Origin of the sequence: Microbulbifer sp. SH-1 (assembly GCF_011326135.1) — a bacterium.
Classification (GTDB): domain Bacteria; phylum Pseudomonadota; class Gammaproteobacteria; order Pseudomonadales; family Cellvibrionaceae; genus Microbulbifer; species Microbulbifer harenosus.
Map to the genome: position 1 here is coordinate 3,088,529 of NZ_CP046948.1, position 56,208 is coordinate 3,144,736.

Annotated in this window: 59 protein-coding genes and 2 pseudogenes (2 of these 61 only partly in view); 21 read left to right on the plus strand and 40 right to left on the minus strand. The window is 56.1% G+C overall.

The annotated features are described in order from the left end of the window. From GNX18_RS12580 to GNX18_RS12590, 3 genes and pseudogenes are all read left to right on the plus strand, one after another. A protein-coding gene (locus GNX18_RS12580; protein ID WP_166220612.1) for an alpha/beta fold hydrolase crosses the window boundary here: on the plus strand, positions 1–819 show its 3' portion. 234 nt of this gene lie to the left of the window's left edge; 819 of the gene's 1,053 nt are visible here — the last part of the coding sequence; its start codon lies beyond the left edge, outside the window; it ends in the stop codon at positions 817–819. Positions 820–914: 95 nt separating this feature from the next. Next, a protein-coding gene (locus GNX18_RS12585; protein WP_138237388.1) for an IS5 family transposase occupies positions 915–1,690 on the plus strand; the annotation gives its coding sequence in 2 pieces (ribosomal slippage) (positions 915–1,230 and positions 1,230–1,690; 777 coding nt in all). A 132-nt stretch (positions 1,691–1,822) separates the two neighbouring features. Beyond that, positions 1,823–2,275 (plus strand): annotated as a pseudogene (locus tag GNX18_RS12590) (transposase); the annotation flags it as partial. Between the two features lie 38 nt (positions 2,276–2,313). On the opposite strand, the gene GNX18_RS12595 reads toward GNX18_RS12590, so the two are convergent. The 3 genes from GNX18_RS12595 to GNX18_RS12610 all read right to left on the minus strand — a co-directional run bounded on the left by GNX18_RS12595 (position 2,314) and on the right by GNX18_RS12610 (position 5,378). Next, positions 2,314–2,574 (minus strand): hypothetical protein, encoded by a 261-nt coding sequence (locus GNX18_RS12595; RefSeq protein WP_166218530.1) that lies wholly within the window; start codon positions 2,572–2,574, stop codon positions 2,314–2,316. Between the two features lie 1,415 nt (positions 2,575–3,989). Continuing rightward, positions 3,990–4,280, minus strand: a complete 291-nt coding sequence (locus GNX18_RS12605) for a hypothetical protein (protein WP_166218535.1) — start codon at positions 4,278–4,280, stop codon at positions 3,990–3,992. Positions 4,281–4,605: 325 nt separating this feature from the next. Next, positions 4,606–5,378 (minus strand): IS5 family transposase gene (locus GNX18_RS12610; RefSeq protein WP_166220614.1). Its coding sequence is split into 2 segments (ribosomal slippage): positions 4,606–5,066 and positions 5,066–5,378, totalling 774 coding nucleotides; the frame shifts between segments, so codons are not numbered across the junction. 68 nt (positions 5,379–5,446) lie between these two features. Between GNX18_RS12610 and GNX18_RS12615 the strand changes: the two are divergent. Then, positions 5,447–6,627 (plus strand): annotated as a pseudogene (locus GNX18_RS12615) (IS3 family transposase); the annotation flags it as partial. Positions 6,628–7,157: 530 nt separating this feature from the next. On the opposite strand, the gene ltrA reads toward GNX18_RS12615, so the two are convergent. Continuing rightward, complete coding sequence (ltrA, locus tag GNX18_RS12620; RefSeq protein ID WP_166215615.1) at positions 7,158–8,450, minus strand: group II intron reverse transcriptase/maturase; 1,293 nt, start codon at positions 8,448–8,450, stop codon at positions 7,158–7,160. Between the two features lie 647 nt (positions 8,451–9,097). Beyond that, positions 9,098–9,475, minus strand: a complete 378-nt coding sequence (locus tag GNX18_RS12625; protein WP_166218537.1) for a hypothetical protein — start codon at positions 9,473–9,475, stop codon at positions 9,098–9,100. 955 nt (positions 9,476–10,430) lie between these two features. Here GNX18_RS12625 and GNX18_RS12630 point away from each other — a divergent pair. Beyond that, positions 10,431–11,330 (plus strand): site-specific integrase, encoded by a 900-nt coding sequence (locus tag GNX18_RS12630; protein WP_166218539.1) that lies wholly within the window; start codon positions 10,431–10,433, stop codon positions 11,328–11,330. Position 11,331: 1 nt separating this feature from the next. Further along, positions 11,332–12,378 carry a transposase gene (locus GNX18_RS12635; RefSeq protein ID WP_166215286.1) on the plus strand — a complete coding sequence of 349 codons (1,047 nt, stop codon included), beginning with the start codon at positions 11,332–11,334 and terminating at the stop codon, positions 12,376–12,378. Positions 12,379–12,637: 259 nt separating this feature from the next. On the opposite strand, the gene GNX18_RS12640 is transcribed toward GNX18_RS12635, so the two are convergent. The 21 genes from GNX18_RS12640 to GNX18_RS12740 all read right to left on the minus strand — a co-directional run bounded on the left by GNX18_RS12640 (position 12,638) and on the right by GNX18_RS12740 (position 29,068). Beyond that, positions 12,638–12,934, minus strand: coding sequence for a hypothetical protein (locus tag GNX18_RS12640; RefSeq protein ID WP_166218541.1), 297 nt, complete (start codon positions 12,932–12,934; stop codon positions 12,638–12,640). A 616-nt stretch (positions 12,935–13,550) separates the two neighbouring features. Beyond that, positions 13,551–13,874, minus strand: a complete 324-nt coding sequence (locus GNX18_RS12645; protein WP_166218542.1) for a hypothetical protein — start codon at positions 13,872–13,874, stop codon at positions 13,551–13,553. Positions 13,875–14,021: 147 nt separating this feature from the next. Continuing rightward, positions 14,022–14,333, minus strand: coding sequence for a hypothetical protein (locus tag GNX18_RS12650; RefSeq protein WP_205827903.1), 312 nt, complete (start codon positions 14,331–14,333; stop codon positions 14,022–14,024). A gap of 182 nt (positions 14,334–14,515) precedes the next feature. Beyond that, positions 14,516–16,072: an IS1182 family transposase gene (locus GNX18_RS12655; RefSeq protein WP_166218544.1), complete on the minus strand. Its 1,557-nt coding sequence runs from the start codon at positions 16,070–16,072 to the stop codon at positions 14,516–14,518. A 256-nt stretch (positions 16,073–16,328) separates the two neighbouring features. Then, complete coding sequence (locus GNX18_RS19875; protein ID WP_371808074.1) at positions 16,329–16,739, minus strand: TM2 domain-containing protein; 411 nt, start codon at positions 16,737–16,739, stop codon at positions 16,329–16,331. Between the two features lie 14 nt (positions 16,740–16,753). After that, the gene (locus GNX18_RS12665; protein WP_166218548.1) at positions 16,754–17,062 is read right to left on the minus strand and encodes a hypothetical protein; all 309 of its coding nucleotides are present in this window, start codon (positions 17,060–17,062) and stop codon (positions 16,754–16,756) included. 560 nt (positions 17,063–17,622) lie between these two features. Next, the gene (locus tag GNX18_RS12670; protein WP_166218550.1) at positions 17,623–17,937 is read right to left on the minus strand and encodes a hypothetical protein; all 315 of its coding nucleotides are present in this window, start codon (positions 17,935–17,937) and stop codon (positions 17,623–17,625) included. 123 nt (positions 17,938–18,060) lie between these two features. After that, positions 18,061–18,510 carry a hypothetical protein gene (locus GNX18_RS12675; RefSeq protein WP_138235226.1) on the minus strand — a complete coding sequence of 150 codons (450 nt, stop codon included), beginning with the start codon at positions 18,508–18,510 and terminating at the stop codon, positions 18,061–18,063. Between the two features lie 163 nt (positions 18,511–18,673). After that, positions 18,674–18,928: a hypothetical protein gene (locus GNX18_RS12680; RefSeq protein WP_166218552.1), complete on the minus strand. Its 255-nt coding sequence runs from the start codon at positions 18,926–18,928 to the stop codon at positions 18,674–18,676. A 158-nt stretch (positions 18,929–19,086) separates the two neighbouring features. After that, positions 19,087–19,353, minus strand: coding sequence for a hypothetical protein (locus GNX18_RS12685; RefSeq protein WP_166218554.1), 267 nt, complete (start codon positions 19,351–19,353; stop codon positions 19,087–19,089). 128 nt (positions 19,354–19,481) lie between these two features. Further along, on the minus strand, positions 19,482–19,778 hold the full coding sequence (locus GNX18_RS12690) for a hypothetical protein (RefSeq protein ID WP_166218556.1): 297 nt from the start codon (positions 19,776–19,778) through the stop codon (positions 19,482–19,484). Positions 19,779–19,891: 113 nt separating this feature from the next. Next, positions 19,892–20,293, minus strand: a complete 402-nt coding sequence (locus GNX18_RS12695) for a hypothetical protein (protein ID WP_166218558.1) — start codon at positions 20,291–20,293, stop codon at positions 19,892–19,894. A 51-nt stretch (positions 20,294–20,344) separates the two neighbouring features. Then, on the minus strand, positions 20,345–21,808 hold the full coding sequence (gene ubiD / locus GNX18_RS12700; protein ID WP_166218560.1) for a 4-hydroxy-3-polyprenylbenzoate decarboxylase: 1,464 nt from the start codon (positions 21,806–21,808) through the stop codon (positions 20,345–20,347). A 190-nt stretch (positions 21,809–21,998) separates the two neighbouring features. After that, entirely contained in the window at positions 21,999–22,280 is a 282-nt protein-coding gene (locus GNX18_RS12705; protein ID WP_105102742.1) for an RNA-binding protein, read from the minus strand. 297 nt (positions 22,281–22,577) lie between these two features. Then, a complete protein-coding gene (gene rho, locus GNX18_RS12710) occupies positions 22,578–23,837 on the minus strand; it encodes a transcription termination factor Rho (RefSeq protein WP_138237080.1) in 1,260 nt (419 codons plus the stop codon). A gap of 444 nt (positions 23,838–24,281) precedes the next feature. Continuing rightward, the gene (gene trxA, locus GNX18_RS12715; protein WP_138237081.1) at positions 24,282–24,608 is read right to left on the minus strand and encodes a thioredoxin TrxA; all 327 of its coding nucleotides are present in this window, start codon (positions 24,606–24,608) and stop codon (positions 24,282–24,284) included. Between the two features lie 162 nt (positions 24,609–24,770). Further along, the gene (gene hemW, locus GNX18_RS12720) at positions 24,771–26,018 is read right to left on the minus strand and encodes a radical SAM family heme chaperone HemW (RefSeq protein ID WP_166218562.1); all 1,248 of its coding nucleotides are present in this window, start codon (positions 26,016–26,018) and stop codon (positions 24,771–24,773) included. Between the two features lie 3 nt (positions 26,019–26,021). Continuing rightward, a complete protein-coding gene (gene rdgB, locus GNX18_RS12725; RefSeq protein WP_166218564.1) occupies positions 26,022–26,666 on the minus strand; it encodes an RdgB/HAM1 family non-canonical purine NTP pyrophosphatase in 645 nt (214 codons plus the stop codon). A gap of 68 nt (positions 26,667–26,734) precedes the next feature. Next, a complete protein-coding gene (locus tag GNX18_RS12730) occupies positions 26,735–27,184 on the minus strand; it encodes a DUF4426 domain-containing protein (protein WP_166218566.1) in 450 nt (149 codons plus the stop codon). Between the two features lie 103 nt (positions 27,185–27,287). Beyond that, positions 27,288–27,881 (minus strand): methionine biosynthesis protein MetW, encoded by a 594-nt coding sequence (gene metW / locus GNX18_RS12735; protein WP_138237085.1) that lies wholly within the window; start codon positions 27,879–27,881, stop codon positions 27,288–27,290. Next, the gene (locus GNX18_RS12740) at positions 27,878–29,068 is read right to left on the minus strand and encodes a homoserine O-acetyltransferase (protein ID WP_166218568.1); all 1,191 of its coding nucleotides are present in this window, start codon (positions 29,066–29,068) and stop codon (positions 27,878–27,880) included. The genes metW and GNX18_RS12740 overlap by 4 nt, the downstream gene beginning before the upstream one ends. 195 nt (positions 29,069–29,263) lie before the next feature. On the opposite strand from GNX18_RS12740, the gene GNX18_RS12745 reads away from it, so the two are divergent. Then, on the plus strand, positions 29,264–29,746 hold the full coding sequence (locus GNX18_RS12745) for a methylated-DNA--[protein]-cysteine S-methyltransferase (protein ID WP_166218570.1): 483 nt from the start codon (positions 29,264–29,266) through the stop codon (positions 29,744–29,746). A gap of 43 nt (positions 29,747–29,789) precedes the next feature. On the opposite strand, the gene GNX18_RS12750 is transcribed toward GNX18_RS12745, so the two are convergent. Further along, positions 29,790–30,704: a hypothetical protein gene (locus GNX18_RS12750; RefSeq protein WP_240914375.1), complete on the minus strand. Its 915-nt coding sequence runs from the start codon at positions 30,702–30,704 to the stop codon at positions 29,790–29,792. A 65-nt stretch (positions 30,705–30,769) separates the two neighbouring features. Here GNX18_RS12750 and GNX18_RS12755 point away from each other — a divergent pair, with 65 nt between their 5' ends. Continuing rightward, complete coding sequence (locus GNX18_RS12755; protein WP_166218574.1) at positions 30,770–32,470, plus strand: hypothetical protein; 1,701 nt, start codon at positions 30,770–30,772, stop codon at positions 32,468–32,470. Here GNX18_RS12755 and GNX18_RS12760 read toward each other — a convergent pair. The 4 genes from GNX18_RS12760 to GNX18_RS12775 form a co-directional block, all read right to left on the minus strand. Continuing rightward, positions 32,467–34,434 carry a dynamin family protein gene (locus GNX18_RS12760; protein WP_166218576.1) on the minus strand — a complete coding sequence of 656 codons (1,968 nt, stop codon included), beginning with the start codon at positions 34,432–34,434 and terminating at the stop codon, positions 32,467–32,469. The two genes, GNX18_RS12755 and GNX18_RS12760, sit on opposite strands and share 4 nt — an antisense overlap. Before the next feature lie 209 nt (positions 34,435–34,643). After that, positions 34,644–35,249 carry a YggT family protein gene (locus GNX18_RS12765; RefSeq protein WP_138237091.1) on the minus strand — a complete coding sequence of 202 codons (606 nt, stop codon included), beginning with the start codon at positions 35,247–35,249 and terminating at the stop codon, positions 34,644–34,646. Between the two features lie 59 nt (positions 35,250–35,308). After that, positions 35,309–36,136: a pyrroline-5-carboxylate reductase gene (gene proC / locus GNX18_RS12770; RefSeq protein ID WP_240914004.1), complete on the minus strand. Its 828-nt coding sequence runs from the start codon at positions 36,134–36,136 to the stop codon at positions 35,309–35,311. Positions 36,137–36,186: 50 nt separating this feature from the next. Beyond that, complete coding sequence (locus tag GNX18_RS12775) at positions 36,187–36,882, minus strand: YggS family pyridoxal phosphate-dependent enzyme (protein ID WP_166218578.1); 696 nt, start codon at positions 36,880–36,882, stop codon at positions 36,187–36,189. Between the two features lie 99 nt (positions 36,883–36,981). Here GNX18_RS12775 and GNX18_RS12780 point away from each other — a divergent pair, with 99 nt between their 5' ends. The 5 genes from GNX18_RS12780 (at position 36,982) to GNX18_RS12800 (ending at position 41,267) form a co-directional block, all read left to right on the plus strand. Continuing rightward, positions 36,982–38,016: a type IV pilus twitching motility protein PilT gene (locus GNX18_RS12780; protein ID WP_138237093.1), complete on the plus strand. Its 1,035-nt coding sequence runs from the start codon at positions 36,982–36,984 to the stop codon at positions 38,014–38,016. A 287-nt stretch (positions 38,017–38,303) separates the two neighbouring features. Continuing rightward, positions 38,304–39,452: a PilT/PilU family type 4a pilus ATPase gene (locus GNX18_RS12785; protein WP_166218580.1), complete on the plus strand. Its 1,149-nt coding sequence runs from the start codon at positions 38,304–38,306 to the stop codon at positions 39,450–39,452. A gap of 185 nt (positions 39,453–39,637) precedes the next feature. Next, positions 39,638–39,892: a hypothetical protein gene (locus GNX18_RS12790; RefSeq protein ID WP_166218582.1), complete on the plus strand. Its 255-nt coding sequence runs from the start codon at positions 39,638–39,640 to the stop codon at positions 39,890–39,892. Next, positions 39,889–40,632: an SDR family oxidoreductase gene (locus tag GNX18_RS12795; protein WP_166218584.1), complete on the plus strand. Its 744-nt coding sequence runs from the start codon at positions 39,889–39,891 to the stop codon at positions 40,630–40,632. The genes GNX18_RS12790 and GNX18_RS12795 overlap by 4 nt, the downstream gene beginning before the upstream one ends. Positions 40,633–40,646: 14 nt before the next feature. After that, the gene (locus tag GNX18_RS12800; RefSeq protein WP_166218586.1) at positions 40,647–41,267 is read left to right on the plus strand and encodes a LysE family translocator; all 621 of its coding nucleotides are present in this window, start codon (positions 40,647–40,649) and stop codon (positions 41,265–41,267) included. A 19-nt stretch (positions 41,268–41,286) separates the two neighbouring features. On the opposite strand, the gene GNX18_RS12805 is transcribed toward GNX18_RS12800, so the two are convergent. Continuing rightward, on the minus strand, positions 41,287–42,057 hold the full coding sequence (locus tag GNX18_RS12805; RefSeq protein ID WP_138237098.1) for a LytTR family DNA-binding domain-containing protein: 771 nt from the start codon (positions 42,055–42,057) through the stop codon (positions 41,287–41,289). Continuing rightward, positions 42,054–43,157: a sensor histidine kinase gene (locus tag GNX18_RS12810; RefSeq protein ID WP_240914005.1), complete on the minus strand. Its 1,104-nt coding sequence runs from the start codon at positions 43,155–43,157 to the stop codon at positions 42,054–42,056. Before GNX18_RS12810 ends, GNX18_RS12805 begins: the two co-directional genes overlap by 4 nt. Positions 43,158–43,407: 250 nt before the next feature. Between GNX18_RS12810 and argH the strand changes: the two genes are divergently transcribed. Continuing rightward, entirely contained in the window at positions 43,408–44,829 is a 1,422-nt protein-coding gene (argH, locus tag GNX18_RS12815; RefSeq protein ID WP_166218590.1) for an argininosuccinate lyase, read from the plus strand. Positions 44,830–45,088: 259 nt separating this feature from the next. Further along, complete coding sequence (locus tag GNX18_RS12820) at positions 45,089–46,072, plus strand: glycerophosphodiester phosphodiesterase family protein (protein WP_166218592.1); 984 nt, start codon at positions 45,089–45,091, stop codon at positions 46,070–46,072. Between the two features lie 205 nt (positions 46,073–46,277). Here the strand turns inward: GNX18_RS12820 and cyaY are convergent, their stop codons facing one another. After that, positions 46,278–46,610, minus strand: coding sequence for an iron donor protein CyaY (gene cyaY / locus GNX18_RS12825; protein WP_166218594.1), 333 nt, complete (start codon positions 46,608–46,610; stop codon positions 46,278–46,280). Positions 46,611–46,710: 100 nt separating this feature from the next. On the opposite strand from cyaY, the gene GNX18_RS12830 reads away from it, so the two are divergent. The 4 genes from GNX18_RS12830 to GNX18_RS12845 all read left to right on the plus strand — a co-directional run bounded on the left by GNX18_RS12830 (position 46,711) and on the right by GNX18_RS12845 (position 49,964). Beyond that, the gene (locus tag GNX18_RS12830) at positions 46,711–46,935 is read left to right on the plus strand and encodes a lipoprotein (protein ID WP_138237103.1); all 225 of its coding nucleotides are present in this window, start codon (positions 46,711–46,713) and stop codon (positions 46,933–46,935) included. Then, positions 46,932–48,191 (plus strand): diaminopimelate decarboxylase, encoded by a 1,260-nt coding sequence (lysA, locus tag GNX18_RS12835; RefSeq protein ID WP_166218596.1) that lies wholly within the window; start codon positions 46,932–46,934, stop codon positions 48,189–48,191. Before GNX18_RS12830 ends, lysA begins: the two co-directional genes overlap by 4 nt. 122 nt (positions 48,192–48,313) lie before the next feature. Further along, entirely contained in the window at positions 48,314–49,144 is an 831-nt protein-coding gene (dapF, locus tag GNX18_RS12840) for a diaminopimelate epimerase (RefSeq protein ID WP_138237163.1), read from the plus strand. 58 nt (positions 49,145–49,202) lie between these two features. Continuing rightward, positions 49,203–49,964 carry a DUF484 family protein gene (locus tag GNX18_RS12845; RefSeq protein WP_138237105.1) on the plus strand — a complete coding sequence of 254 codons (762 nt, stop codon included), beginning with the start codon at positions 49,203–49,205 and terminating at the stop codon, positions 49,962–49,964. Positions 49,965–50,110: 146 nt separating this feature from the next. On the opposite strand, the gene GNX18_RS12850 is transcribed toward GNX18_RS12845, so the two are convergent. The 5 genes from GNX18_RS12850 to GNX18_RS12870 all read right to left on the minus strand — a co-directional run bounded on the left by GNX18_RS12850 (position 50,111) and on the right by GNX18_RS12870 (position 53,667). Beyond that, positions 50,111–50,323, minus strand: coding sequence for a hypothetical protein (locus tag GNX18_RS12850; RefSeq protein WP_138237106.1), 213 nt, complete (start codon positions 50,321–50,323; stop codon positions 50,111–50,113). Positions 50,324–50,749: 426 nt separating this feature from the next. After that, positions 50,750–51,088, minus strand: coding sequence for a P-II family nitrogen regulator (locus GNX18_RS12855; protein ID WP_043319767.1), 339 nt, complete (start codon positions 51,086–51,088; stop codon positions 50,750–50,752). Positions 51,089–51,203: 115 nt separating this feature from the next. Continuing rightward, positions 51,204–52,463, minus strand: coding sequence for an ammonium transporter (locus tag GNX18_RS12860; protein WP_166218598.1), 1,260 nt, complete (start codon positions 52,461–52,463; stop codon positions 51,204–51,206). A 92-nt stretch (positions 52,464–52,555) separates the two neighbouring features. Continuing rightward, complete coding sequence (locus tag GNX18_RS12865; protein ID WP_138237108.1) at positions 52,556–52,894, minus strand: P-II family nitrogen regulator; 339 nt, start codon at positions 52,892–52,894, stop codon at positions 52,556–52,558. 56 nt (positions 52,895–52,950) lie between these two features. Then, positions 52,951–53,667 (minus strand): TorF family putative porin, encoded by a 717-nt coding sequence (locus GNX18_RS12870; protein WP_138237109.1) that lies wholly within the window; start codon positions 53,665–53,667, stop codon positions 52,951–52,953. 276 nt (positions 53,668–53,943) lie between these two features. Between GNX18_RS12870 and GNX18_RS19690 the strand changes: the two genes are divergently transcribed. Next, entirely contained in the window at positions 53,944–54,333 is a 390-nt protein-coding gene (locus GNX18_RS19690) for an accessory factor UbiK family protein (RefSeq protein WP_240914006.1), read from the plus strand. A gap of 62 nt (positions 54,334–54,395) precedes the next feature. Then, a complete protein-coding gene (locus GNX18_RS12880; RefSeq protein WP_166218600.1) occupies positions 54,396–55,886 on the plus strand; it encodes a YifB family Mg chelatase-like AAA ATPase in 1,491 nt (496 codons plus the stop codon). Between the two features lie 73 nt (positions 55,887–55,959). Here GNX18_RS12880 and GNX18_RS12885 read toward each other — a convergent pair whose 3' ends face one another. Beyond that, positions 55,960–56,208, minus strand: the end of a protein-coding gene (locus GNX18_RS12885) for a GNAT family N-acetyltransferase (protein WP_166218602.1). It continues 288 nt past the right edge of the window; the window shows 249 of its 537 coding nt (coding positions 289–537); the start codon falls outside the window, past its right edge; its stop codon occupies positions 55,960–55,962.

Below are 56,208 nucleotides of genomic sequence, written 5' to 3' on the forward strand. Positions count from 1 at the left end.
AGCGGAGATCATTCCAAAGGAAACATCCTGCTATTACACGGAAAAAATTTTTCCGGCGCCTACTGGCAGACAACCATTGAAGCGCTGAGAGAGCAAGGTTACCGGGTCATTGTCCCGGATCAGATAGGTTTCGGGAAATCCAGCAAACCGCTTACTTTCCAATATAGCTTCCAGGCCCTCGCGAACCACACCAACGCCCTACTAAAGCACCTGGGCATTCATAAAGTGCTGGTCGCCGGCCACTCCATGGGCGGCATGCTCGCCACCCGTTTCGCTCTCATGTATCCGCAACAAGTAGAAAAGCTCATTCTGATCAACCCGATCGGCCTCGAAGATTGGAAGCAGATTGTGCCCTATCAACCCATTGAAGACGCCATAGCAGCGGAGAAACTGCAGACGCCGAACAGCGTCAAAAATTACATGACCAAGGCCTACTTCGCAGGCAATTGGAAGCCAGAATACAATTCGCTATTGGATATCCAGGGCGGCTGGACAATAGGAGAGGATGCCGAGAAGATCGCCATTATCGACGCACGCACATCAGACATGGTATTCACACAACCGGTGGTGTACGAATTATCCGACATCAGAGTACCCACACTGCTGATTATCGGAACCCGTGACAAAACTGCCATCGGTCGCAACCGAGCACCGAAGTCAGCACAGCCAACGCTCGGTCGCTACGACCTGCTAGGTAAGCAAGCCGCCGCGGCAATACCAAACGCGAAACTGGTAGAGCTAGAAAATGTCGGCCATGTACCGCAATATGAATCCTTCGACCGCTACATCAAAGCATTTTTCAAATTTCTAAAAAAGTAAACCGACTCGGCCTCAAGTAATAACTGTAATTTCTTTATTCGGCGCGCAGGTGGTTGCCTAGGGCCTGTTCACACTAAATTCTGTATAATTGCGGGATGGAACTCTCAGCAAAACAATTCAAAATCATCGAAGAATTGCTACCTACCCAGCGTGGCAATGTAAAAATTTCTAACTTGCAGGTATTGAACGCCATTTTGTACATCGCCGAACATGGCTGCAAATGGCGTGGACTACCTAAGCGGTTTGGCCGTTGGCACAGTATCTACATGCGCGCAAATCGCTGGGCCAAGCAAGGTGTGCTGGATCGAGTATTTTTTGCACTCCAGGAAAATAACGTAATCAACATCCAAGTGGATCATGTTTCTCTTGATTCGACCGCTGTAAAAGTGCACCCAGATGGCACCGGAGCGTTAAAAAAAACGGTCCTCAATCTATCGGCAAGTCACGAGGCGGATGGACCACCAAAATTCATATGGTCGCAGCTGGTCACAATCGAGCCGTAGCATTCTCCCTCTCGCCTGGGCAAGCTGGAGATGCGCCTGAAGGTCGAAAACTACTGAAATCTCTTGAAAACTGCGGCTGGGATGGTGCCAAAGTGATCATGGATAAAGCATACGAAGGTGATGAAACCCGACAGTTGGTCTTTGATCTTGGAATGGAACCTGTCGTGCCCCCCAAGAAAAATCGACTGAGCGTGTGGGAGTATGATCGCGAGTTGTACAAAAAGCGGAATGAAGTGGAGCGACTATTTCGACGGCTTAAAGGCTTCAGAAGAATTTTTTCTCGATTCGACAAGTTGGATGTCATTTTTACGTTTTTCATTCACTTTGCTTTGATAGTAGACACGCTATTTAGTGTGAACAGGCCCTAGTAGCGTTCAGAATTCTGCGTCATTTCTTTAGCATTGACCGAACAGAGATGACCTATGACAAAACCAACTTTCGATATGGATGCCGCCATCAAGGCGCTGTGTGAAGGCAAAGACCTCACTGGTAAAGGCGGCATCCACCAGATCCACAACTCGCTGAAGTACATTGCGTCCAAGAACCAGAAGGCCTTGATGGCTGACCTCGAGTGCGTGTACAAAGCCGCAAGGCTGAATGCCGCAGACAGCGCTCTGGGTGAGCTGGAGGCCAAGTGGGGCGATAAGTATCCGATGGTTATCAAGTCTTGGCGCAGCAAGTGGGCGACGCTGTCAGCCTACTTTAAATACCCGGATTATGTGCGCACCGCGATATCCATCACCAATGCCGTCGTGGCGGTTCATTGGCAGTACCGCAAGTTGACCAAAACCAAGGGTGGCTTCGCCAGCGAGAACGGCTTACTCAAGCTCCTGTACGCCGGTATACTCAAAGCCTCTGAGCGCTGGACGCAACCGATTCAGAACTGGAACCTGGCGCTATCGCAACTGACAATTCACTTCCCGAATCGCTTGGAAAAACACATCAGCCTGTGAGGCTAATTGGCTGACACAGAGTTTTGAACACCCTCGGATCAACCTCCGCCGAGTACGAGGTAACCGATTAGATTATCTTTTGTAGATTTACTCTTTTCTCTATCGGCCTCCCTTCTTTGTTCCAACATTTTATCTCTGGGTGTTTTTCCTAAATCTTGAACACTCTCGGCTGCTTTAATTTCATAGGAACTTGGATCGCCGGACCAAAGATCCGCATGCAACATGTCCTCTTGACTAGCGCATCCAGCGACAAGGACTGATGCAGAAAAAAGTAATGTGAAGGTCAACTTTAATTTCATCGTATGTTAATACTCTATTAACGTTGCCAGCAGAGGCGGCCTACGCTGTTTATGCGCGAAGCGCATAGCGTAGGCCGTCCTGCGGAGGCGCGTAACGCCGGAGCGTACTGCCTGGCCTGGTTATATTTTGTTTGCTGGCAGCGATATGTCATGCCTGTGATTTTCCAATAAGTTAAGACAAATAACTCTTGCCATTGAATTGGGCTTGCCAAAATCTCTCATTGTAAAATTCAATCGAACTCGATTAATGAGCCACTTTGGCAATTCTTGGTCGATACCATTCCATTCTTCAACTAGCCAGCGAGCCACTATTTTCTCATATGGCTTCATGAGACTTTGGTAATTTTTCAGCAAATACTCTTCTTTCTTATTCATGGCCAAAAAATATAACGCCGCCAGCAGGGGCAGCTTACCTTGTGCGCGTTTTGCGCAAAAAGGGGAGCGTAGCGACCGGGGAAAAGGTGGTCAGGTAGACGGCAATGTCACCATCACCGCCCCCCACAGATCCGGACGTGCACGATTAACGCATCCGGCTCCTCAACCCATCACATTCGCAGGTTAATGGTTATTAAACTTGCTCCGGGTAGTGGATGCTTCCCGCTTCCATTCCCCGGCTTTTAACCATTTGTTGATCAGGCGCAGTATTACGCCGTCACCTATCCGCTGCTGGAGGAATATCCTCTGACCCAGCGTCGCTAACCTCAGGAGTGCAGTGGACATGCTATTCGCGCTCTGTGTCTGCGACATGTTTCCCTCCTGAGGACATGATGGGTTGGCTTTCCCTTCCCTCCACTGGCTCCCGGCGGATGTCGGTTCGCCCGCTTCAACGGTACTATGGAAAGCTCCGATTTCTGCTTTATCTTCTCGCGGACGTCCTTTTTATCGTTCGGCCGCGGTACCTTGGTTTGGTGCCTGAGATTCCGTTATCACAATCCGGCACCTGACTGCGATGGGCCAATTTATTAACCACCGGCCATAGGTGGTTGTCACCAAGGAACAAAACAGACCTCCCGAGTTCCCAGGGTTTCCTTGCCAGCATGCCAGGCTCTTCGACACCGGTGGGCCAATACTCCAGGTCGATAGAGAGTATGGTTGTAGCCTTCCGTTTTTGTGAAAACGTCGGCTCCCACGATTTGCCTATTTCGGTGCTCAATCACCGTGGCCTACTGACTCGCTGTCTACGCTTAACCGCGAACGTCGCCGTGCGCAGTCCAAGACTCGCTTCCGGGTGGGGACCAGCCTTGCCCGGGTGGGACTTGCACCCACGGGAAACCAACGCACAGTTTCCGTTAATCATCCTCCTTGTCGATCAACATCCCCTGCGCCTGAGCTTTGCTCGGCGCACCACAAGGTAAGCTGTCCCACGGAGGGCCAAAGGCCCGGAGTAAATTGCCCGGCCTTGTTATGCATGGCTACTACGCCGCCAGCTTCTGTGCAGCCAAAATTATGGCAACAAAGAGTCCAAGGTAGTACGCGCTCCACAAATTGAACTGCCTATCACGTAGTTTCTGGATACCACCAAATAATAGAAAAATGGAAGGTATAAGGGCGAAGTTCATTAGAAGGCCAAAAACTACAGTTAATACTGCTTTCTCATTTTGAACAATGGCAATTGGGGCCAGTGAAACTAGTACACCAACGAAAACCAACGAGATTGCGATTTCCTTCGGGAATTTCTTCTTTTCTTCCATTTCTGCGATATTCACTTCAACTCTCTAAGATGCATAACGCCCAGCGCAGGCGCAGCCAGCGCGGAGTGCATTTTGTGTTAATGTTTGAGCGCCAGCGAGTAACACAAAAGGTGCGTAGCGTTGGCTGTCGCTCTGCCGCGGTTTGTGTACGCCCAGCATGGGCATGAACTAATGAGGTGAAAGTCCTCTGTAGGAGAGCCAGATCACCGGTCTACCAGTGATCATAACTACTAGCCGACGGCAAGGGCAACTTCGCGAGAAGTTGTCTGAAGGAAGCCCGAGCGCAAACCTGTGAGCCGACGAACAGAAATCGCATATAAGGCCCAGTCCCGGGGACGAGTTAGGGCCTGTTCACACTAAATAGCGTGTCTACTATCAAAGCAAAGTGAATGAAAAACGTAAAAATGACATCCAACTTGTCGAATCGAGAAAAAATTCTTCTGAAGCCTTTAAGCCGTCGAAATAGTCGCTCCACTTCATTCCGCTTTTTGTACAACTCGCGATCATACTCCCACACGCTCAGTCGATTTTTCTTGGGGGGCACGACAGGTTCCATTCCAAGATCAAAGACCAACTGTCGGGTTTCATCACCTTCGTATGCTTTATCCATGATCACTTTGGCACCATCCCAGCCGCAGTTTTCAAGAGATTTCAGTAGTTTTCGACCTTCAGGCGCATCTCCAGCTTGCCCAGGCGAGAGGGAGAATGCTACGGCTCGATTGTGACCAGCTGCGACCATATGAATTTTGGTGGTCCATCCGCCTCGTGACTTGCCGATAGATTGAGGACCGTTTTTTTTAACGCTCCGGTGCCATCTGGGTGCACTTTTACAGCGGTCGAATCAAGAGAAACATGATCCACTTGGATGTTGATTACGTTATTTTCCTGGAGTGCAAAAAATACTCGATCCAGCACACCTTGCTTGGCCCAGCGATTTGCGCGCATGTAGATACTGTGCCAACGGCCAAACCGCTTAGGTAGTCCACGCCATTTGCAGCCATGTTCGGCGATGTACAAAATGGCGTTCAATACCTGCAAGTTAGAAATTTTTACATTGCCACGCTGGGTAGGTAGCAATTCTTCGATGATCTTGAATTGTTTTGCTGAGAGTATAGTGGACCCCAGATCTGAGACACCCAGAGCACTGTAGTTTAAGCTGTCACCCAAAGAGGATGATAGCCATGAGTGAACGCAAAAAACGTACAGCCCACAAACCAGAATTCAAAGCCAAAGTTGGCTTGGAGGCCGTGCGGGGTATCAAGACGATCAGTGAGATCGCACAGGAGCACGGAGTGCACCCTGTCTTGGTCGGACAGTGGAAAAAAGAGATTCTGGCAAATACCAGTGCACTGTTCGAGACCAAGCGAGGCCCAAAGCCTACCAAGGATAACGACGGCAAGGAAGATCGTTTGTACGGCGAAATAGGTCGCCTGAAGATGGAGGTCGACTGGCTCAAAAAAAAGTTGGGCGAGTGAGTCGGGAAGCGCGGCTGGGCTGGATTGACAAGGCAGATGAATTACCGCTGAAACGCCAGTGTGAACTGGCGGAAGTATCGCGTGCCACTACGTATAGGCAGCGGGATATTGTGAAGCTGAATGCCGATGCCAATGATCTCTTGCTATGTCGCCTGATAGATGAGGAGTATACAAACCGTCCGTTCTACGGCAGTCGACGGATGGTGGTTTTCCTGCGGAGACAAGGCCACCAGATTAGCCGCAAGCGTGTTCAGCGCCTGATGCGACAAATGGGTCTGGCGGGTATGGCTCCGGGACCGGCGACCAGCAAGAAGCACCCAGAGCACAAGGTGTACCCATATTTATTACGCGGTGTTCCGATCACCCGACCAAACCAGGTATGGAGTACTGACGTGACGTATATCCGTCTGGATCGGGGCTTTGCTTATCTGGTGGCGATTATCGATTGGTATAGCCGTAAAGTGCTGTCCTGGCGCATTAGCAACAGCATGGATGCCGCCTTCTGTGTTGATTGCCTGGAGGATGCTTTGCGGAAATACGGCAAGCCTGAGATCTTCAATAGCGATCAAGGTTCACAGTTTACGAGCCGCGGGTTTACGGAGGTGCTCAAGCGCGAAGAGGTGTCGATCAGTATGGATGGTCGTGGCCGAGCTCTGGACAATATTTTTGTCGAGCGGTTGTGGCGAAGCGTCAAGCATGAAGACGTATACCTGAAGGGCTACGCCAGTATGGGCGAGCTGATTATCGGCATAACGAATTACTTTGCCTTCTACAATGCTGAGCGGCCACATCAATCGCTGGGGAACAAAACTCCGAGCGAGGTATACGTCAGCGGACAGGGTGGTGGAGCAATGATCGTGGATAAATTTGGTGGATCAAAGAAGAAGTCTACGGGGTCACCGGACTGCGAGGGAGCTCCCTCGCCAGCGGCAACAGGGCAGCGCTGTTCAGCTGTGAGTGAGGAGATGATTGCAGCTTAAACTCTGTGGGAAAAGTGTCTTGCCAATGGGGTCCACTATAGAGTTCCATCCCGCAATTATACAGAATTTAGTGTGAACAGGCCCTAGTCAGACCAGAACACTCCACTTTACTACCCCCGCCGCCTCCATCCAACTTTTAGAATGGATACCTCTGAAGGAAATTAAAATCGTCTCGTAAATCCATTGCTTGAGATCCAGCCTTTACGGAGTTGAATATTTTTTATTTGCCTGCCAAGCAAACCAAAATTTATTTGGCGGCGGCTCTGCGGGCCAAAACAATAACGCCGCGCTCAGACGCGGACAATTTTGGGCGCTTTATGCGCAATAATGGGAGCACAGCGACCGCGCATAAAGTGGTCAGGTAGACGGCAATGTCACCATCACCGCCCCCCACAGATCCGGACGTGCGCGATTAACGCATCCGGCTCCTCAACCCATCACATTCGCAGGTTAATGGTTATTAAACGCGCCGCAGGAAGATGGTATCGCAGCAACAGACGCTCTACCGCTTTCCAGTTCAGCCGATGGCGCTGTGAACGCCTCCGCAGCCACTTTACCCAAGTGTTCCTGACAACATACAAGAAACGCTTGAGGGCCTGACTGTTACCTCGTATACCAAAATACGCATAGTGACCTCTGATCTTTCGACAGAGGGCCGCATGGTATTCTGGCAGGGCCAGGTGACGGTTCTCGCTGCACCAGTTGCCGATGGCCCGGATACTGCGCGCAAACCGGGATTTCATGGTTTTACGGCAGATACTCCAGCCTCCGCGCTGACTCCGCTTCCAGTAATGCGTAAAGCCTAGAAAGTCGATACTGACATTCTCTTGTGGCTTGAATCTGGTAACACGGGTCTTTTCCGGGTGCAGGGCCAAGCCATGGCGGTGGAACCGCTTTGGCAATACGGCCATGACCCGATCAGCGTCCTCGGCATTCTTCATCAACAGAACCGCGTCATCCGCAAATCGTATCAGACTTGCGCTGCTGATGAGACGGGGCTTCACCTCTTGCTCAAACCACTGGTCCAGCACATGGTGCAGGTACACATTGGCTAGCATTGGGGAGATAACTCCGCCTTGCGGCGTGCCCTGTTCCGGGTAGTGGATGCTTCCCGCTTCCATAACTCCGGCGTTTAACCATTTGTTGATCAGGCGCAGTAATACGCCGTCTCCTACCCGCTGCTGGAGGAATACCCTCAGCTGGTGTTTGTCCAGAGTGTCGAAGAAACTCTGGATGTCCATCTCGATGACGTAGCCTCCACCCGACTCAGACAGTTGCTGTCGCAACTGCTCCAGTGCCTTATGCGGACTTTTGCCCGGTCGGTAGCCAAAGGAGTATGGGTGGAAGATCGGCTCATAGAGCTTTTCCAGGATTCTGACCACGGCTCGCTGCAATACTTTGTCTTCAAAGGTGGGGATGCCGATCGGACGCTTGCCATTGCCTTTCGGCACGTAGCTGCGCCTGACCGGCGGGGCTTTATAGCTGCCTTCTTTGACTCGGGCTAAAAGACTCTCGAGATGCTCATCTAGCCGCTGCCCGTAGTCGGCTGCCGTCTGCCCGTCCACCCCTGCCGCACCATCCTTGCGAGTCTGGTGGAAGGCTGCTCGCAACAGGTCTTGGGTCAGGTACTGGTTCAGGTTGGTAAAGCACCGCTGTGGATGTTCCTGACCCAGCGTCGCTAACCTCAGGAGTGCAGTGGACATGCTGTTCGCGCTCTGCGTCTGCGACATGTTTCCCTCCTGAGGACATGATGGGTTGGCTTTCCCTTCCCTCCACTGGCTCCCGGCGGATGTCGGTTCGCCCGCTTCAACGGTACTATGGAAAGCTCCGATTTCTGCTTTATCTTCTCGCGGACGTCCTTTTTATCGTTCGGCCGCGGTACCTTGGTTTGGTGCCTGAAATTCCGTTATCACAATCCGGCACCTGACTGCGATGGGCCAATTTATTAACCACCGGCCATAGGTGGTTGTCACCAAGGAACAAAACAGACCTCCCGAGTTCCCAGGGTTTCCTTGCCAGCATGCCAGGCTCTTCGACACCGGTGAGCCAATACTCCAGGTCGATACAGAGTATGGTTATAGCCTTCCGTCTTTGTGAAAACGTCGGCTCCCACGATTTGCCTATTTCGGTGCTCAATCACCGTGGCCTACTGACTCGCTGTCTACGCTTAACCGCGAACGTCGCCGTGCGCAGTCCAAGACTCGCTTCCGGGTGGGGACCAGCCTTGCCCGGGTGGGACTTGCACCCACGGGAAACCAACGCACAGTTTCCGTTAATCATCCTCCTTGTCGATCAACATTCCCTGCGCCTGAGCTTTGCTCGGCGCACCACAGAGTAAGACGTCCTTTGCAGTGCTTCGTTAGCTGCTATTGTGGATTCAGTGGACAGGGCCTGTAGAGGGGACGTTTTCAACATCCAGCCTCGCCTCACAACCAAAAATAAACTCTCCATCTTCCTCTCTAACCCAGTGATTACCGACACCGCGAGGATCATTACCAAATTTTTTCTTCTTTCTTTTTATCAGCCGCTTTATGACAAGCTGATATTCCTTCGGCTCTGATCTGATTCTTTCAAGCAAATCAGATTCAAAGTGATTATCCGCCTTCCATGTGTCCATTACTACTGCATTCCATACAACAATCACTATACCGATGGCGGCTTCAAACTCCTGTTTTGTGTGTTCTTGCGGCAATTGGTTAATCAACGATTTGCCAAATTCTAAAATTGTTAGCGATATTTTTGTTGACGGTATCATTTTCGATAATTCTTGCTCGATTTCTTACTTCAGCTAACGTTGTGCTCTGGGGCAAACCGAAGGTCGGGTAGACGACGGAGTTACCACCGTCGCCCCCCCCACAGATCCGGACGTGCGCGATTAACGCATCCGGCTCCTCAAGTCATCACCTTCGCAGGTCTCATGGCTAATAATCTTACCGCCGGAAGCGGGTAACGCTGCAACAATCATTCAGCGAACTCCCAACTCAACCGATGCCTCTGTGATCGTCGCCGCAGCCACTTTATCCAGAGCCGCCCGCAACAGGGGCGACCAATGCTGTGCACATTTTGTGCGAAACTAGGAGCGCAGCGACCCGCACAAAATGTGCATAGCGTTGGGCGTCCCGCGGAGGCCCGAAGGGCCGTAGCATACTGCTTGCGCTTGTTATAAGGCCCTTGCACCATAGCTAATTATTACTATTCAATTCTTTAGCGCGGTCATAGCAAGCGCCGCAAAGTAGTGTTACCCCAGCGAATGCTTCGGATTCATCATTCCACTCACCGCCAGTGCTATTTACTTTATCTTCGCAAGCACTGCACCATGAATCTGGGCGCACATCGCCAGGTTCTGGCTCAGCCGACCAGAACCCTCTCGGCTCTCCGTCGCGAAGACTTTCCACGACATGCTGACATACATATGTAGCCTGCTGCTTTCCGTGAGTACAACACTCAACGTATTGTTGTTCTTCACTCATATCTATGAAGCCTTATAACGTTGCGGTAAACGGCAGAATTTAAGTAGCTTTTTTGTGGAAAGATTTTACGAAGTAAAACCACAAAAAAGCTACTTAAATTCTGTCCAGTGGAGCGAAGCGGAACGAGGTTGGACCGCCTTGTTGAACGAAGCCGCTACGCGGCAAAGCTCAACCCCCAGTAAATAAAGATAATTCCCCTACGTGCTCACCCCCGAGCACGACAACTAGGGGAATATCTTTATGAACAAAGCACAGCAAAAACGATTCGATTCACTGTACCGAAAACATCTTAGCGCACTCAAACGACAGGGCAAAGCCGACTCAACCATTGATCTTTACAGCCGTGCCATACGGCGCGTCTGCGAGTATTTTGACAGCCCACCCGACACCCTCACGCAAGAGCAGCTTGAGGGCTATTTCGAGTCCCTCATCAGCACCCACTCCTGGTCAACGGTGAAGGTGGATCGCAATGGCCTGCAGTTCTTTTACAAGCATGTACTTAAGCGCGACTGGCAGTGGGTCGATATTGTCAAACCACCTCAAGAGAAGCACCTCCCCGACGTGCTTACACTCAAAGAGCTGGAGCGATTGATCAATGGTACCCGCGAGCGGCGATACCAGACCTTCATTCTCACCTGCTTTAGCATGGGCCTGCGCTTGGGCGAAGCTCTTGGCATTCGCGTGGCCGACATCGACAGCGAGCGCGGCCTTCTGCACGTACGTCAAGCAAAGGGGAAGAAGGACCGCTTCGTCTTCTTGCCCAAGATGACGCTGGAAGCACTGCGCGCGTACTGGGTCACACATCGCAATCCCACGCTGCTCTTTCCTCGCGGACGCACACCCGAGGAGCAGCACCAGGCTCGTGAGCCTATGGACCGTGGCGGCACACAGAAGTCCTTCAAAGCCATCGTCAGCGACGTCGGTATTCGCAAAGAGATTACCATCCACACCTTGCGCCATTGCTATGGCACGCTCCTGACCGACGCGGGCGTGGGTTTGCGGGCGATCCAAGAGCAGATGGGGCACGAGTGCCCCAAGACCACCGCACTGTACACCCAGCTATCCACTTATACGCAAAACGATACCGATCGGCGCATCAACGGCCTGCTGGCCAAGCTGCACGTGGTATGGGGGGCGTAGCATGACATTGCAAACGATTGTTCAACGCTACCGCCACCGTTTTATCGAGCAGTTCGGTCACGCGCTCAGTCGCGACCAGTGGTCCGCCCTCAACGCTATCGAGGGCTGCCGCCAAGGTCCCTACGGTGAGATGGCATGGACCTGCCAACGTTGCTCTCATAACACCCACACGCCACGCTCCTGCGGACATCGCGCCTGTAACCTCTGCCAGGACCAGAGTACGCAAGCCTGGCTGCAACGCCAGGAGCAAAAACGCTTGCCGGTGAACTATTACATGGTCACCTTTACGCTTCCCAAGGAGCTGCGGGGTGTCGTTCGACAGTACCGCAGCACTTGCTATGACTTGCTGATGCGCTGTGCCGCGCAGACACTCAAAACCTTTGCCAAAAACGATAGTACCTTGGGCGGAGAGCTGGGCTTCTGCGCTGTCCTACATACCCACACTCGCCGTCTGGACTACCATCCGCACGTTCATATTGTGGTACCCGGTGGAGCGGTTAATAAAGCGCGCCGACAGTGGTGCAAAGTCCGTGGCCAATACCTGTTTAATGGACGCGCCTTGGCAAAAGCCTTTCGAGGTGCGTTTCTTAAGGCGCTCTTTCAGGCCGGGATAACCCCCGGCAGAACGCCAAAGAAATGGGTGGCGCAATGTAAACGTGTCGGCAAAGGCACGGAAGCGCTGCGCTATCTTGCGCGCTATCTGTATCGCGGTGTCATTAGCAATACCAACATCTTGTCCGATGACGGTTGCAACGTGACCTTTCGCTACCGTGACGCCAATACCCACCAATGGAAAACCCGTACCGTTACCGGTGAGCAGTTCATCGCACTAATCCTGCAACACTGCCTGCCAAAGGGCTTTCGCCGTGCCCGAGATTATGGGTACTTACACGGCAACGCGAAGGCGGTTATGCACATTCTACAGTGGGTACTGAAGGTGCAGAGGCCTGCACCACCGACGAAGAAAACCGCGAGTTTGCCTTGCCCTCACTGCCGAAGCCCTATGCGGGTGACCGGTATCTATCCTCGCAAAGCCCAGCCCGGATAAAAACGGATAGAGCACGGATGCTACCAACACGAGGATTAACGGGCCTAACTTAAAGGAGCGAATACACGATGTAACAACGAATTTTTTATCGCCTTCCGGGCGAGGGTCTTGCTCGCCCGTAGAAAAGGCTAGCGGTTAACGTTGGCCTTCCCCGCCCATCCTCCTTCGACTTATTTACATGAATAGAGCTGGCCGGGCTCGTTCAACAACCAGATATGTTGCGGCAAGCGCAACATATCCTTATTTGTTATGAGTTTGGTCACTCATAGATTTTGCCTGCATGGATTATTTGTGCTGCTCTTGCCCATGGGTTGCCAGGCTTTTTATAGTGCTCACTAGGGTGATTGGTACCTTCGGACCACGCTATTGCACTTTCTAGAAATCCTTCGATGGTGATATTTTGCCAACCGAGAGCACCCGCTCCATATGGCGACGATGGGCTTTCTATTTCAAGAGCAATCTCTTTCTCTCTATCCCTCATCAATTCACGTAGAAATTCCACGAATGTTTCCTCATCATGGACTTTTTCAGCTAACGAAAATAGATCTACGCTCATACTCTCTTTGACTCATAACGCCCGCAGCAGGGGCGGCTTACCTTGGGCGCGTTTTGCGCGAAACTGGGAGCGTAGCGACCCGCGCAAAATGTGCACAAGGTAAGACGTCCCGTGGAGGCCCCGCCAGGGGCCGTAACAAACTGCCTGCGTTTGTTACATGTTTACCGGCCACTGACAGCCACCATAGTTATCCTTTACATTTTGCTCTGACTGGAAGTAGAGCATAGTGTTAGATATTCCATCTTTAGGCACTTTAAGAGTTGACGGCATATTTACTATTAACTGTACTCTACTACATGCAGATCTCGAATTGTTACAGATGTAGCCAGAGAGCCCTCCAGATATCTCCTCATCAGATTTTGGAAGAACAGTGAGCTCACCACTACTCTGCTGATATGACAACTTAAGTGGTACACAAACAATTATCTCTGATCCGTGCGCAAGTACGGAGAAAAAACTACACAGGAAAATTGGCAGTGACTTTATTTTCATGACATGTAACGCCCAGCGCAGGCGCAGCCAGCGCGGAGCGCCTTTTGTGTTAATGTTTGAGCGACAGCGAGTAACACAAAAGGTGCGTAGCGTTGGCTGTCGCTCTGCCGCTGATTGTTATGAATTATTTCTTGCTCAGAAGGTCAATTACCTGACCTGAGCCAGATGCCCCACTTTGTACCTCTTTAACTTTGCTCAGTAAATGAGGAGACACATTCCATTTCTGGCCGCCGTCCGTAATAACCGTTACCGTTTTTTTATTGTACTTCACTAGCGTTCCGATTTGCCGGCCGCGACCTGGAGGCTCGAAGCTAACCTTCTCGCCCGGATTGAATTGCATCATCTCTTTATGAGTGTGCATAGATTCGAGAAATTTCAGCCGCTCAACGATTCTTTGATTTAGAGCGATTAACTCATCTTCCGACAAACTGTCTATATCTATATTCATTTCTCTACTCGATACCGAGATTCATAACGCCCAGCGCAGGCGCAGCCAGCGCGGAGCGCATTTTGTGTTAATGTTTGAGCGCCAGCGAGTAACACAAAAGGTGCGTAGCGTTGGCTGTCGCTCTGCCGCTGTTTGTTATGTGGAATCTCACTCGGAGCCACCAGTATCTGGCAGAGATCTTCTTGCTGCCTTTTTCTCTCTTTTTTCTCTATCTTTTACTTCTAACGAGCGTACATCGTCTGGAGACGACTTTCCAAATTTACTTTGATACAAATGCTCGAGATATTTTGGAAGAGGCAATTTCCATTCTTCCTGGCTATTTGCATCCATTTTCGAAAAGCTTTTTGGGCTAAGACCTAGCTCTCTTGCCATTTGTATTTGAGCGTGAGATAGCTGATATTTTTCTCTAGCCTCAATCCATGGCTTAATCTTATTTGAAACAAAACCTTTCTTTGCCACTTGTGATCTCGAACTCATACTCACATAACGAGGCTGTAGAAAAACGGGTTTAGCAAGCCCCTGTCTACTAGCTATCCTGAAATTATTGGTGACCATGATTTAATCACAGAGATTTTGCAGAATCACGCATCATATGCGATCAGAACATATTTTACGCCAATTACTGTGGATCCCTCTGTGATTCAATGGATAGCGCCATATTTCATTAGCTTTTCGATGTTATGTACCAGGCAGAACATCTGCCACTGCCCCTGAACTTTGCGCTTTCCACGAAGCGAGAATCGACTCAATCCTTTGTTAGTACCAATATTCCCGAATACGGGTTCGACCACAGACATCCGATGACTGTAAATTGTCTTTCCCTCCAGGCTGTCGATCCGATTCTTCATCCAGTCTGTGGCCGTCTTACCGTTTGTCCATGTAAAAGACACTTGTCGCCCATGGCCTTCCCGCGTATCCGCAGAACTTGGGTTGCGCATACATTGGTTTTTTAACGGGCAATTTCGGCAGTCTGTCAGCCGCCCCTCGAAGTGGAGTTTATACTTGCCCCCACTGACGTATTGCTCTCTATAGAGCAACATCTCATTTCCTGCGGGACAGACACACGTTTTATGCCTCTTGTTCAGTTTGAACTCACTTGCCGGTAGAACTTGTTTAATCCCTTTGACCGTATCTTGATGGCGCTTGCCGTGCTTCTCCTTTTGCTTTGCAAAAGCCTTATCACGCGAGCGAAACTGGTTGTCAGGAATGTAAGCATTGATTCCCTGGTCTTTTAAGAACTCGTTATTGGAATCGCTGGAAAATCCGGTGTCCGCGGTGATAACGACTTGATTATCGAGGATACCTTCACTAATGCCTGCGTTCCGATAGCGCGTGTTGATACCATCGAGTATCGGCTTCAATGTGTGGGTTTCCTGTCCCCCGCCGAATACCTGCGCCTCAACGATAATTTGATGTTTCTTGTCGACTGCCGCGATACCATTGTAGCCCTGAATGGTGCCCTTGCTCGTCGTCATCTTCGCGGATTCGTTGTCGGTGATGTTACTTTTGACTTCTTTCGGTTTCCTGCCTTGCCCCATCCTTGGGGCTTGCGTCTTTAGGAAGTTGTCGATCTTTTCAAAGTGTTTCTTTAACGTTTCACTCGCCTGCTCCAACCGCTGCTTACGCTCACGCTCTGCAGGTCTGCGCCCATCCAGTTTCTTGTGCTCTGCAAGGCAATGCTGGATTTTCTTTCGGATCTTTGCCTGCTTCTGCTCCAACTCCTTAAATGTACCAGAGTGCGCCTTACTGGCATTCGAGGACATTTTGCAGCCGTCAATCGCAAAAAGCTCATTTCCCAGTAAACCTTCTTGGTCGCAGACCATCAACACCTGCTCAAAGACTGACTCAATGGCATCGGGGTGGCTGCTGATAAAGCTCGCAATACCGGTGAAATGCGGCACTGAATCGCAGGAAAGGGCTTTAAAGATAATATTGTGTTCGCATTGCCACTGGATCTCACGACTGGAAGTGATGCCTTTGGAGTAGGCGAACAAAATGACCTTCAGTAGGATCGCCGGATCGTACGCAGAGCGACCACCAGCATCATTCTTGTATTTGTCGTAAAAGGCGGACAGGTCGATATGGTTGTCTATGAGGTGATGAAGTGTAAACTCGAAGGTGTTCGGCTGTAATTGCTCTTCGAAATTGATCACAACCATCGCATCTTGGTCGTAATTGTACGGTTTGAAGTTCGGCATGACGGAATCCCCGAATTGGATCGGTAGATTTTATCAAAATATCCCGGCTTTTTAGAGTTTTTCTACAGCCAGAACGCCCACAGCAGGGGCGGCTTACCTTGTGCGCATTTTGCGCGAAAATGGGAGCGAAGCGAACCGCGCAAAATGTGCACAAGGTAAGCCGTCCCGCGGAGGCCCGAAGGGCCGTAGCAAACTGCCTGTGATTGTTATGGTTTTTTGGCACGAGGCTGCTTTGTACTCTTTTTTGGAGCTCTTGTTAAGAGTACCTAACCTTAAGACCGTTACGATCTTTGAATTCACCAAACGCAATAATGATAAAGTCAATGAATGCCCAAATACACAAACCACCTAGAGTTAATAGCTGAAGGACAGCTGAAACATAGCGGCCTGCATAGAATCGGTGAGCGCCGAAGATTCCGAGAAAAAATGACAGAACCAACATTAGAAATATGTTCAGATCACTTTTTTCATGCGAGGTGACTTCCGAATTGAAATTGCCTTCCGTAGTTGTGCTCATTAATTTTTTCTTATTACTCGATTGAACCATAACGCCCGCAACAGGGGCGACCAATGCTATGCACATTTTGTGCGAAACTGGGAGCGCAGCGACCCGCACAAAATGTGCATAGCGTTGGGCGTCCCGCGAAGGCCCGAAGGGCCGTAGCATCCTGCTTGCGTTTGTTAAGTGTGGAACTTGGCACGTATCTCTGACATGGTACTTTCTGGAACATTTTTCCAGATTGTATTATTTGTGAGATACAAAGAAATACCCAACCCGGAAGCAGCAACGCTTACTATATGCTCGTACCAATCTGAATAGCTCCACTTTCTAGGTGGAGGTGATTTAAAGCCTTTCATACTTTCGTCCCAGTACACCTCTGCGGCTTCACGATAGATGTGGCGATACATCGGATTTCCACCACTTTTCAGAATGACGTACATCTCACCGCTTTCAACTATCTCTACTTTCGATATTTCTTCTGCTTCCATGGACACTTAACGCCGCGCTCACGGGCGGCCTGCTTTATGCACTTTTTGTGTGATAATGGGAGCGTAGCGACCCACACAAAAAGTGCATAAAGTAGGCCGTCCAGTGCAGCGCATGGTTAGCGGCTCCAGTTGGCACGGCCTTTTTGAACCGGGACTCCGAAGCCGACGCAACCACTTTACCTGTTTTTTTGGCAAGAACACAGAACTCTGAAACTACCGACCTACTTTCTTACCGCCTTTTCAACTTGCTCCGGACTTTCCAGAGCCGCCTGGCACAATGCCTTTAGAATGTTTCACTGAAGTCGTTTTGACGACTGTTCGTAGATGCATCAAAGGCCGCCGTTTTTACGATGAAGTTACATTCAAAATTAGAATGCACTGAGCATCATTAGCGGCGACACTCTTTTAATTTCGCCCTCAACGCTAACGCCCACGGCAGGGGCGGCTTACCTTATGCGCGATTTACGCGAAAATGGGAGCGCAGCGACCCGCGTAAAACGTGCATAAGGTAAGCCGTCCCGCGGAGGCCCGAAGGGCCGGAGCTTCACTGCCCGTGATTGTTATGAGTCAGTGGCACGGAGTTGGTTGACCACATGTTCCAGCGTGAACTGATTTTTGCTAGATCCAATGACAACCCCCTCCTCGTTAAGGCCAGAAATCTCAAAACCTTCTTCTATATCTTCGTAATAGACAACGCTCGATCCAGATTTAGCAACCATAAATACTAACTCTGAGTTACCCCACCGCTCTATTTTTATATAGGTCAAAGGAACTCTAATACTCTCGAAGTATTCTAGGTCACCTTGATCAAGGTCTGAACATTGGAGCTCTATCACCTTCTCCAGTTCAGCTTCAGTAATTGGCTGCCATTTCATAGGGACTCATAACGCCGCAATCAGCCGCGGCCAAGTTTGTGCGCTTTTTGCGCGAAAATGGGAGCGGAGCGACCGCGCAAAAAGTGCGCAAAGTTGGCCGTCGGCTGCATTGCTTTGTTAAGGCTAGTCACTGCTAGAACCAATGAATACCCAGCGCTGCCCCTTTGATTGTATATCACAAGCAAAATCCCAAAATACAGGATAAGCCGGATGACCTTTCTTAAACTCAAACTTTGCAACCGACTCTGCTTGCTCAATATTTATTCGTGTAAATACATTACTCAGTAATTTGGCTATTTCTGCTTTTTTTGACTCTAATTCCAACGGACCTGCACTTTTGTCTCCATCATAAAAAACCATTTCCATAATTTCGGAGACGACTTTCTGTGGGGACGAAGACACTACATCGGATATTCTACAATTCTCCGAGATCAATTTTCTCAGGATCTCCTCCAAAGGCACATCGGGATTGGTAGGACCATAGAGGTTGAACCAAACTTCGTAGTTGATCCCGTATAGTAGATCTTCAATTCGTTTGAACTCTTCTAACCTTGTATCGCGCACGATCTTCATGGGTAACTCGGTGCCTTAACGCCCGCAACAGGGGCGACCAATGCTATGCACGTTTTGTGCGAAACTGGGAGCACAGCGACCCGCACTAAACGTGCATAGCGTTGGGCGTCCCGCGGAGGCCCGAAGGGCCGTAGCAAACTGCTTGCGTTTGTTAAGGCAGACTTCACTCACAGCCAGCATCAGAGCCACCGAAATCCAGCCCTCCATCAAACCCGTAATTCGAGATTGATGTTACATTTAGCTTTACTCTCTTTTGACGCAACTCACTCTTTAGCGCCTCATTTTGTTTTTTTAGAGCTATTTTTTCAGACTCAGAGAATTTCTGATCATCTTGGAGTTCAGCGCCGCAATACATGCAGATATTAAAACTTGTATTCTGAATCTGACGATTACAGGCGCTGCATGTACCTTTCTTCATATGATGCTAATGCCTTAACGCCGCCGGCAGGGGCAGCTTACCTTGTGCGCGTTTTGCGCGAAAATGGGAGCGCAGCGACCCGCGCAAAACGTGCACAAGGTAAGCTGTCCCACGGAGGGCCGAAGGCCCGGAGTAAATTGCCCGGCCTTGTTATGAGTTTACTGCGATTCTGGCTCATGTATTGTTTTGCCCGTTCCTGGGTCTAATAGCTTTGAAACTTCATTGACATAGAAAAAATTGACTTCCACACCCTCTTGGGGTGGACTAATATTTGTGGTGATATGCGCGAAATCATCACCCATGTCATAACCCCACGCAATATCGTTAACATTTAGTAGCTCGCCGTTTTCCAAGTGGACTAACGTCAATTGTCCGCAACGTTTCTCCAACATCTTAACGATTAAATTTCCTTCTGCGATATTCATAGAGACTCATAACGCCCAGCGCAGGCGCAGACAGCGCGGAGCGTATTTTGTGTTAATGTTTGAGCGACAGCGAGTAACACAAAATGTGCGTAGCGTTGGCTGTCGCTCTGCCGCTGCTTGTTAACTGATTACTCTCCGGTATAAATTTCGAACTTACCGCACTTGCATTCATCAATAATTTTCAGCCCTTGATGCCGAAGATACAAGCCTGAAATAAATAGGCCTAGGCTTGCGGCTGCAAAATAAATTGGATCAAATTTTTCTGGATTGACAGCCAAAGCTAAAAATGGAGCAAACATTGCCCAAAGTAGCTTGGCACTCAAACTCAGTAACTGCTTTCCGTATAATTCTTTTGTCTCTTGATGCTCATAATAATTATGACCACTTCCATGTAAAAATTGCGCCCAATTAAAGCACTTCAACATTAATACCTTCCTTGCTTAATATCAGTTAACATTTTAATAATGAGCGTGTGCATATATAGACACAGAGATTGGAGAATGATGTCTAGATATGCACACCCGTGTCTATATATAACCTAAATCTCCACGCTCCAGTCAATATCGGTACATAGTTCAACAAGGCCTTCTTCAATCCGGTGAGCAAGTCCGAGTTTTATCGCCTCGTCGCGGCGCGTAATCCAGGCTTGTATCTGTCGACTCCATTTGCCACCGGCATGTTTGATTGCGCGCCGCTGTTCGGTTTCTTCGTAGCTAATTTTGAGCGCTACTGCTTCCGCTTGACGGACTGCGTTGGGGTAGTTTGAACTGACTCCCTCGGCAGACCGCGGTCTGGTATCAACAATGACCTCTACGGTCGTGTACACCGTGGTGCCGCAATCTGATGCACGGTAACGTACAGTGCACAAGCGCTCGCCATATCGTTCAAGAAATCTTTTGGCTCCGCGCTCGCTGGGACGCATTGTTTTTATTACTTTCATCACTCATTCCCTGAAATCATCGGCGAATTCCCTTTCGCCGTTCAAATTTTGTTACAGACCGAGCTTACTCCAGATTTCATCCACCCGCTGGGTTACCTGCGAATCTTTGACGATGGGTCTTCCCCACTCTCGGGTTGTTTCTCCTTCCCATTTGTTGGTGGCATCAAACCCGATTTTCGAGCCGAGTCCGGAAACCGGGGAAGCGAAGTCGAGATAGTCGATGGGTGTGTTTTCCACCATGACGGTATCGCGTGCAGGGTCCATACGCGTGGTCATTGCCCATATCACGTCCTTCCAGTCTCTGGCATTGACGTCGTCATCGGTGACAATGACAAACTTTGTGTACATAAATTGCCGTAGGAAAGACCACACGCCCATCATTACCCGCTTGGCGTGACCAGGATACTGTTTTTTCATGGTGACGACGGCCAGGCGGTAGGAGCAGCCTTCCGGGGGAAGATAGAAATCGACGATTTCGGGGAATTGTTTGCGCAGTATGGGAACAAAAACTTCGTTTAATGCCTCGCCCAGAACGGCGGGCTCGTCCGGTGGGCGACCGGTGTAGGTGCTGTGGTAAATAGGGTCTTTACGATGGGTGATTTTTTCCACCGTGAATACCGGGAAGCGGTCGACCTCGTTGTAGTAGCCGGTGTGATCGCCATACGGACCTTCATCCGCCATGTCTTCCGGATAGATGAAGCCCTCCAGTACAAATTCGGCGCTTGCGGGCACATGCAAGTTGCTGAGCTTCGCTTCGGCGACTTCGGTTTTACTTCCACGCAGGAGCCCGGCAAACGCGTATTCAGAGAGGGTATCCGGCACCGGCGTAACGGCACCGAGGATAGTGGCCGGATCGGCCCCAAGCGCCACGGCTATAGGAAAGGATTCTCCTGGAAATTTTTGCTGCCAGTCACGGAAGTCCAGTGCGCCGCCGCGGTGCGAGAGCCAGCGCATAATCAAACGATTTTTGCCGATCAGCTGCATTCGGTAGATACCGAGGTTCTGGCGCTTCTTCTCGGGGCCGCGGGTAATAACCAGAGGCCAGGTGACGAGCGGTGCGGCATCACCGGGCCAGCAGGTCTGGATCGGCAGTCGGGTGAGATCTATGTCGTCGCTGTCCTGCTCTATCTCCTGGCACTCCGCCCTGTTCACCACCTTCGGGCTCATATTCATGACCTGCTTGAAAACAGGCAGCTTTTCCCAGGCGTCCTTTAATCCTGCCGGTGGCTGAGGCTCCTTTAGAAAGGCGAGCAGCTCACCGACTTCTCTGAGCTCACTGACCGTGTCCCGCCCCATGCCGAGCGCAACACGCTCCGGGGTACCGAATAGATTGGCGATTACCGGGGTGTCGTAGCCGGTGGGATTTTCAAATAGCAGCGCGGGTCCGCCAGCGCGCAATACACGGTCGGCGATTTCCGTCATCTCCAGATATGGGCTGACTGGATACTTGATGCGTTTCAGCAAGCCACGCTTTTCCAACAAATGGATAAAGTCGCGCAGGTCTTTGTATTTCATGTGTTACCGGTCGACGAGAAAATTTAGCGACCAAGTGTAAAACAGTCCGGATCAAATGGGGAAAATTGGAAGGAGGGAGCAAACAAACAGGAACGGCGCGCCGTACCGGGGAGGTATGGCGAAAGACGAAAAGGAGGAGTTAAACAACCCGCAGCACTCGCTGCGGGTTGTCGAGCATCTAAGTAGAAACTTAGAAGCGAGGACGACGTGGGCGGTCGCCGCCACGGTCTTCGCGCGGCTTGGCTTCGTTAACACGGATGTTACGGCCAGACAGCGGCTTGTCATTCATTTCTTCGATAGCCTTACGCGCTTCGTCGTCGTTAGGCATTTCTACGAAACCAAAACCTTTAGAACGGCCAGTTTCCCGGTCAGTGATTACAGTAGCCCGGGAGATTTCACCGAACGCACCGAAAGCTTGGTGCAGATCGTCAGAGGTTACGCCGTAGGCCAGATTTCCGATATAGATATTCACAAAAAAGTCTCACTAGAGGTAAGTGGGCTGTCGAGCATTCACAATTGGATAACCAGCTCCACCACGTTATCCACTTGAGATTGGTCTGGAATCAGCCGACTTCCCAGCCGCCTGTGACCAATTCGGTTGGCGTAAACATTGGTCATTTACGCCGCAATGCTGGCCTTTATATGCCTAACGCCCTGCTATTTCAACAGGAATCGGCGTAATTTCCCGCCTCATTCGTCGCATTGCAACATTTATCCAAACAATAGAAAAAAGGCCGACGCAAACCGTCAGCCCTTGTTCGTTGAAAAGTTATTTCCGTTTCATGGAAAGGAAGAACTCGTCGTTGGTTTTGAAGTCCTTCAATTTATCAATCAGGAATTCAGTGCCAGCAAGATCTTCCATATCGTGTAGCAATTTGCGCAGAATCCACACGCGCTGCAGCTCGCCTTCCGGCATTAGCAGTTCTTCACGGCGAGTACCGGAGCGGCGAACGTTGATGGCCGGATAGACGCGCTTCTCGGCAATCTTGCGGTCCAACTGCAACTCCATGTTACCGGTACCTTTGAACTCCTCGAAGATAACTTCGTCCATCTTGGAACCGGTATCCACCAGAGCGGTGGCGATGATGGACAGACTGCCGCCTTCCTCGATGTTCCGTGCTGCACCAAAGAAGCGCTTAGGGCGCTCCAGCGCGTGCGCATCCACACCACCGGTCAGTACCTTGCCTGAGCTCGGTACGGTGGTGTTGTAGGCGCGCGCCAGACGGGTGATGGAGTCCAGCAGGATCACTACGTCTTTCTTGTGCTCCACCAGGCGTTTGGCCTTCTCGATCACCATTTCCGCGACCTGTACGTGGCGGGCCGGCGGCTCGTCGAAGGTGGACGCGACCACTTCACCGCGCACGGAGCGCTGCATCTCGGTAACTTCTTCCGGGCGCTCGTCGATCAGCAGAACGATCAGGTGGCACTCCGGGTTGTTGCGGGTGATGGCCTGGGCCATGTTCTGCAACATGATGGTTTTACCGGCTTTAGGCGGCGCCACAATCAGGCCACGCTGGCCTTTGCCGATAGGTGCGATCAGGTCGATGATGCGGCCGATAAGATCTTCGGAGGAGCCATTTCCGCACTCGAGGGTGAGGCGTTCATTGGGAAACAGCGGTGTGAGGTTTTCGAACAGTATCTTGTTGCGGGCGTTTTCCGGCTTGTCGAAATTGATATCGCTGACTTTCAGCAGGGCAAAATAGCGCTCGCCTTCTTTGGGGGGGCGGATCTTGCCGGAAATGGAGTCGCCGGTGCGGAGGTTGAAGCGGCGAATCTGGCTGGGGGAAACATAGATATCATCGGGGCCGGCTAGGTAGGAGGAGTCGGCTGACCGCAGGAAACCAAACCCATCCTGAAGAATTTCCAATACGCCTTCGCCGTATATGTCTTCGCCGCTTTTGGCGTGGCGCTTGAGGATATTGAAAATGATGTCCTGTTTGCGCGAACGGGCGAGGTTTTCCAACCCCATGCCTTTGGCAATTTCAATCAGTTCTTCAATGGGTTTTGTTTTTAATTCAGAAAGGTTCATACCAATTGCTTTATTAAGGTTTCTGCTATCCGTTGGCGCGGACGCGCCGGATGTTTCTGCGGGGGGAGTTGAAAGTTCGATGTTGATATTGCCCGTAAAGATCTGTCGACGGACTGGCTGACCGCACGCAATTCATCACTCTTCGGAAAACGGATTACCGCTCACCAGTGGCACGCTTGATTTGGCAAAGGCGCCAGGTAGGGGTCGTTCAACTTGAGGAGTTTGCGCCGGAGAGGCTGGATCGACAGCGGGGTTGGCGACTTGGCTCAGATCTGGACTGAACAGTTAACTTGATTACTAGGCAGTATAACGGCAGTTCCGCATCCTGCAAGGCCTATTTCACACGCCGGCAGCCTCTGTTATCGGGAACTTCCGCGCTGGAAACCCTCGCCAACGTCCTGGGGCGCACCAGGCGCCTCAGGACAGGGACTCGGACCCGGGGAATCAGATCTGGCTGTCGATGAACTCGGTCAGCTGTGCGCGGGACAGAGCGCCGACCTTGGTGCCCTCCACATTGCCGCCCTTGAACAGCAGCAGGGTGGGAATACCGCGCACGTTGTACTTGGCCGCAGCTTCCTTGTTGGCATCCACGTCCACTTTGACAACTTTCAGTTTGTCGCCGTAGTGACCGGCCAGGTCTTCCAGAACCGGCGCAATCATCTTGCAGGGGCCGCACCACTGCGCCCAGAAGTCTACCAGTACAGGGCCTTCGGCCTTGAGTACTTCGGCTTCAAATTCTGCATCGGTAACGTTGACGATATTCGCGCTCATAGTGGTTTCCTGTGGTTCTGGTTCTTTGGGCCCAGCGGCTGCGCCGGCAGACATGATAAGTAGGGTCCGCGGGTCCCGCAAGGCAAATGCTTCCGCCATGATTGGCGTTTGAGCGTATATGCGGGCGCCTGGCCGCTTTTCAAGTACCGTTCAACAGCGCGCTCACTTCGCCCGCAGGAAGCGTTGCAGTATTTCGTCGATGTAGTCGTAACCAAAGGGGGTGGTAACGATGTCCGGGCCAATGGGGGCAACCAGCTCCATGGCTTGTAGCGACGCCCACTCCCGCGCCAATGCCGCCAGCGGCACGCCGGTATACGCCGGAAAGGTGTCGGCCGGGACCCCCGCCGTCAGTCTCAGGGAGTTCATCAGGAACTCCAGTGGCCGCTCTGCAGGAGCCACCTCGCTGACTCTCGGCGTGGGAAATTCGAGCCCGCCCTCTCCCATACCACAGCCCAGAGCCAGGTAGTCCCGCGGGGCGCGGGTACGCTGGGTTCGGATGATACGGCCGCTTTCGGTCAGGGTGAACTTGCCGTGGGCGCCAGCACCGATGCCGATATAGTCGGCAAAAGACCAGTAATTCAGATTGTGCCGCGAGGCGAGGCCGGTACGGCTATAGGCGGAGACCTCGTAGCGGCTGTAACCCTGTTCGGCCAGATATGCGCGGCCCGCCTGCTGGATGGCCGCAATTTGCTCCGAGCCGGGCGTTACCGGCGGTGCGGAGTAAAAAGCGGTGTTGGGCTCAATGGTCAGCTGGTACCAGGAAAGGTGTTCAACACCCAGCTCCACCGCGCGCTGCAGATCCCGCAGTGCATCGGTCTCCGACTGTCCCGGCAAGCCATGCATCAGGTCGATGTTGATATTGTGGAAACCGGCGCTGCGCGCCTGGGTGGCGGCCGTCACCGCCTCGGATCCACTGTGGATACGCCCCAGATTGCGCAGCTGCAGCGGGTCGAAACTCTGTACGCCGATAGAAAGGCGATTGACACCGGCGCTGCGATAGCCGGCAAACTTGGCCTGCTCAAAGGTGCCCGGATTGGCCTCCAGGGTAATTTCGATGCCCTCGTGAAAGCCCACCAGGGATTCCGCCAGATCCAGAATCCGTCCGATCGCGGCCGGCGAAAACAGGCTCGGCGTACCGCCGCCAAAAAAGATCGAGCCCAGTTTCCGCCCCTGCACCCAGGGCAGTTGGCTGCGTAAATCCCGCTCCAGCTGATCCACATAGTCCACTTCCGGCAACTGCCCCCCGTCGGGCTCCGTTCCCGTAGTATGGCGCGTCGCTATATGTTCGCCCGCGGCAAATTCGTGAGAATTGAAATCACAATACGGGCATTTGCGGACACACCAGGGGATATGCACGTAGAGACTGAGCGGCGGCAGCCGCAGCGGGAGCAAATCGTTGATCTCGGGCATAGGTCAGAACAACATCTTGCCGGCGTCGCCCACCGCCGGCTTTTCCGGCAACACCATCTCCTCGTGCCACAGTTGTTCGAATTTCCTTACTGCCTGGGCGCGGTGGCTGAGGCGGTTCTTCACCTCTCTCGGCAGTTGTGCAGAAGTCAATTTTTCCGAGGGAACATAGAACAGCGGGTCGTAACCGAAGCCCTGATCACCCGCGGGACTCTCCAGAATTATCCCCTGCCAGCGCGCGGTACACACCAGCGGCACCGGGTCTTCCGGGGTGCGCACAAAAGCCAGTGCACAATGAAAACTGGCGGAGCGGCGATCCGCGGGCACATTTTCCAGAGCGTCTAAAAGTTTGCGATTGTTGTCGTCATCGCTGGCGTCGGCACCGGCATAGCGCGCGGAGAATATTCCCGGTGCACCGTCGAGCGCATCAACCGCGAGTCCGGAATCATCCGCCAGCGCCGGCAAACCACTGGCGCGACTGGCGTGGCGTGCCTTGATCAACGCGTTCTCAATAAAACTGAGGCCGGTCTCGACCGCCTCCTCAGCAACGAACGCTGACTGCGGCAATACCGCAATCTGCCAGCCTGCAAACAGCTGGGAAAACTCTCTCAGTTTGCCCGCGTTGCCGCTGGCGAGAACGATCTTGTCCATGGGTGATTGACTACCGAAATGTGCCGACCGCGAGCACATGTGCCCGCGGCAATACCGCCTACCGCAGCTCAGTTCTTGTGCAGTTGGCGGCGGAAGGTGAGCTCCTGGGTGCTGCCGTCCGGCAGTACCAGGTCAATATTGAATGTGAGCGTCTCTTCGTGTTCAAAACGGAAGGGCGCCAGGTAATACACGGCATCCTGATCGCGAACCTCCTGAAAATCCAGCGATCGGGACTGCTGGATGAGATTGGTGGCATTGCCAGAGACGCCAGCGCTCATGCCCTTCAAATCGCCCTTCTTGCTCACAGAAATATTGACGAATGCGCGGTCCCGGGCGCGCACCAGATTGTACTGGCGGGCGATATCAGGGGAAATAAAATCGCTGTTGAACACCGAGTAGGTGACCCGGTAATCACCGAAGTCCTGGAAGTTTTCGATAATTTTGGCGCCCTGCGCCGCCGCTGCGGCCGCCCACAATAGCAGGGCTATGGAAATAAAAGCAGCAAACAGACGTTTCACAGCGTCCTCCTGAATATTTTCATATGTTGTCGTCGCCTCGCCGCCAGAGCGCTCTCAGTAAAAGCCTGCGATGACGCGCTTTACAACCTTCTTGTGGACAATATTAGCGAGTCAGATGGTAAATCGCCGTTTCACCGAACAGATTCGGTAAAAAATCTTTCAACATCGCGGAAACCGGCGACTCAGAAACCACCTGCCGGTGCAGTATCCGCCAGTGGTGGTCACGACAAAGTACTTCGAAATCCTTGAAAGTACAAAAGTGAATATTAGGTGTGTCGTACCATTCGTAAGGCAATAAGTCGGAGACCGGCATGCGCCCGGAAAACGCCAGATGCCAGCGCGCCCTCCACTGTCCGAAGTTGGGAAAAGTGATAATGCATTCCCGCCCTACCCGCAGCATTTCTTCCACCACCAGGTGGGGAAACCGCAGCGTCTGCAACGCCTGGGTCATGACAACGGTGTCGAAACTCTGGTCTGAAAAGTTGGCAAGCCCCTTGTCCAGGTTCTGTTCTACCACGCTCACGCCGCGCTCGACACACTTCTGGATCTGCTCCGGGTCGATCTCGAGGCCATAAGCGCTGACCCCTTTCTGCTGCGCGAGCCGCACCAACAGCTCGCCGTCACCACAACCGAGATCCAGCACCCGGGACTTGGGCGCAACCCAGTCGGCAATAATGTCGAGATCCTTGCGCGTCATACCGACACCTCCGCGCGAACTTCGTTGGCGACATTATTCATATAGGCAGCAAAGACCTTTTCATAGCGCTCGTTGGGCAGCAGAAAGGCGTCGTGCCCCATGGGCGACTCCACTTCCGCGTAGGTGACGGGAACATTGGCGTGCATTAGCGCATCGGCAATTTCCCGCGAGCGCTCCGGTGCAAAACGCCAGTCGGACGTGAACGACACCAACAGGAACTTGCAGCACGCGTGGGAAAATGCCTTTACCGGATCGTCATCGTACTCGCGCGCCAGGTCGAAATAATCCAGGGCGCGGGTCATCAGAATGTAAGTGTTCGGATCAAAACTGCCGGAAAAGGAATCACCCTGATAGCGCAAATAACTCTGCACCTGGAATTCCACCAGTTCCTCAACGCCCTGCTGGAAAGTGCCGGAGCGCAGTTCGCGCCCGAACTTCTTACCGAGGCCGTCGTCGGAAAGATAAGTGATATGCCCGATCATACGCGCCACCGCCAGGCCGTGGCGTGGCAGCGTGTTCGCCTCCAGATAACGCCCGTCGCAGAAGTCGGGATCGGACGTGATCGCCTGGCGGGCGGTCTCGTTGAACGCGATATTCTGCGCGGAGAGTTTCATCGCCGAGGCAATGACCACGCAGTGACGCAGCCGCTGTGGATACTCCAGCGACCAGCGCATCGCCTGCATACCGCCGAGACTGCCGCCCACCACAGCCGCCCACTGTTCAATACCCAAGAGATCCGCGAGCTGCGCCTGACTGTGCACCCAATCCCGTGCGCGCAGCGGCGGGAAGTCCGGGCCCCACGGTTTACCGCTGGCTGGATTGATGGACGCCGGGCCGGTGGAGCCGTGACAGCCGCCGAGATTGTTCAGCGCCACTACATAAAACTTGTCGGTGTCGATGGGCTTGCCCGGGCCGATATAGTGATCCCACCAGCCTGGACGCTTGTCGTTTTCACTGTGGTAACCCGCAGCATGGTGGTGGCCGGAAAGCGCATGGCAGATCAGCACACCATTGCTTTTATCGGCATTCAGGGTGCCATAGGTTTCATACACCAGCGTGTATTCATCCAGAACGCGGCCGCAGGCCAGCTTGAACGGCCCGGGAAAGGTGTGACTTTTAGGCTCGACCAGACCGACCGACCCGGCGCTGAGACGATGGTGTTGGGATTTGGCTGTTTCCGATGGCACAGGAAGCTTCCGCAATACTGAGAGGAGCGCAGTGTACGGGAAAACACCCAGCGAATTAACCCCGTATCACAGTGGCGGAGCCCAGTAAATTCGGGCAGTTTGCGGCGCCAACTCTGGGCCCGCCCCCTTCACCCGCAAAGAAAAAAAGCCGTACTATCTCCTCGACCACGGAAGGTTGGAGCACGAGGGTTCACGATGTTGTTTTACCAGGAGTTCGATACCCCGGTCGGCCAGGTAATCGTCGCTGCTGACCAATCGTCACTAGCCGCACTGTGTTTCGCGTCTGCCATAGATCAGAACAGAATCGAACCCAGCTGGCAGCAACACGGGACACCGCTGCTGCTGCGCTGCCATGAACAGCTGCAACAGTACTTTCGCCGCGAGCGCCGCGAAATTGACCTGCCGTGCCGGCATGTTGGCACCGAGTTTCAGAAAATGGTGTGGCGCAAATTGCGGGATATCCCATTCGGCCAAACCTGGACGTACGGTCAACTGGCACACAGCCTCGGCCGGCCGGAGAGCGTTCGCGCAGTGGGGCAGGCCATCCGCGCCAACCCGCTGCCAATCATTCTGCCCTGTCATCGCGTGATCGGCAGCGACAACAGTATCAAGGGACATCCCGGCGGCGCCGCCGTGAAGGAAAGCCTGTTGAATTTTGAGGCCTTCGGATTCGGTTGAACAGACCGGTCCGCCAGATATCGCCGCGACCGATGCCCTCAGATCACTGCGGACGGTTGCGCCCCATGCGCTCGTGGGCCTGGGCGAACTGATCCGAGGCGAGAGCAGACATCGTTGACAGCTCCAGCCCCATACAATACGCGGTAATACACTCGGCGAACCGCATGACCTTGCCCGCTCCCGCACAGCCAAACATCCGCAGACATTCGTTCTGCTGCGGCACCCCGGTCCCCCCGCCAACCGTACCTACCACCAGACACGGAAGCGTGATACTCGCGTATATGCTCGAATCCGCCTGTAATTCAAGGTGAAAAATTCCCACAGAAGACTCGTGTACACAGGCGATATCCTGGCCGGTAGCGATAAACACACCGGCAATAGAGTTAGCAATATTGATACAGCAACCCACACTCCCTGCAGCCGCTTCCGAAGACGAAAGCAAGCGAAAGTACTTGTCCAACGCCGCGGGCTCAACTTTCAACTCGTCACGTAAAACCTGTGCCGGCAATACGCACTCCGCGGTCACTCGGATGCCCCGCCCCCGTGACAAAGTTAAACCCGTGACGCGCTTGTCACCGGAATGCCCGGTCTCAATGGCAAAGCTCTTCAGCGGCATTAGAGTGCTCTGTGCGAGTTGTGCTCGAATGTATTGGCACGCCGACCAGGTGCACGCCGTCACCATGTTCTGGCCACTGGCATCACCACAAGTGTATTCAAACGTCAGATGCACAGTACGCCCGAGCACTGAGGGTTCCAGTGCAACCAGCTCCGCATGACGGGACGCTCTCAGCGCCTGTTCTCGAATTTCTGCGGTATGTTCCTCGACCCAGCGTACGAATCTTTGTGCAGCGGCCCACCTCCACCAGAGGTACTTTTGTTTTTTGCTGCAAAAACTGCAAGCGCTCCTGTCGCGCCTGCTCCGAATACCTTCCCTTTGCAGGAACGCGTGACGCTTCATAATCAACGTCAGCAACCTTTACGTCGGCAGTAACTTCCACAGTTTAATCCTCCATATTTGAACATTTGCGTAAGGCGACCGTCGCTCGGCGGAGCTCGACCAATCTGTTCAATAGCGGGAAATTTGTCACCCGATTTTCGATCGTTCGTCCGATATATCTAAGTAGTAAGCACTATGGAAATGAGATTTGCGTCCGATTTGGACCGATAAATACAACATGCCGCTTTACCGGTAAATTACCTGCAACACGAAAAATTGGAGCGGTGGGGATGTCGAGCTTCAGCAACGATGCTGTTGCAGAGAATCTGGATAAAGTCATTCGCCGGGAATTTTCTTTGCCGACAAATGACAGGCGGATTGCAACCAGGCCTTTTTTGGATTTCGCACCATCCTGCCGCAGCGCTGTTACCGCAGTCCAGCGCGCGCTGGCACAGAGGGTGGATAGCGGAGACGTGGAAACACGCATCCGGTTTCGCGAGTATGAGCTGTTGGACAGGATATCCCGGCTACTGGGCTACAGCAGAATCGATACTTCCGGCGTATTTGATCTCAGCCACGACCTGACCCAGTGGTACGGATTCCTGCTCGCCCACGGCAGTCATGAAATGGTCAACCACCAAGGCCGCGACTCTCGCCTCATCATCTCCGGCAGATACTGCAGCTCTGTGGAGGCTTACCTTACGATGAGCTTGCTTTCCCGGCACAGCCTTACGCGAATTCCCACCCGTACTGATGGAGAAACTGACGTCGACAGGGTGATGAACTACCTTGAGAGCTGCTTTCGCCGGGGGATTGCAATCGGCGGTATTTTGCTCAGCACAGGGCAGCTTTATACCGGCGCACCCGATCCGGTAGCCGCGATATTAGAGGAGACCGACCGCTTGCGGCAGCAGTATGGCGTACTCAATCGACCGCATATACATCTGGATATTCCGTTGCACTGGCCGCTATTGCTGTTCCGGAATTACGACTTTCGCCGCAATCCCCTGGTGCTACCAGAACGCGCTTCGACCGCTATCGAATCCATTCGCGGCGCACTGGCTGCCTGCGCGCAGAGCGACAGCTGCTCCATCAATCTCGGTCGCTGGGGATATTCCCCTCTGCCGCTTTCCCTGCTGATCGTCAAGAATTACAAGCAACTGCGCCTTCTGGTGCCCGACACGGATACAACCCGACTGGAATCCAAGCCCGATTCCGGTTTTCCGCAGCGCGTTTCATCCCCGGCCAGCGCCACCAAGCTGTATAGCCTGGAGGGATTGGTCGCGTCTTTTACGGAGCTGGGAGAACACGGTCTGCAACACCTTGCCGCCGGGAGCATCGACCGCGCCTGTTACCTGAAAACCCGCTTGCAGGAATATGGCGACAACCATGTTCTGTTTCCGGGCGCCACCAGCCCGCTGGTAAGCTTCCGGCGCTATCCGACAAAGATGGGAAATGAAGCAGCGAATCATTTCAGGGAGGAAGTGCGAGCGCTACACAGTGGCAACAGTGCGCTGCTGCGGGCAAATACCATATGGCACTTCCAGCAGTTTTCGCGACGCAAGGAGAGGGGTTTGCGAACGGCGTGGCTGACGGCTGCCCACCTGATCGACGAGCGGGCGGAGAGGATGGAGCCGCTGGCGGCGGAAACAGCGGCCATGATGGACCCGCATATAACGCACGCGCACATCGACGCCTTTATCGAAACATTGCACAGGGAGACAGCATCCGGCGAACCGGTACTGAACCAGAGCAAAGTTGCCGAAGCCGACAGAGAGTACAGTTAACTGTTGGCGGGGATCTTCATCGGCGTGACATTGGTGGCGCGCGGCGCCGGCGCAATTGGCTGCGGCGCGGCCTGAGTCTGCTTGAGCAGATCTTCCAATGCACCGAGCGCGCTGTGGTTGCGCAACAACTCCTCCTCCAGCGCGCGCAGATCTGTGCGCTTGCTCTGGGTTTTCTGCTTCAACTCCGTCAGCTTGATTAGATGGCGGTTCAGCAGATGTTTTTGGTACTGCACATGCTGCTTCAGCGGCTCCAGCACCTGCTCCAGCCAACCGTCCACCGCGGAAATCATCTGGCTGTATACCCGCCCCACTTCATTGGCCAGTGTCGCTATAAAGCGCTCCGTGAGGCGGTTGCGACGGGCCAGCAACAGTTGCGGCGAACGGCGCAGCTGGGCAGCCTGCCGGTGCAGACCGCGCAGGGCCGCGCGGAAGCCGGCAACATCGAAGTGATGTTCCGCGGGATTGATATTGCTCAGGCTGGAGCGCTCATAGATCGCGTCCACCAGCCGGTTGGCCTGATCCACCTCGCGCTCCAGGTTGGCCAACTGGTGCTCCACCCCACCCATGAACCCGTCAATCGCCCGCGCCAGTCCCAGCGGGGACCAGCGCTCGTTCAGCGCATGACGGGTCTCATCAATCAGTTGCTGCAGCTGCTGGCTGGACACCGGCGCCAGCAGCGAGGCGCGCTGGCGGGAGAGCATGCGCTGGCTGGATTTCAGCGTCAGCAGTTCCTGGTGACAGTACTTGTGCTGCTCCTTGGCCGTCTGATGCAATTGCTTCAGCTCCTCGACCTGATCCGGGCTGGTACCGGCGTGACGCTTCAGGTGCTCAAGGGTGGCGCGGCCACTATTCAGCCGGCGCTTCAGCAGATCGCGGGTATCCGCCATCAGCATCAGCGCCTGGTGCAGCGAGCGGTGGTTGGCGACTTTCTGGCGGTGATCCAGCAGCCGTTGCACCAACAGCTGTTCAAAGTCCCCGAAGCGACTCTGCTGCAGCAGTATCGGATCGTGCTCGGCGCGTGCCAGCAGCGCTTTCTTGGCGGAAACGCCAACCACACTCTCCTGCGGCAGATCTAGCAGCTTGCTCACTTCCGCGCGCATCTTGCGCAGCATCTGCTCACAATCTTCGTCCGGATCGTCCCACAGAACATCGATCTTGTTCAGCAACGCCATCACTGCGGTGCCGCGGTGCTCCTTGAGCGGCACCAGATGGGTTTCCCACATGTTCAGGTCGGTGCCGCTGACACCGGCATCGGCGGAGAGCAGGAAGGCCACCGCCTGGGCACCAGGCAGCGTAGACAGGGTCAGTTCGGGCTCGTTGCCCAGTGCATTCAATCCCGGGGTATCAATGATGCGCAGGCCCTGTGCCAGCAGCGGATGCGGCAGGGAAATCAGCGCGTAGCGCCAGGCGGGGATCTGCACCAGGTTGCCGTTGCCGTCCAGGTGGCGGCGGTCGAAACCGTAGCGGGCGGCCTCTTCCGGGGTCACCGCCTTGGTGGAGGCGACTTTCATCAGAGCATCGCGGGTGGCCTCGGCGTCGTCCGGGTCGAAGTCGAAATTCACCCACTTCTGTGGAATGCGGCGGAAGCTCTCAAGACTGGTATTGGTGGCAAGCGTCTCGATGGGCAGCAGGCGCACCGAGGCCTGCTCGGTGCCGTCGCAGAGGATTTCCGTGGGGCACATGGTGGTGCGCCCGGGGCGCGACGGCAGCAGACGCTTGCCGTAGGTGTGGGACAACAGTGCGTTGATCAGCTCGGTTTTCCCGCGGGAAAACTCCCCCACCAACGCCACGGTGAACTGGTCGTCCACCAGCAGCTGGCGTGCCTGCTGAACCACCTGACGGGCACCGGCAGAGTTGGGGAAGTGCTCTTCCAGCCAATGGCTGAAGCGGCTGAACTGGGTGTCGAGGCTCTTTTTCCACCGGTCGTAATCGGCAATGTGCTGGCGCAAGGTCGCATCTTCCATGTTTAGTATTCTTATTGTTACTGCTTCGGTGTATTCAAATCATTTTCCAGTATGCCGACGGCGAGCGAAAGCCCATAACTGGCGTTTCGCGAACTGGTTGGGGTTCTTGTGCCAGCCGACGGATACCTGAAACGCAGCGAGCGAATGGCCGGCGCTCCAGCGCCGCCGGCTGTCGCAAGGCGCTTGTGCACTCGTTCTCAGGCGCTCCGTTAAAAGGGGATGTGCCAGAACAGGTTGTAAACCAGCTGCGGCATTGCGGCACTCTGGGCAAACCCCAAAAGCAGCTTGTCTGCTACCGTCAGCAGGATAAATACAAAGATCGGGCTGATGTCGATCACCCCCAGCGGCGGGATGATCTTGCGCACCGGCGCGTACACCGGCTCCAGCAACTGCCGCAGCAGAACCAATGCGGGGTTAGCGCTGTGAGGTGCGACCCAACTGACCACAATGGAAATCAGCATGCCTACAAACAGGATCGCGATCAGCGTCATCAGGCAGCCGAGCAAAGACCACAGCAGCGCCGACAGAGGGTTCAGCATACCGACACCGGCGAGAAACCCCGCCCCAAGAATCATTACCCAGCCCACCAGCAACGCGAGCACCAGTGAGGCCATATCCAGGCCGAAAAAGCCGGGGACGATCTTGCGCAGCGGACGCAACAGCGGGTTAGTAATCTTCACGATGCCCTGGGAAATGGGATTGTAAAAATCCGCCCGCGCCAGCTGCAGCATGAAGCGCAGCAGCACCGCAAACAGATACAGGATGCCGAGGGTGGCGAGAATGAATACGCCGATATTGCTGAAGGTGCTGACCATCAATAGTCCTTGTTCGCGGGCTGTTAAAAAAGGCCGGGATGACCTTCTTCAACAGCCTGTTAGTTATCCAGTTCTTGTGCCATTTCCGCCGCGCGCGCGGCGCAGTCGCCCATCGCCTGCGCAACCAGCTGCGGCAGGCCGCCCTCCTGAAAGCGCTTGATCGCGCGCTCAGTGGTGCCATTCGGCGACATAACGTTGCGCTTCAGTTGCGCGACGTCCACCTGGCTTGCCACCGCAAGTTTCGCCGCGCCCAGTGCGGTTTGCAAGGTTAGGCGCTCGGCGTCGGCGCGCTTCATGCCGGCCTTCTCCGCCGCGTCGATCATGGATTCCATAAACTGGAAATAGTAGGCGGGGCCGGAGCCGGACACCGCGATCACCTGATCGATACCGGATTCCTCCTCCACCCACAGGGCGATGCCCACCGCATCCGCCATCTGTGTGGCGACGGATCTGTGCTCACTGGTGACGCCTTCGCCCGCGTATAGGCCGGTCACGCCGGTGCCCACCAGCGCCGGGGTATTCGGCATGGCGCGAATGATCGGCACGCCGGCACCCAGCCAGCGCTGGTAGGCGGCGAGTGGAATACCCGCCGCCAGGGTAATCACCAGGGGTTTGCGAACGCTCACATCGGCCGCGATGGACTCGCACACATCCTTCATTCCCTGCGGCTTGACCGACAGCACGATGACGTCGGCGTCGCGAATGGCGATGTGGTTATCGGTACTGCCGCGCACACCAGTGCGCGCGACAAAGTCGCGCAGCTTCTGCTCATCGCGGCCGGTCGCCATGATGTTGTCCGCGGGGTATCCACTGGCCACCATGCCGCCGATCACCGCGCCGGCCATATTCCCCGCGCCGCCGATAAAAACCATTCTGTGTTGAGACATCGCTGACTCCTTGTGAATTCACGCTTTCAATACACCGCAGTACGCGGCCGCTATTTCCTGGCACCGAAGATGTCCGTGCCGATACGCACTATAGTGGCACCACTGAATATTGCCGCCTCCATATCCCCGGACATCCCCATGGACAGGGTATCCAGCGGCTGCTCCGGTAACTGTCGCTGCAACGCCTCCAGCAGCGCCGCCAACCGCCGGAACGGAACCCGCTGATCCTCGTTCTCTCCACGCGGCGCCGGAATCGCCATCAGCCCCCGCAGCCGCAGGTTTGGCAGCTCCGCCACCGCCGCCGCCAGTGCCGGCAGCGCCTCCGGGGCCACGCCGGACTTGCTGTCTTCCCCGTCGATATTGACCTGCAGACAGACATTCAGAGGCGGCAGCGCGCCCGGGCGCTGTTCCGACAGGCGTCTCGCCACCTTGAGGCGGTCCACGGTGTGCAGCCAGTGAAAATGCGTCGCCACATCCCGGGTCTTGTTGGACTGCAGCGGGCCGATGAAATGCCACACGATATCCAGGTCAGTCAGCGCCTCCTGTTTCTCCAGCGCTTCCTGCAGATAATTCTCTCCGAAATGCCGCTGACCGGCGGCAAACGCCGCGCGCAAGTCCGCCGCCGGACGGGTTTTCGACACCGCCAGCAGGGTTACAGCATCCGCCTTGCGGTCACAAAACCGGCAGGCTGTGACGATCCGCTCAGTCACGGAATTGAGGTTTTCGGCGATAGACCCTTTGCGCATATACTGGGACCCAAATTTTGCTCGGCGGGCATTCTATGCGCTCACTGCGCCCGCGTCATATCGACAAGAGTAAGTTAAGAGAACAATAAAGGTAGCAGTATGGACATTACAGAACTCCTCGCCTTCAGCGCCAAGCAGAACGCCTCCGACTTGCACCTCTCCGCCGGCCTGCCGCCCATGATCCGGGTCGACGGCGACGTCCGCCGCATCAACCTGCCGCCCATGGAGCACAAGCAGGTGCACGGCCTGATCTACGAGATCATGAACGACAAGCAGCGCAAGGATTACGAAGAGTTCCTCGAGACCGACTTCTCCTTCGAAGTCCCCGGCGTCGCCCGCTTCCGGGTCAACGCCTTCAACCACAACCGCGGCGCCGGCGCCGTATTCCGGACCATTCCCTCCAAGGTGCTCACCATGGAAGACCTGGGAATGGGCCAAGTGTTCAAACAGATCTCCGACACCCCACGCGGCCTGGTCCTCGTCACCGGCCCTACCGGCTCCGGTAAGTCCACCACCCTCGCCGCGATGATCGACTACATCAACGACAACAAGTACGAACACATCCTCACCATCGAAGACCCGATCGAATTCGTACACGAATCGAAAAAGTGCCTGGTCAACCAGCGGGAAGTCCACCGCGACACCCACGGCTTCTCCGAAGCCCTGCGCTCCGCACTGCGTGAAGACCCCGACATCATCCTCGTCGGCGAGATGCGCGACCTCGAAACCATCCGCCTCGCCCTCACCGCCGCCGAAACCGGCCACCTCGTCTTCGGCACCCTGCACACCACCTCCGCCGCCAAAACCATCGACCGTGTGGTGGACGTATTCCCCGCGCAGGAAAAGTCCATGGTGCGCTCCATGCTCTCCGAATCCCTGCAGGCAGTAATCTCTCAGACCCTGCTCAAGCGCAACGGCGGCGGCCGCGTCGCCGCCCACGAAATCATGCGCGGCACCCCCGCCATCCGTAACCTAATCCGCGAAGACAAAATCGCGCAGATGTACTCCGCCATCCAGACCGGCGCCAGCGTCGGCATGCAGACCATGGACCAGTGCCTGCAGGACCTGGTGGAACGGCGCATCGTCAGCCGTGAAGTGGCGCGTGAGAAGGCGAAGATGCCGGAGAACTTCTGAGGAAGTTTTCCAGCGACGGAAAGACTGGATCCCGGCTCAAGGCCGGGATGACGAAGAGAAAAATTAACCAAGTCGAAAGCTATACGGCTTACGAAGTACAAAAACCCGAATTGAAGGCCGGGTGCCGGGTTCGGGTTTTCAGGATCGTCGGCAACAGGGAAGTTGCCGACGAAGCGTACAGGGATGTATTCACAGCGGTCCTGAAAACCCGAACCCGGTGCCCGGCCGCCACCGGACCTGCTAAAAAGGACCCCGGGCAATAGAACAACCCAAAGTGGTGCTAAAAAATGGAAATCGAACGACTCCTACAACTGGTGACTGAAAAAGGCGCATCCGACCTGTTCATCACCGCCGGTGTGCCCGCCTCCATCAAACTGCACGGCAAAATCGTCCCCGTCAGCACCACCGCGCTCACCCCCGAAAAAGCCCGCGAACTCGTCATCGGCATCATGAACGAGCGGCAGAAAAAAGAGTTCATCGAAAGCAAAGAACTCAACTTCGCCATCTCCCTGCGCAACGTCGGCCGCTTCCGGGTCTCCGCCTTCTTCCAGCGCAACCTCGTCGGCATGGTGCTGCGCCGCATCGAAACCAAAATCCCCACCATTGACGGACTCGGCCTGCCCGAGCAGCTCAAAGAACTGGCCATGACCAAGCGCGGCCTCATCATCTTCGTTGGCGCCACCGGTACCGGTAAATCCACCTCCCTCGCCTCCATGATCGGCCACCGCAACGAGCACTCCAAGGGTCATATCATCTCCATCGAAGACCCCATCGAGTTTATCCACCAGCACCGCGGCTGTATCGTCACCCAGCGCGAAGTCGGCCTCGACACCGACTCCTTCGAGACCGCCCTGAAAAACACCCTGCGCCAGGCCCCCGACGTCATCCTCATCGGCGAGGTGCGCTCGCGCGAAACCATGGACCACGCCATCGCCTTCGCCGAAACCGGCCACCTGTGCCTGTGCACCCTGCACGCCAACAACGCCAACCAGGCGCTGGACCGCATCATCCACTTCTTCCCCGCCGACCGGCACCAGCAGCTGTGGATGGACCTGTCACTGAACCTGCGCGCCATGGTTGCCCAGCAGCTGGTACCGACCCCGGACGGCGACGGCCGCCGCGCCTGTCTCGAGATCATGATCAACACCCCGCTGATGTCGGATCTCATCCGCAAGGGCGAAGTGCACAAAATGAAGGAACTGATGAAGCGCTCCGTGGAACAGGGCATGCAGACCTTCGACCAGGCGTTGTACGAACTCTACGACCGCGGCGAGATCACCTATGAAGACGCGCTGTCGCACGCCGACTCCGCCAACGACCTGCGCCTGATGATCAAGCTCAAGTCCGAGTCCGACGCCGAGTACCTCAACAGCGCCGCCGACGAACTGAGCCTCGCCAGCGATACCGATGGCGGCGGCGGCCCGCGCATTTACTGAAACATTTCCCTGTAGGAGCTTGCTTGCAAGCGAACAATGGCCATACCGCAAGCAGCCATCCCTGGGGCAGATTCCGGCCCGGCCATCCTTGGCCGGGCGCCCGAGAGAGCAGCGAGCAGCACTCGCTTTACACTCTCCCGGGCCCTGCAAGCAGGCTCCTACAAAGCGACATACAGGAACCTCCCGTGAAATTTCTGGAACTGGAAGTCCGCACCGCCCTCGTCGTACACGGCTACGACGAGAACAATCGCGAAATTGTGGAAAAGGTCGATGAGCCAGAATTCATGACCAAATTGATTGCGCCAACCCGCATCCAGTCCATCAGCGAGCAGTATCTGCTGGTCACAGGCTCCCACGGCCGCATCATGTACTGGGAATACCGCGGCAGCATGGACGAATTGCGCGGGCGCCTGGCGGAGGCGGGGTTGATGTTGCCGTGAAACCGATTGCCCTGATCACCGGCGGCAGCCGCGGAATTGGCGCCGCTACCGCCAGACTACTGGCCGCAAAAGGCTACGACCTCTGCATAAGTTATCGACAAAGAGCAGTTGAAGCACAGAGCGTGCTGGAGACGTGTGGCGCCTTGGGAGCAAAGGCCATTGCAGTGCAGGCGGATATTTCCCGGGAAGAGGACGTGGAGCGGCTGTTTGTGGAAGTCGATCGGCGGTTGGGGATGCTCACCGCGCTGGTCAACAACGCCGGCATGCTGATGGCGCAGACGCGGGTGGAACACATGACCGCCGAGCGTATCAACCGCATTCTGCAGACCAATATCACCGGAACCCTGCTCTGTTGCCGGGAGGCCATCCGGCGTATGTCCACCGGAAATGGTGGTCGCGGCGGCACCATCGTCAATGTATCCTCCGGTGCGGCGCGCAGCGGATCGCCCTACGAGTACATAGACTATGCCGCCAGCAAAGGCGCCGTCGATACACTGACCATCGGTCTCAGCAAGGAAGTTGCCAGCCAGGGAATCCGGGTCAACGCTGTGCGCCCGGGATTTATTGCCACCGAAATGCACGCCGACGGCGGCGAACCCGGCCGCTTGGCGCGGTTGGCACCGCGCATTCCACTGGCGCGCGGCGGACAACCCGAAGAAGTCGCATCGGCAATCGCCTGGCTGCTCGATGAAGCCACTTACTCCACCGGTACATTTGTCGATGTAACCGGCGGGCTCTGAACTGGAAATTTACAATGACGCTCATCAGTGCGCTGGCACTTTTCGGAACCATGGTCGTTCTCGCGGTGATTCCCGGCCCCGGAGTACTCGCGGTGGTCGCGCGCTCGGTCAGCGGTGGTGTGCTTCACGGGGTATTGACGTCAGTAGGTATCGTGCTCGGCGATTATGTGTTTATCGCTCTGTGCCTGTCAGGGCTCGCTTATATTGCGGACGCAATGGGCAGTGCCTTTGTCGTGTTGAAATTTCTCGGCGCTGCCTACTTGGTGTGGATGGGATTCAGTCTTATATGCGCCCGTCGCAAGACCAATACCCAGCCGGCTACGGAAATACAGAGTTCGCGCTATGGCAGCCTGCTACTCGGTCTTACCACCACTCTGGGCAACCCCAAGGCAATTCTGTTTTACCTGAGTTTCTTTCCGGCATTTCTGCCTATGCATGACATCGGTGTGATGGACGCTGTCACCATATTGGTGGTAACCGCCCTCGCTGTTGGCGGCGTTATGCTGATCTATGTATGGATCACCGTACGCGCCAAAAAAATATTGCAAAATAAACCCGAAAACCGCTCACTGAACCTGTTCGGCGGCAGTATTCTGATTGCCAGTGGAGTCTGGATGGCGGTGCGCAGTAGCTGACGGGAAACCTGACCCAACCTCAGGCCATTTCCGACAGCAGTGATTTGATGCGCCCCAGAAGGCGTCGGGACACCGCCGGCTCCAGCGGAACACCGCGCAAGCTCACCCGATAACCGTCGCTGGTTTTTTGCAGGCCGGTGATGTAATCCTGTGCCACTATCGCGTTGCGATGCACCCGTACAAAGCGCTCGCCGAATTCCGCCTCCAGCTCTTTAAGAGATTCGTCCAGCAGTGTCTCACCACCGCTGTGGTGGGCGATCACGTATTTATCTTCGGCAATAAAGCAGCGGATGTCATCCACGTCCAATAACTGTACGCCGCGGCGGCTTACCGCCTTGATCTGGCGGCGGCCGCTGGCGGGTGGCGGCTCTGATTGCGGCGTGTGCGTATGCAGTGCCTGACGCTGCGGTTTGCTCAGTCTTCGCGCCTGGGCAATCGCCTGTGCCAGTTGCTCCACACTGACGGGCTTGAGCAGGTAACCCGATGGAGCAACCGCAAAGGCAGGGAGCGCAAACTCGTCGTGGGCGGTGCAGAAAATGATCGCGGGTGGATTGGGGCGGGCGGTGATCTGTGCGGCGAGTTGGAGCCCGTTTTCTCCGGGCATTTCGATATCCAGTAACAACAGGTCCGGGTCGAGTGAATCCAGCTGTTGTAACGCGCTTTCCCCATCGGCAGCTTCTCCCAGCAGTTGGCAACCATCAATAGTCTGCAACTGTCGGGCCAGTCTGGCCCGCGCCAGCGGTTCGTCGTCGACGATCAGCACCCCCAGCGGGCTTTCAGCGGCGCTCATCGGGCCACCTCTTTCATTGCTGGAGTGGTTGCTGGCTCAGTTATTCTGGCGTTCGTCGTGGAAGGCGTAGTGCTCAGCGGCAGCCGCAATTCCACGCGGTACTCTTTACCGTGTTCCCCGTCGCGCGCTTCCGCACTGAAGCGGAAGCGGTCGCCGTAAAACGCACTGAGACGCTGGCGAACATTTTCCATCGCCATGCCGTTGCCGGTGCTCACACCGGGAGTGTTTTCCGTCTCAGGTTTTGATTCGGAAACTGCAATAGGATTCTGAATCGACAATAGCAGCTCGCGCGCGCTGCTGCCAATGACATTTTGACGACCGGCATGATTCTGGCGAATCGCAATTTCTATTTTGCCACCATGGCGCAGACGGGCCACGCCGTGCAGTACCGCATTTTCCAACAGTGGCTGCAGCAGCATGGAGGGCAGCTGCGCCTGCGGCGGCATCTCATCAATCTGCCACTCCTGTTGCAGACGGTCTCCAAGACGCAGGGATTCAATTTCGAGATAGCGCCGGGCCAGCGCAACTTCCTGCTCCAGAGGAACCAGCTTTGAGTCCGCGAGTGACGCGCGAAACAGTGCGGCCAGATCTTCCACCAGCTTTTCCGCACGCGGCGCGTCCACTGCGATAAGGCTGGCGAGACTGTTCATGCTGTTGAACAGGAAGTGCGGGCGAATACGCGACTGCAGTGCCTCGATACGCGCGCCCAGTTCCGCCTGCTGCTGGTTGTGCAGCTGCTGTTGCACATACGCATAGCGCAGCACCACACCCGCACATATCGCGCCGACGAGGAAGTTGGACAGCAGGCCCCAGTCATCGATCGCCCTCCCCTCCATATCCGCTACCCACCAGTGCTGCGCCAGCAGCACCGCCAGCAATACCGCGAGCACGGTGGAATAGCTGAGCGCGGCGGCGACCTTGTGGGAGAGACGCGCGAGACGCGGGCGCAACCGGCACAGGATGGCAGCCGCGGGCAGGATCACCCACTGCACGGTGAGAGACACCAGCCCCAGGCGCTGCCAGTTGAACGGGTGGAGCCCGTCGGTGGCCAGTACCAGCACCAGCGCCAACAGCTCGCCCATCAGGACGAGAGAGGCCACACCGGTCACGCCGCACAGATCGGGGAGGAAATGCGGGGGGCTGCAGGATTCCGGGCACGCAGAATCTTTGCCTGCAGGGGCAATTTCGTGAACTTGCTGCGCTATAATGCCCGCCGCTTGCGCGGGCCGGGATGATGTCATAACACCTTATCTTTATTTTGGGCTCGCTCTGAGACGGTGAAGATACCGCCATCAAACGCGCAGTTCTACCACCGGGTCGACATCCCAATCCACACACACCAGAGGCAGCATGAGTAACGACAATTCCTCCGCAAACAGTGCACAGAACCCTGCAGCGAAGCTCTGGGGCGGCCGCTTCAGCGAGGCCACCGACGCCTTCGTGGAGCGCTTCACCGCCTCGGTGATGTTCGACCAGCGCATGGGCCTTGAGGATATCCAGGGTTCTCTGGCCCACGCGCAGATGCTGTCGGAAGTGGGTGTGCTCACCGCGGACGAATTCCAGCAGATCGCAGACGGACTCAACGCCATTGCCGAGGAGATCAAGGCCGGCGAATTCCCCTGGTCGGTGGAACTCGAAGATGTGCATATGAACATCGAATCCCGACTCACCCAGCGCATCGGCGCTACCGGCAAGAAGCTGCACACTGGCCGCTCGCGCAACGACCAGGTGGCCACGGACATCCGCCTGTGGCTGCGCAACCGCATCGACCAGATCGCTTCCGAACTGACCCGCCTGCAAACCGGCCTGGTGGATCTCGCCGAGCAGAATGCCGACACCATCATGCCCGGCTTCACCCACTTGCAGAGTGCGCAGCCGGTCACCTTCGGCCATCACCTGCTGGCCTGGAACGAGATGCTGACCCGCGACTACGAGCGCCTCATGGACTGCCGCAAGCGTGTCAACCGCTCGCCGCTGGGCGCGGCGGCGCTGGCCGGCACCAGCTACCCGATCAACCGCGCCCGCACCGCCGAGCTGCTGGGCTTCGACGCGCCCACCGAGAACTCCCTGGACTCCGTCAGCGACCGCGACTTCGCCATCGAATTCTGCGCCTTCTCCGCGCTGCTGATGACGCACCTGTCCCGCGCCAGCGAGGAGCTGGTGCTGTGGACCTCCAGCCAGTTCGATTTCATCGACCTGCCCGACCGCTTCTGCACCGGTTCCTCCATCATGCCGCAGAAGAAAAACCCGGACGTGCCGGAACTGGTGCGCGGCAAGACCGGCCGCGTCAACGGCCACCTGATCGCGCTGCTCACCCTGATGAAGAGCCAGCCGCTGGCCTATAACAAGGACAATCAGGAAGACAAAGAGCCGCTGTTCGACGCCGCCGACACTGTGCTCGACTGCCTGCGCGCCTTCGCGGATATGGCGCCGGCGCTGAAGCCAAAGAAAGAAAACATGTACGCCGCCGCCGGCAAGGGTTTCTCCACCGCCACCGATCTGGCCGACTACCTGGTGCGCAAGGGCGTCGCCTTCCGCGATGCCCACGAGATCGTCGGCCATTCCGTGGCGTTTGCCATCGAACAGAACTGCGATCTGGCCGAGCTGAGCCTGGCGCAGCTGCAGCAGTTCTCCTCCGCGATCGGCGAGGATGTGTTTGACGTGCTCACCCTCGAAGGCTCCGTCGCCGCCCGCGACCACATCGGCGGCACCGCGCCGAACCAGGTGCGCGCGGCCTGTGCGCGCGCGCGCAAACTGCTCGGCGCACGCTGATCCGTAATTTCCTTGTAGGGCCCGTGAGAGCGTGGCGCGAGCACTGCTCGCTGCTCTCACGGGCGCCCGGCCAGGGATGGCCGGGTCGGGTTGCCCCATATGGCTGCTTGCGATAAAGCCGCTGTTCGCCTGCAAGCAGGCTCCTACAAGGTGTATTCCCCCCTCTCGCCATTATTCGCCACAATTCATCCCGCCCGGCGCCACTTTCCCACGTGCGTGACCCGCTAGACTCTCCGCGATCACAAGGAGAGAAGCCCCCATGCGCAAATACCTGTTGCTCGGCACTGCCGCTTTCGCCATCGCCGTCTACCTCAGCAACGCCTCGTGGCTCGCCGAAAAACCCAGCGGCAAACTCACCCTGATCGCCCACCGCGGTGTCTACCAGACATACAGCAAAGACAATCTCGGCCGCGACGACTGCACCGCAATCCGCGTTTACGCGCCCGAGCACGACTATCTGGAAAACACCCTCGCCTCCATGCAAGCGGCGTTCGACTACGGGGCAGATATTGTAGAGATCGACGTGCACCCCACCACCGATGGCGAGTTCGCCGTGTTTCATGACTGGACCCTCGACTGCCGCACCGAAGGCACCGGCACCACCCGCGACCATCCCATGAGCTACCTGAAAACCCTGGACATCGGCCACGGCTACACCCCGGACAACGGCGAAACCTATCCGTTTCGCGGCAAGGGCGTGGGACTGATGCCGACACTCGAAGAGGTATTCCGGGCATTCCCCGACAAGCAATTCCTGATCAACATCAAAAGCGGTCGCGTGAAGGAAGCCCACCTGCTGCACAAATACCTGCGCAAGCACAACTTGCCCACTCAAGGTCCGCTGCGGGTATATGGCAACGAAAAAGTGATGGCGAGAATCCGCGAATTGCGCCCGGACGCCTGGGTCTTCAGCCGCGAGAGCGTCCAGCAGTGCACCTATCGCTACATCATGCTGGGCTGGACCGGCTATGTGCCGGAAGCCTGCCGCAACGGCGCCGTGGTTGCGCCGAACACCTGGCAGTGGGCGCTATGGGGCTGGCCGGACCGCTTTATGCAGCGCATGGATGACGCGGGATCGCTGGTGATGGAGCTGGATTTCGCAGGTCGCGGGCGCGGCATGCACGGGATCTACCAACCGCGGGAGCTGGATTTTTTACCGGCGGATTATCGCGGCGCGCTGTGGGTGGAGAAGATTGAGGTGATTGGGCCTTATGTGAAAACCAAATTCCCTTCAGAAAATTAGGATGGGACCACAATAGTTTTCGCGAAGGTGTCGATGCCGGGTAAGCCTTTGTGAGACCTTCACCGCCATGGATGGCGGTGCAGAGCCCCCAGGGATGGGTGCACGGCGTGTCTCACAAAGGCTTACCCGGTAGCGGCGCCGCCACCAAACCAACTACAGAGCTCCCCCCTTCGCCTGCAGGCAGGCTCCTACAGGGTGCAATCAATCAAAGGCCGAGGGAAACGGCTTCACCCTGCTGTTCGGTCAGTACACGATCCAGCAGGGTCGGCAGGTCTTCACCGGTGGTGGTGCACTTCCAACCGGGATTCTCGAATTTGAGGTGATAGCCCCCGGAGCGCGCCGCCACCCACAGTTCCTGCACCGCACTCTGGCGCGACAGAATCACCTGGGTACCGCTGTCTTCCAGGGTAATGGTGAGTACCGCATCCGCGCGCTCGTAATCCATATCCACATCACAATGGTCGAGCGCATCCTCGATGGCAATCAGGGTCTGTTCGATGGCGGCATTGTAGGCGGCCTGGGAAGCGGGCTGGCTCATGATCCGGTTACTTCTGTTACGGTGTTGTTCATACCAAGGGGTCGCTATACTAGCAGGCTTTTCCAGTCTTCTCGTCCCGCGGATGCGGTAGGTATTTCGAATGCGCACACGGCTGTTCCCTCTGATCGTCATGGCCTCCCTCACGACCCTGCTGGGTGGTTGCGGCCAGAAGGGCCCGCTCTACCTGCCCCAGGACCCGGCCGCGCCCGCTGCGAACGGAACCCACAGCCACGGCCAGCCAGCCGGTGCGCGAAAAGACGAGAGCAAAGACCAGAGTCAACCACCGTCCGAGCAACACACGGAAGCAGAAGCAGTAACCAAATGAGTGAATTCCACTACCAGCAGGGAAGCCTGTGGGCCGAGGGCGTCAGCCTCGAGCAGATCGCCGAGCAGTTCGGCACCCCCACCTACGTCTACAGCCGCGCCCACTTCGAGCGCCAGTACAAGGCCTATGCCGACGCCCTCGGCGATCACCCGGGCCTGATCTGCTACGCCATCAAGGCCAATAGCAACCTCGGCGTCCTGTCTGTGCTGGCGCAGTTGGGCGCGGGTTTCGACATCGTCTCCGCCGGCGAGCTGGAGCGCGTGCTGATGGCCGGCGGCGACCCAAGAAAGGTCGTGTTCTCCGGCGTCGGCAAAACCGCCGCGGAAATGCGCCGCGCACTGGAAGTGGGCGTGCACTGCTTCAACGTGGAATCGGAAGCGGAGCTCGAGCGCCTCGACGCGGTGGCCGGCGAGTTGGGACTGGTGGCCCCGGTCTCCCTGCGGGTAAACCCGGATGTGGACGCCAAGACCCACCCCTACATTTCCACCGGCCTCAAGGAAAACAAATTCGGCATCGCCATCGAACGCGCCCGCGATGTCTACCGCAAGGTGGCCGCCTCTGCAAACCTGAACGCCGTGGGCGTGGACTGCCACATCGGCTCCCAGCTCACCGACCTCGCCCCCTTCCTCGATGCCCTCGACCGATTGCTGGCGCTGATCGATGAGCTGGCGGAAGACGGCACCGCGCTCAAACACCTGGATCTCGGTGGCGGCCTCGGCGTGCGCTACCGCGGCGAGGAACCGCCGGAGGTCAGCGATTATCTCGGCGCGGTAAAAGAGAAACTCGCCGGGCGCGACCTGGCACTGGTGCTGGAACCCGGCCGCTCCATCTCCGCCAATGGCGGCGCACTGCTGACCCGGGTGGAGTACCTGAAGCGCACCGAAGGCCACAACTTCGCCATTGTCGACGCCGCCATGAACGACAACCTGCGCCCGGCGCTGTACCAGGCGTGGCAGGATATCGTCGCGGTGACGCCAGCCAACGGCGAGGCCGAGAGCTGGGATATCGTCGGCCCGGTGTGTGAAACCGGCGACTTCCTCGGCAAGCACCGCCCACTGGCGCTGGAGCAGGGCCAGCTGCTGGCGATGCTCTCTGCCGGCGCCTACGGTTTCACCATGAGCTCCAACTACAACTCCCGCACCCGCGCCGCGGAAGTGCTGGTGGACGGCGACAAGACCTATCTGGTGCGCGCGCGTGAGACCCTCGCGGATCTGGTGCGCGGCGAAACCACGGTGCCGGCGAAAGATTCCATGTAAACCGAGATGGCGGGCCGCATTTACCGGCCCACCTTGCAACACTGGATTCCGGCCTGCGCCGGAATGACATAGGACCCCGTCGTCCCGGCGCCGGCCGGGACCCAGACCTGATGAGAAACAGCATGCGGCTCAAGTTCACCAAAATGCACGGCCTCGGCAACGATTTCGTGATGATCGACGGCATCACCCAGCGGGTAAAACTGACGTCGGACAAGGTCCGCCAGATCGCCGACCGCCACACCGGTATCGGCTGCGATCAGCTGCTGCTGGTGGAGGCCCCGCGAGACCCGGACGTGGATTTCCGCTACCGCATCTACAATGCCGACGGCAGTGAGGTGGAAAACTGCGGCAACGGTGCGCGCTGTTTCGCACGCTTCGTGCGCGAGCGCCGCCTCACCAGCAAGGAGCAGATCCTGGTGGAGACAGCCGCTGGTGTCCTGCAGCTGAACGTGCAGGGCGCGGATCAGGTAAGCGTGGACATGGGCGCGCCGGTTCTGGAGCCGGCGAAGATTCCATTCCAGGCCGATATCCAGGCCGAGACCTACCCTCTGGAGGTGGATGGCGAAACCTACACCGTCGGCGCCGTGTCCATGGGCAATCCTCACGCAGTGCTGCTAGTGGAAGATGTCGACAGCGCACCGGTGGAGCGCCTCGGTGCCGCCATTGAGTGTCATCCACGCTTTCCCGCCCGCGTAAATGTGGGCTTTCTGCAGATCATCGACCGCGGGCACGCGCGCCTGCGGGTATTCGAGCGCGGCGTAGGCGAGACCCGCGCCTGCGGCACCGGCGCTTGCGCCGCCATGGTCTCTGCCCGCATCCGCGGCCTGGTGGATGAAGAACTGGAGATCACCCTGCCCGGCGGCACCCTGACAATCCACTGGCCCGGCCCCGGTGAGCCGGTTACCATGACCGGACCCGCGACCGCGGTATATCACGGACAGATAGTGGTTTAAGCCGGATAGAGGTTTAATCCAGAGAACACCGGACCAGCGACCGAGCAACGACACCGCAATGACCGAGAACAGCGACGCCCCCCTGATCGACAGCGCCGTCGAGGCCAACCTGGAAAAGCAGGAAGCCGCCAACAGCGAAAACCAGCGCAACAAGAAGCTGCTGGCGCGGCAGGTGGCGCGTTACCTGATGCAGAACCCCAGCTTCTTTGCGGAAAACCTCGAGCTGCTGGAGACGATCCAGATCCCGCGGGAATCCGGCAAGACCGTGTCGCTGATGACCCACCAGACCAACCTGCTGCGAGAGCGCAACATCGAGATGCGCCAGCGCCTCGACCAGTTGCTGCAAAACGCCCGCGACAACGATCAGCTGTTCATGCACAGCCGCCGCCTGATTCTGGCATTGCTGGAAGCGCGCACGGTGGCAGAAGCCGCGCGCGCGCTGCTGCAGAGCTTCCGCAACGATTTCAATGTGGAAGTGACCGCGCTCACCCTGTTCGGGCCGCTGCCGGGTTCCGGCAAGCAGCTGGGGGATGCGCGCAGCTGTTCCCGCGCCAGTGCGGAAACCGCCATCGGCTCCATCCTGCGCAACGGCCGCACCGTATGCGGCACCCTGCGCCCCACCGAGACAGGTTTTCTGTTTGGCAGTGACGCCGAGCGCGTCGCCTCCGCCGCAGTGGTGCCGCTCGCCAACCAGCTCGGCATACTCGCGGTGGGTTCCAGCGATCCAAACCACTACCGCTCCAGTCTCGGCACCCTGTTCCTGTCCTATATCGGCGAGATTCTCGAGCGCCTGCTGCCCGACCTGCTGGCGCGCAGCTGAGACCATTCGGCTCCGGCCCGCTGTGCGCAAAACGAATTCCTGGCAACGCCGCCGGTGGAAAACTGGACCCCGGCCGGAGCCGGGGTGACGCGGTTGCAGTCCTACCGGCGGAGCCGGTATCCAGTATCACCCGTAACGCATGACTCTCAGATGGGCCGACTGCCGTACTTCGGCTGCGGCTTGCGAGGTGGGTCCGCGGTGATGTCCGGTGCTATCTCATTGATAGCACCGCCGCTGGCGAGAAAAGCCTCGACTTCGGCACTCAGTTCACTGCGGGCCCGCTGGCGGGAGGTGATGGAGCGTTCTTCGCCGAATTCCTCGGAGTCCTTTGCCCGAACGCTGTATTGGTCGTCTTTCATGTCAATTACCCTGTAACTTGATACCCCTTGTTACAGAGGGAATACCCCTGCTGCCGCGGTTTCCTACTTACAGATACATCCGCAATTGCCCTTCCGTTTTACTCACCCTGAAACTGCAGGCGGCCGCGCCGTGCAATTTCTGCAAATAAAACCTAGCGGGCAGAAGAATTCCTGCGGCGAAATAGTTATAGGCAGTGTCCCAGCAGCCTGCCAGAAAAGGTTCCCATTATCGGTAGAGTTTTTTTGTACAGTTTTAAGGCAATTTATTGCTGTTGGTTATGCAAATTTGCACGCCAGAATTTTGACGACATTTGTTCTGGGCGATTATTTTTACACCGCGCCGCCGGCGGTCTCTCTATACGCGTTTTTCGGGCACAAAAAAGCCCTGCAATGCAGGGCTGGTAAACAATTTGCGCGGTTCTTTGATCAGACCGCTTCGCTGCCGGTTTCACCGGTGCGGATGCGGATGACTTCTTCGAGCGCAGTGATAAAGATTTTGCCGTCGCCGATCTTGCCGGTCTGGGCCGCCTTGGTAATCGCTTCCACGGCGCTGTCGACCATGCTGTCGTCCACCGCCAATTCCAGTTTCACCTTGGGCAGAAAGTCCACCACGTATTCCGCGCCACGGTACAGCTCGGTGTGACCTTTCTGACGGCCGAAGCCTTTCACTTCGGTCACGGTCATTCCCTGTACGCCAACCTCAGACAGCGCGGTGCGCACATCGTCCAGTTTGAATGGCTTCACGACAGCCGTAATCAGTTTCATTGACTTATCCCCTGATATTGTTTCTTTCGGGCACCGGCCCAACAGTGAAGCGGTGCCGGAAGATTCTTGCTGCTGCCGGGCCTGGTCACAGACCCGGCAGCGATATTATGAGCGCTTATTTGCTCATAAATTCCGGATAAGCTTCCATTCCGCACTCGACCAAGTCAACACCTTGCTGCTCTTCTTCCTCGGTCACACGGATACCGGTGATGAGCTTGAGGGCGAACCAGACGATTAAGGAGGCGATGAATACCCACGCAAAGATGGTGGCGGCACCGATCAGCTGGCCGCTGAGTGAGGAGCCATCGTTGGTAACCGGCACCAACAGCAGGCCCAGCAGACCCACCACACCGTGCACGGAGATGGCGCCAACGGGGTCGTCGATCTTCAGCTTGTCCAGGGTGATGATGGAGAAGACCACCAGCACGCCGCCGATGGCGCCGAACAGGGTAGCCTGCAGGGCGGTCGGGGTGGAGGGCTCAGCGGTGATGGCCACCAGGCCAGCCAGCGCGCCGTTCAGCAGCATGGTCAGGTCGGCCTTGCCGAACAGGATGCGGCCGGTGATCAGCGCGGCAACGGCACCACCAGCGGCAGCGGCGTTGGTGTTCAGGAATACCATGGCCACGGAGTGCGCGTTGGCAGCGTCGCCCAGTTTCAGCACGGAACCACCGTTAAATCCGAACCAGCCCATCCACAGGATGAAGGTACCCAGAGTGGCCAGCGGCAGGTTGGCACCGGGGATGGCGTAGATCTCGCCATTCGGACCGTATTTGCCTTTACGCGCACCCAGCAGCAGTACGCCGGCGAGAGCAGCGGCAGCACCGGCCATGTGTACGATGCCGGAGCCGGCGAAATCGGAGAAGCCCAGGTCACCCAGGTTGTACAGGCCGAACACTTCTTTGCCGCCCCATGTCCAGGAACCTTCCAGCGGGTAGATAACACCGGTCATCACTACCGCGAACAGCAGGAAGCTCCACAGCTTCATGCGCTCGGCAACCGCACCGGAGACGATGGACATGGCAGTCGCCACAAACACCACCTGGAAGAAGAAGTCGGAAGCACCGGAGTAGACGGAGTCGCCTTCGAAACCGTTCTCTGCAGAGCTCGCCAGCACGCCTTCCAGATCGAAGGCTTCAATGCCGTTCAGCAGCCAGCCGCCATCGTACATAATGGCGTAACCGCTGATCAGATACATGATGCTGGCAATGGCAAATAGCGCCACGTTTTTTGTGAGAATTTCCGTAGTGTTCTTGGAACGCACCAGGCCCGCTTCCAGCATGGCAAAGCCTGCCGCCATCCACATGACCAGTGCACCGCACACGAGGAAATAAAATGTATCAATTGCGTACTGCAACTGAAAAATTTGATTTTCCATTTTTCGCTCCGTTTAACCCAAACTTTCCCGAGTTGCCCCGGCAGTTATTTCTATTGATCAAAGAATCGTTTTTTGGCAATCGTTATTGATTGTTAGATCGCTTCCGTGCCGGTTTCACCGGTGCGGATACGGATTGCCTGCTCAAGGTTTGCAACAAAGATCTTGCCATCGCCGATCTTGCCGCTTTGTGCCGCGCTGCCGATGGCTTCCAGCACAGCGTCTACCTGGCTGTCGTCAACGGCGATCTGCAACATGGTTTTGGGCAGAAAATCCACTACATACTCGGCTCCACGGTAGAGTTCGGTATGCCCTTTCTGCCGTCCAAATCCCTTCACTTCACTCACGGTGATACCTTTTACTCCGGCTTCCGCCAGGGCATCGCGCACCGCGTCGAGCTTGAATGGTTTGATAATTGCGGTTACCAGTTTCATGGTCTCCCCCTAAGATGAAAGCCCACTCCAAAGAGCGGGCCCGTTCGTTTTTCCGGTTACCAGCTGTAGGTTGCGCCAGCCAGAACCGTCGGCTCACACCAGTCGTAACCCCAGCACTCCTTTTCACTGGCATCGGTGCCGACCAGCGAGGCCGACAATGCCAGGCCGCCAAACTCCTTGCTGACCGAAACGGTGTAATCGATGTAGGAGTCTGTGTTCACATAAATTTCTTCGTCGAACAGGTTCAGACCAGCACTGATATCCAGCGCGATGTCGTTAGCCAGGCTGAAGGAATAGCCGGCATTCAGGTAATAGAATTCACCCGCCTGGTACCAGTAATCGTCGGAGTAGGCGAAGCCCAGGCTCAGGTCGCCAAGGCTCAGGCTGCCGTAGACTTCCTGGTAGTCCTCATCGCGATTGCTGCCGTGGTAGGCGTAGTAGATGTAACCTACGTCGTAGCCAATGCCGCCCGCAGTTTCGCCGGCATAACCGCCGTAGAAGTCCTGTTCAAACTCGGTTTCGTTGCTGCCGTAGGCAAAGTCCACCTGCGAGGCCCAAGTGCCCAGGTAAATGCCGTTGCCAAAATCCAGATCCACGCCGCCCTGAATCGCCGGACCGGTGTCAGACTGGGAAACACCGCGGAAGCGGTAGTCACTCACCACGCCGAGATTGGCGCTGGCACTGATACCGGCCTCCTGAGCCACCGCCGCGCTGCTGCCGATGGCGAACGCGAGAGCGCTTGCTGTAAATACCGCTGCAATCTTTTTATTCATATGGAATCGCACGTTGGTTCTCCTGGTTCTCTGTGTGAAATACTTGTTTTGAATTATTTTTTTGCGGTGGGGACATCACCTGGGAGTCGGTACACACCGCGCTCGTCCAGGCACTTCTTTCAGAAGACCTATCCCCTGCCTTCTTTGCCAGGACGATTCGTACCGGAGTACTTGCAGGGTTGGTGCCAACTCTTGAATTCCTTTTTTAAATCAGTGAGTTAGCCGTTTTTTTTGGCGCTGGGCGTGCGGCTGGGGCCAGCCCGATGCGCAAAATAAGTGCGCACCAAAATTGAACCTGCACCCAGATGGCGCATTTGTGCGGTGACTTGTGGGGCTTGCGACCCAATAGTGGGCATGTGTTTCGCGGCTTGGTGGGAATTAGGGGCTGCGGTAATATTTGCCGCTGTTGAAGCTGGAATTTGTAGTGGAGAATTGCGCGTGGCCGCGGAAAAATTGCAACAGTTATTAAGCGAACTGCAACAACAAGGGGCAGTTGTCAGCGGCGATCTGCGCGATGCGCTCGAGGTGGCGCTGGGAAAACTGCCGCTGGTGAGCCAGCGCGAGTTCGATATCCAGGCCGCCAAACTGGCGCGGGCCGAGGAAAAGCTCGCCCATCTTGAACAGCAACTGAAAGCGCTTGAAGAGCAACTGGAAGACAAAAACTAATTGGTCAAAAAATCCGGAACCGCGCCGGAATTTCAGGGAAGACCATTGTTCAGGGAAAGAAAGTGAGCCTATCCATCACCTATGCCCGCGCACAACTGGGCATTCACGCGCCATTGGTCACCGTGGAAACCCATCTCGCCAACGGGCTGCCGGCATTCAATATTGTCGGATTGCCGGAGGCCGCGGTGCGCGAGAGCCGCGACCGGGTGCGCAGCGCCATCGTCAACAGTCATTTCGAGTTCCCCCAGCGGCGCATCACCGTCAACCTGGCTCCGGCGGACCTGCCCAAGGCCGGCGGTCGTTACGACCTCGCCATCGCAATCGGCGTCCTCGCGGCCTCCGGGCAGGTGCCCGGGGATACACTTGAACAGTATGAATTTATCGGCGAGCTGGCCCTATCCGGCAGCCTGCGCCCTATTCCCGGCGCCCTGCCCGCGGCCATGGCCTGTGGCGATTGCGACCGCACCCTGGTGATTTCCTCCGAGTCCGCCGCCGAGGCGGCACTGATCGGCACGCCCATCAAAGCCGCTTCTTCGCTGCTGCAGGTGTGCGCACAGCTGCACGGGCGCGAGCCGCTGCCGGATGCCGTAGGTGACGAGACGCAAGAGGAGGCACTGTGCGCAGATCTGGCGGATGTGCGCGGCCAACTGAAGGCGCGACGCGCACTGGAAGTCGCCGCGGCCGGAAGTCACAACCTGTTGTTTTACGGTCCGCCGGGTACAGGAAAAACCATGTTGGCGAGTCGCCTTCCGGGTATCCTGCCGCCACTTACCGAGCGCGAGCTGATTGAGGTGGCCGCACTCTATTCCAGCGCCGGGCTCGCGCGCATTCGCCAGCGGCCATTTCGCGCACCGCACCACTCGGCCTCTCCCACAGCACTGGTCGGCGGCGGCAGCGACCCGCGCCCCGGAGAAATCAGCCTCGCCCACCGCGGCGTGCTGTTTCTCGACGAGATGCCAGAGTTCCCCCGCTCCGCGCTGGAGATCCTGCGCGAACCGCTGGAGAACGGCGAAGTGCGGATTTCCCGCGCCCGCGCTCAGGTCACCTTTCCCGCGGATTTCCAGCTGGTGGCGGCGATGAACCCGTGCCCCTGTGGCTATCTCGGCGAAACCCGCTGCCGCTGCACCCCGGACCAGATACACCGCTACCGCAACAAACTCTCCGGCCCATTGCTGGATCGCATCGATATGCAGGTGGAAGTGGCCAGCATGAGCGCCGCGCAACTGCAGGAGTCCCCGCCCGGGGAAAAGTCCGCGACCGTGCGCGAGCGGGTGCGCACCGCGCGGGAAATCCAGTTGCAGCGGCAGGGGAAAATAAACGGAGAACTGAAAGGCCGCGAGCTGGATGAACATTGCTCTCTGGGCAAAACGGAAAGTGCATTGCTGCGCGCATCGGTGGAGAAACTCGGCCTGTCGGCACGCAGTTACCACCGGGTACTGAAAGTGGCGCGCACGCTCGCCGATTTGTGCGGACAGGAAAATATCGGTACATCACAGATTGCCGAAGCGCTGGCGTACCGCAATCTCGACCGCAAACCGATAGCAACCGTTTAGCGCGGCACCCTGTAGGAGCTTGCTTGCAAGCGAACCGATCAGTGCTCCGGACCATTCGCCTGCAAGCAGGCTCCTACAACGTGGTTGTTAACCGATAAAGCACGTGTTCCTGCATCGGATGCCCCGACGGCAGTGCCGGGTGGAGAAAGTTTTCGCCCTGCTGCATACCCAGTTTTTCCATCACCGAGCGCGAACGAAAATTTCCAGGAACGGTAAACGAGACGATCTCACTCAAACCCAACTCCTCAAACCCCACTTGCAGACACACGCGTGCCGCCTCGGTGGCATAGCCCTTGCCCCAGGCCCTCCTCGACAGACGCCA

Excerpts from the sequence above, each read along its gene's own strand:
- GNX18_RS12595 (WP_166218530.1), bottom strand. The coding sequence starts at position 2,574 with ATGAAATTAAAGTTGACCTTCACATTACTTTTTTCTGCATCAGTCCTT.
- ltrA (WP_166215615.1), bottom strand. The coding sequence starts at position 8,450 with ATGTCGCAGACGCAGAGCGCGAACAGCATGTCCACTGCACTCCTGAGG.
- GNX18_RS12625 (WP_166218537.1), bottom strand. The coding sequence starts at position 9,475 with ATGATACCGTCAACAAAAATATCGCTAACAATTTTAGAATTTGGCAAA.
- GNX18_RS12630 (WP_166218539.1), top strand. The coding sequence starts at position 10,431 with ATGAACAAAGCACAGCAAAAACGATTCGATTCACTGTACCGAAAACAT.
- GNX18_RS12635 (WP_166215286.1), top strand. The coding sequence starts at position 11,332 with ATGACATTGCAAACGATTGTTCAACGCTACCGCCACCGTTTTATCGAG.
- GNX18_RS12640 (WP_166218541.1), bottom strand. The coding sequence starts at position 12,934 with ATGAGCGTAGATCTATTTTCGTTAGCTGAAAAAGTCCATGATGAGGAA.
- GNX18_RS12645 (WP_166218542.1), bottom strand. The coding sequence starts at position 13,874 with ATGAATATAGATATAGACAGTTTGTCGGAAGATGAGTTAATCGCTCTA.
- GNX18_RS12655 (WP_166218544.1), bottom strand. The coding sequence starts at position 16,072 with ATGCCGAACTTCAAACCGTACAATTACGACCAAGATGCGATGGTTGTG.
- GNX18_RS19875 (WP_371808074.1), bottom strand. The coding sequence starts at position 16,739 with ATGCTACGGCCCTTCGGGCCTTCGCGGGACGCCCAACGCTATGCACAT.
- GNX18_RS12665 (WP_166218548.1), bottom strand. The coding sequence starts at position 17,062 with ATGGAAGCAGAAGAAATATCGAAAGTAGAGATAGTTGAAAGCGGTGAG.
- GNX18_RS12670 (WP_166218550.1), bottom strand. The coding sequence starts at position 17,937 with ATGAAATGGCAGCCAATTACTGAAGCTGAACTGGAGAAGGTGATAGAG.
- GNX18_RS12675 (WP_138235226.1), bottom strand. The coding sequence starts at position 18,510 with ATGAAGATCGTGCGCGATACAAGGTTAGAAGAGTTCAAACGAATTGAA.
- GNX18_RS12680 (WP_166218552.1), bottom strand. The coding sequence starts at position 18,928 with ATGAAGAAAGGTACATGCAGCGCCTGTAATCGTCAGATTCAGAATACA.
- GNX18_RS12685 (WP_166218554.1), bottom strand. The coding sequence starts at position 19,353 with ATGAATATCGCAGAAGGAAATTTAATCGTTAAGATGTTGGAGAAACGT.
- GNX18_RS12690 (WP_166218556.1), bottom strand. The coding sequence starts at position 19,778 with ATGTTGAAGTGCTTTAATTGGGCGCAATTTTTACATGGAAGTGGTCAT.
- GNX18_RS12695 (WP_166218558.1), bottom strand. The coding sequence starts at position 20,293 with ATGAAAGTAATAAAAACAATGCGTCCCAGCGAGCGCGGAGCCAAAAGA.
- ubiD (WP_166218560.1), bottom strand. The coding sequence starts at position 21,808 with ATGAAATACAAAGACCTGCGCGACTTTATCCATTTGTTGGAAAAGCGT.
- rho (WP_138237080.1), bottom strand. The coding sequence starts at position 23,837 with ATGAACCTTTCTGAATTAAAAACAAAACCCATTGAAGAACTGATTGAA.
- trxA (WP_138237081.1), bottom strand. The coding sequence starts at position 24,608 with ATGAGCGCGAATATCGTCAACGTTACCGATGCAGAATTTGAAGCCGAA.
- hemW (WP_166218562.1), bottom strand. The coding sequence starts at position 26,018 with ATGCCCGAGATCAACGATTTGCTCCCGCTGCGGCTGCCGCCGCTCAGT.
- rdgB (WP_166218564.1), bottom strand. The coding sequence starts at position 26,666 with ATGGACAAGATCGTTCTCGCCAGCGGCAACGCGGGCAAACTGAGAGAG.
- metW (WP_138237085.1), bottom strand. The coding sequence starts at position 27,881 with ATGACGCGCAAGGATCTCGACATTATTGCCGACTGGGTTGCGCCCAAG.
- GNX18_RS12745 (WP_166218570.1), top strand. The coding sequence starts at position 29,264 with ATGTTGTTTTACCAGGAGTTCGATACCCCGGTCGGCCAGGTAATCGTC.
- GNX18_RS12750 (WP_240914375.1), bottom strand. The coding sequence starts at position 30,704 with ATGAAGCGTCACGCGTTCCTGCAAAGGGAAGGTATTCGGAGCAGGCGC.
- GNX18_RS12760 (WP_166218576.1), bottom strand. The coding sequence starts at position 34,434 with ATGGAAGATGCGACCTTGCGCCAGCACATTGCCGATTACGACCGGTGG.
- GNX18_RS12765 (WP_138237091.1), bottom strand. The coding sequence starts at position 35,249 with ATGGTCAGCACCTTCAGCAATATCGGCGTATTCATTCTCGCCACCCTC.
- proC (WP_240914004.1), bottom strand. The coding sequence starts at position 36,136 with ATGTCTCAACACAGAATGGTTTTTATCGGCGGCGCGGGGAATATGGCC.
- GNX18_RS12775 (WP_166218578.1), bottom strand. The coding sequence starts at position 36,882 with ATGCGCAAAGGGTCTATCGCCGAAAACCTCAATTCCGTGACTGAGCGG.
- GNX18_RS12780 (WP_138237093.1), top strand. The coding sequence starts at position 36,982 with ATGGACATTACAGAACTCCTCGCCTTCAGCGCCAAGCAGAACGCCTCC.
- GNX18_RS12785 (WP_166218580.1), top strand. The coding sequence starts at position 38,304 with ATGGAAATCGAACGACTCCTACAACTGGTGACTGAAAAAGGCGCATCC.
- GNX18_RS12800 (WP_166218586.1), top strand. The coding sequence starts at position 40,647 with ATGACGCTCATCAGTGCGCTGGCACTTTTCGGAACCATGGTCGTTCTC.
- GNX18_RS12805 (WP_138237098.1), bottom strand. The coding sequence starts at position 42,057 with ATGAGCGCCGCTGAAAGCCCGCTGGGGGTGCTGATCGTCGACGACGAA.
- argH (WP_166218590.1), top strand. The coding sequence starts at position 43,408 with ATGAGTAACGACAATTCCTCCGCAAACAGTGCACAGAACCCTGCAGCG.
- GNX18_RS12820 (WP_166218592.1), top strand. The coding sequence starts at position 45,089 with ATGCGCAAATACCTGTTGCTCGGCACTGCCGCTTTCGCCATCGCCGTC.
- cyaY (WP_166218594.1), bottom strand. The coding sequence starts at position 46,610 with ATGAGCCAGCCCGCTTCCCAGGCCGCCTACAATGCCGCCATCGAACAG.
- GNX18_RS12830 (WP_138237103.1), top strand. The coding sequence starts at position 46,711 with ATGCGCACACGGCTGTTCCCTCTGATCGTCATGGCCTCCCTCACGACC.
- lysA (WP_166218596.1), top strand. The coding sequence starts at position 46,932 with ATGAGTGAATTCCACTACCAGCAGGGAAGCCTGTGGGCCGAGGGCGTC.
- dapF (WP_138237163.1), top strand. The coding sequence starts at position 48,314 with ATGCGGCTCAAGTTCACCAAAATGCACGGCCTCGGCAACGATTTCGTG.
- GNX18_RS12845 (WP_138237105.1), top strand. The coding sequence starts at position 49,203 with ATGACCGAGAACAGCGACGCCCCCCTGATCGACAGCGCCGTCGAGGCC.
- GNX18_RS12850 (WP_138237106.1), bottom strand. The coding sequence starts at position 50,323 with ATGAAAGACGACCAATACAGCGTTCGGGCAAAGGACTCCGAGGAATTC.
- GNX18_RS12855 (WP_043319767.1), bottom strand. The coding sequence starts at position 51,088 with ATGAAACTGATTACGGCTGTCGTGAAGCCATTCAAACTGGACGATGTG.
- GNX18_RS12860 (WP_166218598.1), bottom strand. The coding sequence starts at position 52,463 with ATGGAAAATCAAATTTTTCAGTTGCAGTACGCAATTGATACATTTTAT.
- GNX18_RS12865 (WP_138237108.1), bottom strand. The coding sequence starts at position 52,894 with ATGAAACTGGTAACCGCAATTATCAAACCATTCAAGCTCGACGCGGTG.
- GNX18_RS12870 (WP_138237109.1), bottom strand. The coding sequence starts at position 53,667 with ATGAATAAAAAGATTGCAGCGGTATTTACAGCAAGCGCTCTCGCGTTC.